The 57,671-nt window shown below is 70.1% G+C and carries 46 protein-coding genes (1 of these 46 running past the window's edge); 15 read left to right on the top strand and 31 right to left on the bottom strand.

Annotated elements, in window-relative coordinates; all coding sequences use genetic code 11:
- On the top strand, positions 1-666 hold the 3' portion of the coding sequence (locus DQ384_RS25210; protein WP_147268889.1) for a pentapeptide repeat-containing protein. 597 nt of this gene lie to the left of the window's left edge; only the last 666 of its 1,263 coding nucleotides appear in the window; its start codon lies beyond the left edge, outside the window; its stop codon occupies positions 664-666.
- A gap of 15 nt (positions 667-681) precedes the next feature.
- On the opposite strand, the gene DQ384_RS25205 is transcribed toward DQ384_RS25210, so the two are convergent.
- Complete coding sequence (locus DQ384_RS25205) at positions 682-2,076, bottom strand: NAD(P)H-quinone dehydrogenase (protein ID WP_114031358.1); 1,395 nt, start codon at positions 2,074-2,076, stop codon at positions 682-684.
- A 220-nt stretch (positions 2,077-2,296) separates the two neighbouring features.
- Between DQ384_RS25205 and DQ384_RS25200 the strand changes: the two genes are divergently transcribed.
- Positions 2,297-2,749, top strand: a complete 453-nt coding sequence (locus DQ384_RS25200) for a gamma-glutamylcyclotransferase family protein (protein WP_114031357.1) — start codon at positions 2,297-2,299, stop codon at positions 2,747-2,749.
- A gap of 80 nt (positions 2,750-2,829) precedes the next feature.
- On the opposite strand, the gene kynU is transcribed toward DQ384_RS25200, so the two are convergent.
- Positions 2,830-4,011, bottom strand: a complete 1,182-nt coding sequence (gene kynU, locus DQ384_RS25195) for a kynureninase (protein ID WP_114031501.1) — start codon at positions 4,009-4,011, stop codon at positions 2,830-2,832.
- A 133-nt stretch (positions 4,012-4,144) separates the two neighbouring features.
- Between kynU and DQ384_RS25190 the strand changes: the two genes are divergently transcribed.
- Positions 4,145-4,666: a GNAT family N-acetyltransferase gene (locus tag DQ384_RS25190; protein WP_114031356.1), complete on the top strand. Its 522-nt coding sequence runs from the start codon at positions 4,145-4,147 to the stop codon at positions 4,664-4,666.
- A gap of 81 nt (positions 4,667-4,747) precedes the next feature.
- Here the strand turns inward: DQ384_RS25190 and DQ384_RS25185 are convergent, their stop codons facing one another.
- Entirely contained in the window at positions 4,748-6,214 is a 1,467-nt protein-coding gene (locus DQ384_RS25185) for an extracellular catalytic domain type 1 short-chain-length polyhydroxyalkanoate depolymerase (protein ID WP_114031355.1), read from the bottom strand.
- A 209-nt stretch (positions 6,215-6,423) separates the two neighbouring features.
- On the opposite strand from DQ384_RS25185, the gene lepB reads away from it, so the two are divergent.
- The 3 genes from lepB to DQ384_RS25170 all read left to right on the top strand — a co-directional run bounded on the left by lepB (position 6,424) and on the right by DQ384_RS25170 (position 8,353).
- Entirely contained in the window at positions 6,424-6,933 is a 510-nt protein-coding gene (gene lepB, locus DQ384_RS25180; protein ID WP_181871400.1) for a signal peptidase I, read from the top strand.
- A 264-nt stretch (positions 6,934-7,197) separates the two neighbouring features.
- On the top strand, positions 7,198-7,797 hold the full coding sequence (locus DQ384_RS25175; protein ID WP_114031353.1) for a DUF6230 family protein: 600 nt from the start codon (positions 7,198-7,200) through the stop codon (positions 7,795-7,797).
- Between the two features lie 100 nt (positions 7,798-7,897).
- Positions 7,898-8,353, top strand: coding sequence for a DUF6114 domain-containing protein (locus DQ384_RS25170; protein ID WP_114031352.1), 456 nt, complete (start codon positions 7,898-7,900; stop codon positions 8,351-8,353).
- A gap of 845 nt (positions 8,354-9,198) precedes the next feature.
- Here DQ384_RS25170 and DQ384_RS25160 read toward each other — a convergent pair.
- The 5 genes from DQ384_RS25160 to ssuE all read right to left on the bottom strand — a co-directional run bounded on the left by DQ384_RS25160 (position 9,199) and on the right by ssuE (position 22,225).
- Positions 9,199-17,475: a LamG-like jellyroll fold domain-containing protein gene (locus DQ384_RS25160; protein WP_181871399.1), complete on the bottom strand. Its 8,277-nt coding sequence runs from the start codon at positions 17,473-17,475 to the stop codon at positions 9,199-9,201.
- A gap of 796 nt (positions 17,476-18,271) precedes the next feature.
- Positions 18,272-18,793 carry an RDD family protein gene (locus DQ384_RS25155; RefSeq protein WP_147268888.1) on the bottom strand — a complete coding sequence of 174 codons (522 nt, stop codon included), beginning with the start codon at positions 18,791-18,793 and terminating at the stop codon, positions 18,272-18,274.
- Between the two features lie 213 nt (positions 18,794-19,006).
- Positions 19,007-20,161: an LLM class flavin-dependent oxidoreductase gene (locus DQ384_RS25150; protein WP_114031348.1), complete on the bottom strand. Its 1,155-nt coding sequence runs from the start codon at positions 20,159-20,161 to the stop codon at positions 19,007-19,009.
- A gap of 146 nt (positions 20,162-20,307) precedes the next feature.
- Positions 20,308-21,525 (bottom strand): SfnB family sulfur acquisition oxidoreductase, encoded by a 1,218-nt coding sequence (locus DQ384_RS25145; RefSeq protein ID WP_114031347.1) that lies wholly within the window; start codon positions 21,523-21,525, stop codon positions 20,308-20,310.
- 121 nt (positions 21,526-21,646) lie between these two features.
- A complete protein-coding gene (gene ssuE, locus DQ384_RS25140; protein WP_114031500.1) occupies positions 21,647-22,225 on the bottom strand; it encodes an NADPH-dependent FMN reductase in 579 nt (192 codons plus the stop codon).
- Positions 22,226-22,425: 200 nt separating this feature from the next.
- Between ssuE and DQ384_RS25135 the strand changes: the two genes are divergently transcribed.
- The 3 genes from DQ384_RS25135 to DQ384_RS25125 all read left to right on the top strand — a co-directional run bounded on the left by DQ384_RS25135 (position 22,426) and on the right by DQ384_RS25125 (position 25,874).
- The gene (locus tag DQ384_RS25135; protein ID WP_114031346.1) at positions 22,426-23,340 is read left to right on the top strand and encodes a LysR family transcriptional regulator; all 915 of its coding nucleotides are present in this window, start codon (positions 22,426-22,428) and stop codon (positions 23,338-23,340) included.
- A gap of 11 nt (positions 23,341-23,351) precedes the next feature.
- Positions 23,352-24,155 carry a purine-nucleoside phosphorylase gene (locus DQ384_RS25130; protein WP_181871412.1) on the top strand — a complete coding sequence of 268 codons (804 nt, stop codon included), beginning with the start codon at positions 23,352-23,354 and terminating at the stop codon, positions 24,153-24,155.
- Between the two features lie 87 nt (positions 24,156-24,242).
- Entirely contained in the window at positions 24,243-25,874 is a 1,632-nt protein-coding gene (locus DQ384_RS25125) for a phospho-sugar mutase (RefSeq protein WP_114031344.1), read from the top strand.
- Positions 25,875-25,911: 37 nt separating this feature from the next.
- Here the strand turns inward: DQ384_RS25125 and DQ384_RS25120 are convergent, their stop codons facing one another.
- From DQ384_RS25120 to DQ384_RS25100, 5 genes are all read right to left on the bottom strand, one after another.
- On the bottom strand, positions 25,912-26,535 hold the full coding sequence (locus DQ384_RS25120) for a PH domain-containing protein (RefSeq protein WP_147268887.1): 624 nt from the start codon (positions 26,533-26,535) through the stop codon (positions 25,912-25,914).
- Between the two features lie 146 nt (positions 26,536-26,681).
- Positions 26,682-27,761 (bottom strand): adenosine deaminase, encoded by a 1,080-nt coding sequence (locus tag DQ384_RS25115; protein ID WP_114031342.1) that lies wholly within the window; start codon positions 27,759-27,761, stop codon positions 26,682-26,684.
- A gap of 96 nt (positions 27,762-27,857) precedes the next feature.
- Positions 27,858-28,211: a cupin gene (locus tag DQ384_RS25110; RefSeq protein WP_114031341.1), complete on the bottom strand. Its 354-nt coding sequence runs from the start codon at positions 28,209-28,211 to the stop codon at positions 27,858-27,860.
- Positions 28,212-28,261: 50 nt separating this feature from the next.
- Positions 28,262-28,921 carry an AMIN-like domain-containing (lipo)protein gene (locus DQ384_RS25105; protein WP_114031340.1) on the bottom strand — a complete coding sequence of 220 codons (660 nt, stop codon included), beginning with the start codon at positions 28,919-28,921 and terminating at the stop codon, positions 28,262-28,264.
- Between the two features lie 276 nt (positions 28,922-29,197).
- A complete protein-coding gene (locus DQ384_RS25100) occupies positions 29,198-30,643 on the bottom strand; it encodes an MFS transporter (protein WP_245966765.1) in 1,446 nt (481 codons plus the stop codon).
- A gap of 86 nt (positions 30,644-30,729) precedes the next feature.
- Here DQ384_RS25100 and DQ384_RS25095 point away from each other — a divergent pair, with 86 nt between their 5' ends.
- Positions 30,730-31,122, top strand: coding sequence for a MarR family winged helix-turn-helix transcriptional regulator (locus tag DQ384_RS25095; protein WP_114031338.1), 393 nt, complete (start codon positions 30,730-30,732; stop codon positions 31,120-31,122).
- A gap of 46 nt (positions 31,123-31,168) precedes the next feature.
- Here DQ384_RS25095 and DQ384_RS25090 read toward each other — a convergent pair whose 3' ends face one another.
- The 9 genes from DQ384_RS25090 to DQ384_RS25050 all read right to left on the bottom strand — a co-directional run bounded on the left by DQ384_RS25090 (position 31,169) and on the right by DQ384_RS25050 (position 41,452).
- Positions 31,169-32,446, bottom strand: coding sequence for a thymidine phosphorylase (locus DQ384_RS25090; RefSeq protein WP_114031337.1), 1,278 nt, complete (start codon positions 32,444-32,446; stop codon positions 31,169-31,171).
- 99 nt (positions 32,447-32,545) lie between these two features.
- Positions 32,546-32,950 (bottom strand): cytidine deaminase, encoded by a 405-nt coding sequence (locus tag DQ384_RS25085; protein ID WP_281274101.1) that lies wholly within the window; start codon positions 32,948-32,950, stop codon positions 32,546-32,548.
- Positions 32,951-33,011: 61 nt separating this feature from the next.
- Positions 33,012-34,280, bottom strand: a complete 1,269-nt coding sequence (locus tag DQ384_RS25080; RefSeq protein WP_245966764.1) for an ABC transporter permease — start codon at positions 34,278-34,280, stop codon at positions 33,012-33,014.
- The gene (locus DQ384_RS25075; RefSeq protein ID WP_114031336.1) at positions 34,277-35,482 is read right to left on the bottom strand and encodes an ABC transporter permease; all 1,206 of its coding nucleotides are present in this window, start codon (positions 35,480-35,482) and stop codon (positions 34,277-34,279) included. The genes DQ384_RS25080 and DQ384_RS25075 overlap by 4 nt, the downstream gene beginning before the upstream one ends.
- Positions 35,479-37,107, bottom strand: a complete 1,629-nt coding sequence (locus DQ384_RS25070) for an ABC transporter ATP-binding protein (protein WP_114031335.1) — start codon at positions 37,105-37,107, stop codon at positions 35,479-35,481. Before DQ384_RS25070 ends, DQ384_RS25075 begins: the two co-directional genes overlap by 4 nt.
- Positions 37,108-37,344: 237 nt before the next feature.
- Entirely contained in the window at positions 37,345-38,421 is a 1,077-nt protein-coding gene (locus tag DQ384_RS25065; protein WP_220183121.1) for a BMP family lipoprotein, read from the bottom strand.
- A 220-nt stretch (positions 38,422-38,641) separates the two neighbouring features.
- Positions 38,642-39,880 (bottom strand): amidohydrolase, encoded by a 1,239-nt coding sequence (locus DQ384_RS25060; protein WP_114031334.1) that lies wholly within the window; start codon positions 39,878-39,880, stop codon positions 38,642-38,644.
- Positions 39,867-41,048, bottom strand: a complete 1,182-nt coding sequence (locus DQ384_RS25055; RefSeq protein WP_114031333.1) for a glutamate--cysteine ligase — start codon at positions 41,046-41,048, stop codon at positions 39,867-39,869. The genes DQ384_RS25060 and DQ384_RS25055 overlap by 14 nt, the downstream gene beginning before the upstream one ends.
- Positions 41,049-41,239: 191 nt before the next feature.
- A complete protein-coding gene (locus DQ384_RS25050; RefSeq protein WP_245966763.1) occupies positions 41,240-41,452 on the bottom strand; it encodes an SCO4848 family membrane protein in 213 nt (70 codons plus the stop codon).
- 110 nt (positions 41,453-41,562) lie between these two features.
- Here DQ384_RS25050 and DQ384_RS25045 point away from each other — a divergent pair, with 110 nt between their 5' ends.
- Entirely contained in the window at positions 41,563-42,696 is a 1,134-nt protein-coding gene (locus DQ384_RS25045) for a D-alanyl-D-alanine carboxypeptidase family protein (protein WP_245966762.1), read from the top strand.
- 4 nt (positions 42,697-42,700) lie between these two features.
- On the opposite strand, the gene DQ384_RS25040 is transcribed toward DQ384_RS25045, so the two are convergent.
- The 3 genes from DQ384_RS25040 to DQ384_RS25030 all read right to left on the bottom strand — a co-directional run bounded on the left by DQ384_RS25040 (position 42,701) and on the right by DQ384_RS25030 (position 46,245).
- Entirely contained in the window at positions 42,701-43,642 is a 942-nt protein-coding gene (locus DQ384_RS25040) for a YihY/virulence factor BrkB family protein (protein WP_245966761.1), read from the bottom strand.
- 128 nt (positions 43,643-43,770) lie between these two features.
- Positions 43,771-44,775, bottom strand: a complete 1,005-nt coding sequence (trpS, locus tag DQ384_RS25035; RefSeq protein WP_114031331.1) for a tryptophan--tRNA ligase — start codon at positions 44,773-44,775, stop codon at positions 43,771-43,773.
- Positions 44,776-44,931: 156 nt separating this feature from the next.
- Positions 44,932-46,245 carry a hemolysin family protein gene (locus DQ384_RS25030; protein WP_114031330.1) on the bottom strand — a complete coding sequence of 438 codons (1,314 nt, stop codon included), beginning with the start codon at positions 46,243-46,245 and terminating at the stop codon, positions 44,932-44,934.
- Positions 46,246-46,399: 154 nt separating this feature from the next.
- On the opposite strand from DQ384_RS25030, the gene galE reads away from it, so the two are divergent.
- Both galE and DQ384_RS25020 read left to right on the top strand, forming a co-directional pair.
- Entirely contained in the window at positions 46,400-47,362 is a 963-nt protein-coding gene (galE, locus tag DQ384_RS25025; RefSeq protein WP_114031329.1) for a UDP-glucose 4-epimerase GalE, read from the top strand.
- A gap of 125 nt (positions 47,363-47,487) precedes the next feature.
- Positions 47,488-47,880, top strand: a complete 393-nt coding sequence (locus DQ384_RS25020) for a hypothetical protein (protein ID WP_114031328.1) — start codon at positions 47,488-47,490, stop codon at positions 47,878-47,880.
- A gap of 45 nt (positions 47,881-47,925) precedes the next feature.
- Here the strand turns inward: DQ384_RS25020 and DQ384_RS25015 are convergent, their stop codons facing one another.
- The 5 genes from DQ384_RS25015 to DQ384_RS24995 all read right to left on the bottom strand — a co-directional run bounded on the left by DQ384_RS25015 (position 47,926) and on the right by DQ384_RS24995 (position 53,838).
- Positions 47,926-48,798 carry a COG1361 family protein gene (locus tag DQ384_RS25015; protein WP_114031327.1) on the bottom strand — a complete coding sequence of 291 codons (873 nt, stop codon included), beginning with the start codon at positions 48,796-48,798 and terminating at the stop codon, positions 47,926-47,928.
- Between the two features lie 205 nt (positions 48,799-49,003).
- Positions 49,004-50,917: a serine/threonine-protein kinase gene (locus DQ384_RS25010; protein ID WP_114031326.1), complete on the bottom strand. Its 1,914-nt coding sequence runs from the start codon at positions 50,915-50,917 to the stop codon at positions 49,004-49,006.
- Between the two features lie 210 nt (positions 50,918-51,127).
- A complete protein-coding gene (locus DQ384_RS25005) occupies positions 51,128-52,345 on the bottom strand; it encodes an NADP-dependent isocitrate dehydrogenase (protein ID WP_114031325.1) in 1,218 nt (405 codons plus the stop codon).
- Positions 52,346-52,445: 100 nt separating this feature from the next.
- On the bottom strand, positions 52,446-52,730 hold the full coding sequence (locus tag DQ384_RS25000; RefSeq protein ID WP_147268886.1) for a DUF3017 domain-containing protein: 285 nt from the start codon (positions 52,728-52,730) through the stop codon (positions 52,446-52,448).
- On the bottom strand, positions 52,717-53,838 hold the full coding sequence (locus DQ384_RS24995) for a citrate/2-methylcitrate synthase (RefSeq protein WP_114031323.1): 1,122 nt from the start codon (positions 53,836-53,838) through the stop codon (positions 52,717-52,719). The genes DQ384_RS25000 and DQ384_RS24995 overlap by 14 nt, the downstream gene beginning before the upstream one ends.
- A 182-nt stretch (positions 53,839-54,020) precedes the next feature.
- Here DQ384_RS24995 and DQ384_RS24990 point away from each other — a divergent pair, with 182 nt between their 5' ends.
- Together DQ384_RS24990 and DQ384_RS24985 are read left to right on the top strand one after the other, a co-directional pair.
- Positions 54,021-54,668 (top strand): FHA domain-containing protein, encoded by a 648-nt coding sequence (locus DQ384_RS24990; protein WP_114031322.1) that lies wholly within the window; start codon positions 54,021-54,023, stop codon positions 54,666-54,668.
- A 154-nt stretch (positions 54,669-54,822) separates the two neighbouring features.
- Complete coding sequence (locus tag DQ384_RS24985) at positions 54,823-55,428, top strand: Uma2 family endonuclease (protein WP_245966760.1); 606 nt, start codon at positions 54,823-54,825, stop codon at positions 55,426-55,428.
- Between the two features lie 81 nt (positions 55,429-55,509).
- On the opposite strand, the gene DQ384_RS24980 is transcribed toward DQ384_RS24985, so the two are convergent.
- Entirely contained in the window at positions 55,510-56,919 is a 1,410-nt protein-coding gene (locus DQ384_RS24980; protein ID WP_245966759.1) for a multicopper oxidase family protein, read from the bottom strand.
- Between the last annotated feature and the right edge of the window lie 752 nt (positions 56,920-57,671).

The raw sequence follows: 57,671 nt of genomic DNA, 5'->3' as shown, positions 1-57,671 counted from the left end.
GTGAAGCTCGGGCAGGCGAAGCTGCAGTTCGCGGTGTTCAAGGGCGCCAACCTCACCGAGGCCGAGTTCACCCAGGCCGAGCTGCGCGGCGCCGACCTGCACGGCGCGACGGTGCAGGGCGCCTCCTTCGTCCAGGCCGACGAAGTCAACCTCACCGGCGCGCTCGGCGAGCCGAAGGACGTCCCGGACGACGCGGTCGGCAGCACCTCGGACCTGCCGGGCACCGGCACCGGCACGGACACTGGCACGGACACCGGCACGGACGTCGGCGGCGGGGTGCTCCCGGGCACGACCGGCGGGCGTGGCGGGCTCGGGCTCGTCCTGGTGCTCCTCAGCGGGCTCGGGCTGAGCGTCACGCTGATCCTCTGGGGGCTGTCGTACCGGCGCCGGGTCGAGCGGGCCGCCCGGTTCGCCGCCGCGCGCCGCACGGCCGAGGAGGACGTGATCAGGCTCGGCGAGGAGATCGACGCGCTGGACTTCGACTACAAGGTCAACCACATGACCACGGGCAGCGTCGACCAGGACTGGCGCCGCGCGCTGGACGCCTACGAGGCGGCCAAGCAGGCGCTCAACACGGCGCAGGACGTCCCGCAGCTCGGCGGGGTGGCGTCGGCGGTCTACCACGGACGCGACGCCCTGGGCCGCGTCCGGTCCCGCATGGGGTGACCGGGCGGGCGTGCCTCAGATGACGGCCGAGGTGACCGGCAGCATCAGCCGCCGGGCCGCCTCGGTGATGGACCCCGCCAGCGACGGGTAGACGGCGAACGAGTGCGCGAGCTGGTCGACGGTGAGCCGGTGCTGGACGGCGATCGACAGGGCCAGGATCAGCTCGGAGGCGCGGGGGGCGACCACGACGCCGCCGAGGATGATGCCGGTGTGCGGGCGGCAGAACAGCTTCACGAAGCCGTCGTTGAAGCCCTGCATCTTGGCCCGCGCGTTGGTGGCGAGGGGAAGCTTGACGACGTTGGCCTCGACCTCGCCCTGCTCGATCTGCCGCTGGGACACGCCCACGGCGGCGATCTCCGGGTCGGTGAAGATCGTGGAGGCGACGGTCGCGAGGCGGAGCGGCTGGACGGCCTCGCCGAGCGCGTGCCAGACGGCGATGCGGCCCTGCATGGCGGCCACGGAGGCGAGCATCAGCACGCCGGTGCAGTCGCCCGCCGCGTACACCCCGGGGGCGGAGGTGCGCGAGACCTTGTCGACCTGGACGAAGCCGTAGCGGTCCAGGGTGACCCCGCACTCCTCCAGGCCGATGCCGGAGGTGTTGGGGATCATGCCGACGGTCATCAGGCAGTGGGTGCCCTCGGCGGTGCGCCCGTCCTCCAGCGTGACCACGACCCCGTCCTCGGTGCGCTTGACCGAGGACGCGCGGGACCTGCCCATGACGTTCATGCCGCGGCGCCGGTAGACCTCTTCGAGGACCTCGGCGGCGTCGGCGTCCTCGTTGGGCATCATGCGGTCGCGGGAGGAGACGAGCGTGACCTCCGCGCCCAGCGAGCGGTACGCGCCGGCGAACTCGGCGCCGGTGACGCCCGACCCGACGACGATCAGGTGCTCGGGCAGTTCGTCCAGGTCGTAGAGCTGCCGCCAGGTGAGCACGCGCTCCCCGTCGGGCTCGGCGCCGGGCAGCACGCGCGGCGTGGCGCCGGTGGCCACGATGACCACGTCGGCGTGGATGGTCTGGTCGCCCACGCGCACGACCTGCGGGTCGACGAGGCGGCCCGTCCCCTTGACGATCTTGACGCCCTCGGCGATCAGGCGCGCGGCGATGTCGTTGGACTGGGCCTGGGCCAGCTCCTTGACGCGGGTGTTGACCAACGGGAGGTCGACGTGGATGCCGCCGAGGTCGCCGTCGGGCCCGCCGGTGAAGTTGACCCCGAGGGACGTTCCATCCAGCAGAGCCTGTTTGCGGACAGATGTGGCGATCATGGTCTTGGACGGCACGCAGTCGGTGAGCACACAGGCGCCACCCGGACCGTCTTGCTCGACCACGGTGACCTCGGCGCCGAGCTGCGCGGCGACCAAAGCCGCCTCGTAACCGCCGGGCCCACCACCTATGATCACAATCGTCGTCACATACCCCATTGTCCCGCATGCCGCGGGGTGCCCGTGGTGCAATACCCAACCAGAAGACACGAAGGCCGTTAAAAACGGTGATTTATCCGCGAAAACCCCCATCAATCCACGGGTCCCGGACGCGCTCACCGGAAGAACGCGGCGCCCCGCCCACACCCGGTCGCGTGTTGCGGGCGCCGGGCCGGATCAACGGGCGGATCTTGGATTACCCTTGGATGCCGTGCCTGTTTACGCCGCCTATGGCAGCAACATGGATCCCAAGCAGATGGCTCAGAGGGCTCCGCACTCACCTATGCGCGGGACCGGCTGGCTGCAAGGCTGGCGCCTGACCTTCGGCGGTGAGGACGTCGGCTGGGAGGGCGCGCTCGCCACCGTGGTCGAAGACCCCGACGAGCAGGTCTTCGTCGTCCTCTACGACGTCCCCGAGTGGGACGAGGAGTCGCTCGACCAGTGGGAGGGCGCCGCCCTCGGGCTCTACCACAAGGTCAGGCTGCGCGTGGCCACCCTGGACGGCGAGATCGTCGCCTGGTTCTACGTGCTCGACGACTACGAGGGCGGCCTGCCCTCGGCCCGCTATCTGGGCATCCTCTCCGACGCCGCCGAGAAGGCCGGCGCCCCCGACGACTACGTCACCGACCTGCGCAGCCGCCCCTGCACCTCGATCGGCGGCTGACCCGCGCCGACAAGCACCCCGGCTCGCGGCTCGGCGGCCGGGGGGCGGGCGGCCGGTCCCCGCTGCCCGTCCGCGCGGGGTCACCCGGCGGACACGACCTCCGCGAGCGTCCGGGCGGCCCGCAGCGCGTCCCCGTAGGTGTTGTAGAGCGGGGCGAAGCCGAAGCGCAGCACGTCCGGCGGACGGAAGTCGCCGATCACCTCGCGCGCGGTCAGCTCGCCGATCAGCTCCCGCGCCTGGTGGTGGCGCAGCGAGACCTGGTGGCCGCGCCACTCGTCGCGCGGCGTCACGACCTCGATCGCCTTGCCCAGCAGCTCGTCCACGCAGTCCATGAAGAACCCCGTCAGCGCGAGCCCCTTGGCCCGCACGGCGGCGAGGTCGAGACCGTCCCAGACCTCCAGCGCCACGTCCAGGGCCGTCAGCGACAGGATGTCGGGGGTGCCGGCGCGGGCGCGGGCGATGCCCGGCGCGGGCTCGTACGACGGCGCCATCGCGAACGGCTCCCGGTGCCCACCCCAGCCCGGCAGCGGGTTGCGGAACGACGCCTGGAGGCGGTGGGGCACGTAGACGAACGCGGGCGAGCCGGGGCCGCCGTTGAGGAACTTGTACGTGCACCCGACCGCGAGGTCGACCTCCAGGGCGTCCAGCTCGATCGGCAGCACGCCGGCGCTGTGGCACAGGTCCCAGACCACGCGCGCGCCCGCCGCGTGCACCTTCGCGGTCGCCGCCGCCATGTCGTACAGCCGGCCGGTCCGGTAGTCGACCTGGTTGAGCAGCGCCACGGCCGTCCGCTCGCCGAGCACGTCGTCCAGGTCGTCCACGACCGCGGGGACCAGTTCCGTGCCGGTCAGCTCGGCCACCGACTCCGCGATGTAGCCGTCGGTGGGGAACGTGGCCGCGTCCACGACGATCTCCCGCCGCCCGGGCGCCATCCGCACGGCGGCGACGAGGACCTTGAAGATGTCGACGCTGGTCGAGTCGGCGACGACGACCTGACCGGGCGCGGCGCCGACCAGCGGGGCGATCTTCTCGCCGACCCGCTCGGGCGCGTCCCACCAGAGCTCCGGCCACGACCTGATCAGCCGCCGGCCCCACTGCTCGCGCACGACCTCCTCGACCCGCCCGGCCACCCGCCTCGGCGGCGCTCCGAGTGAGTTGCCGTCCAGGTAGACGACGCGGGGATCGAGGTCGAACTCGGCGCGCAGGTAGGCCAGAGGGTCCTCGGCGTCCGCCTTCGCCGCCCGCTCGTTCAGATCCGTCATGTCCTCGTGTCCTTCGCCCGCGCCCGCCGTCATCTGGCACCACCTTCTCAGGCACCCACCCGATCGTCACCACCGGGTGATATGTACCCTCGGCTCCGGAAACGAGATTCGGAGGAACGGAGCCCGCACACCCATGCAGCCCACGATCGTCCGCCTGTCCGCCACCGAGCTGACCGCCTCCGCCAAGGCCCTCGCCACGCTGCTCGTGGACGTCGTCCACACCGGCGACTCCGTCGGGTTCCTCTCCTCCCTCGACGCGGACGCCGCCACGACCTGGTGGGAGGGTCTCGCCCCCGCGGTGGACGCGGGCGACATCCTGATCTGGGTCGCCCGCGACGGCGACGAGATCCTCGGCACCGTGCAGCTCAAGCCCGTGGGCATGCCCAACAGCGCCCACCGGGCCGAGATCGCCAAGCTCATGGTGCACAGCGGCGCCCGGGGCCGTGGCCTCGGACGCCGCCTGCTCGCCGCCGCCGAACGGTGCGCGTCCGAGGCGGGACGTACCCTGCTCATCCTGGACACCGAGACCGGGAGCCCGGCCGAGGGGTTCTACCGCACCGGCGGCTGGACCGAGGTGGGCAAGGTCCCCGCGTACGCCGCCGACCCCGCCGGCGAGCTCCGTTCGACGACGTTCTTCTACAAACAACTCACCTGAGCGCTGTCCAGGAGGGCCGCTTCGACGCTCGACACGCCCGGCTCGCCTGGACGTCCAGCGGGCGCGCCTCGCCCTCGGCGCTCAGCACTGGCCGTCGGCGATGACCCAGTAGTTCGTCCCGGTCTGGCGGAGCGTGTGGGTGACCATGACGTTCCACAGGCCCATCGCCTGGTTCGACCCGAGCGCGTAGGTGTAGCCGAAGGACGCGTACGCCCTGCCCGCCACGGTGTGCGCGTAGTTGCTCGCGGTCACGCAGGCGCCCCCGCTGCCGGTGGTGGTGGCCGTGACCGTGCCCGACCGCGCGCCCTCGGCGCCCGAGGAGGTCACGGCGCTGACCGCGTAGGTGTAGCTCGTGCCGGACGTCAGGCCGGAGTCGGTGTACGTCGTCCCGCTCGCCGGAGAGGCCGTCACCTTCGCGCCGTTGCGGTACACGTTGTACCCGCTCGCCCCCGAGACCGCGTTCCACGACAGCGAGACGGAGGTCGTCGTCGTACCGGTCACGGTGAGGCCGGTCGGCGCGGGCAGCGCCGGCGGGGGCTGCGTCCCGCCGCCGTTCAGACCCCACGTGGTGGCGACGTAGTACGACGAGCAGATCGTGCTCAGGTAGTACTGGCCGGTGCTGCCGCACTGGTCGGCGGCCGACCCCGGGCTGACCGGCAGTCCGTGCGCCATGCCGCTGATGGTGTACACCTTGACGGCGGCCTTGCCGGTCCCGTCGGCGTACTCCTTGAGCGTGGTCCCGCCGGGCAGGCCGGACGTGCTCGTCGGCGTCTGGGACAGGCCGAACACGTTGGTCCACTGGTCGCGCAGCTGGTCGGCGTTGAAGGGGTACACCGTGGTGTCGCTCGTCCCCTGCCAGACGGCCACGCGCGGACGGGGGCCGGAGTAGCCCGGGTACGCCGCGCGGACGAGGTCGCCCCACTTCTGCGGGGTGTACCCCTTGTTCTGCGACAGGCAGAGCACGCCGCTCGTGGTGTCGGTGCCGCAGCCGTACGCGATGCCGCTCATGACCGCGCCGCCGGCGAACACGTCGGGATAGGTCGCCAGCATGACGCTGGTCATCGCGCCGCCCGCCGACAGGCCGGTCACGTAGACGCGGGAGCGGTCGGCGCCGTAGTTGGCGACGGCGTAGTCGACCATCTGCTTGACCGACAGCGCCTCGCCCTGGCCCCGGCTCGTGTCGCCGGGCAGGAACCAGTTGAAACAGGACTGCCCGTTGTTGCCGGACTTCTGCTCGGGCAGCACCAGCGCGAACCTCCACAGGTCCGCGTACTTCTGCCAGCCGGAGTGGCCGAAGTAGTCGGTGGCGTTCTGCGTGCAGCCGTGCATGGCGACGACCAGGGGCGCGTTCGACGGCAGCCCGTCCGGGCGGTAGCTGTACATCGACAGGTTGCCGGGATTGGACCCGAACCCGCTGACCGCGGTCAGCGAGGCGGCGCGGGCGGGACCGGGGACCTGCGCGACGCCGAGGGCGGCGACCAGGGCGGCCAGGAGGGCGAGCAGGAGGAGCCGGGAGCGAGGGGCGGCCAGGGATCGCGGACGGATCATGGGGGGTTACCTCCGCAGGTGAGGCCTTTGCGGCACGAACGGCCACAGAGTTCCCGCCAGCGTAGGTCGCGCTTCCGCGCCGAATAATGGGGCGAGGTCACACAGTGTCACGGTGAGGTGTGTGACCACGCCATGTCAGCGGAATGTCGGACAGTTTACGAATACCGGTAAATATCGTCTTCCGTGATCGCCAGGCGATAATGTCCGCCGTGACCCGCGCCAGAACGCTCGCCCTCGTCCTGCTGACGGCCGCGCTGACCGCGGGCTGCGGGCTCGCGTACAGCATCAGGGGCCAGCGCGCCTTCGACGTCCGCAGCGAGTCGATGGCCCCGACCATCCAGCCCGGGACCAGGGTCGTGGCCGACCTGGTCGACCACTACACCCCGAGAACCGGGGACATCGTCGTGATACAGCCGCCCGAGAAGTGGGGCGCCAACGGGCCCGTCCTGACCCGGGTGATCGGGATTCCGGGCAGCACCCTGAAGTGCTGCGACGCCAACGGCAAAGTACTGCTCGACGACAAGCCCCTCCTGGAGCCGTACACCGGCCTCAACGGGAACGCGGACCGCTACTTCGACGCCGTGACCGTGCCCTCCGGTCGCGTCTGGGTCATGGGCGACAACAGGGAACTGGCCCTTGACTCCCGCTCGTACCGACGGATGCTCGGCGACGGCACCGTCCCCGTCGAGAACGTCATCGGAGTCGTCCATTCGGAGTGACACCCCATCGGGCCGGACCATGTCCGCCGGGCGGTTCGCCATACCCCGTCGCGTCGAAACGGTCGTTCGTCTTCCATGTGAGAACGTCCCAAGAGATTTGCCGACTCCGGGGCCTTCTCCCGCTCCTGGCGTAGACCTGCGCAAACATCACGCGATGCTCCGCGTGGCCCCTTGATGGGACCGGACAAGATCCGCATGCTCGGCATCGAGCCTGCGGTCGGTCGCCGCATGGTGGCCGAGTTGCCGGGGATCTGAGGAGTGCCCATGCGTGAGCAGGGACGCGTGCGGTGGAGACGCTTCGCCGCGATCTTCATAACCGCCACGGTCGCGGCGTCCTTGCTCGTCGCCGCCGCCGTGCAGGGCGCCGTCGGCGTCTCCTTCGTCGTGTCGGGCAGGAAGATCAAGATACGGATCGACAAGCTTCGCGCGTTCGACGTCGTCGAGTTCGACACGACGCTGGAGGCCAAGGACGGCAGGAAGATTCCGGTGCACGTCGCCTCGAACAGACGGACGGAAGCCTTCGGCTTCTGCCAGAGCTACCTCTTCGACACCCCGCTCGGCCCCGCGACCTTCAAGCTCACGGGCGGGACGAACGGCGAACCGCAGGTGAGCGAAGGCACCGTCCTTTACGCGCTCCGCATCACGAACGACAAGACCATCTCCACGAACGTCAAGCTGGGCCTGGACGCCAGCACCCTGGAAAGCGTCCCCGGCGTCAGCGGCCCCCCAGGGTTCGTCGGTCAGCACACCGACGTGATCGTGGCCTTCAACTCCCAGCAGACCCTGGTCGCCACGACCTCGAACAAGCTCATCACCCCCGACAGCGTCCTCCGCGTGATCCCAGGCGTCCATGAATGCTTCTGACCCCGCCTCCCCGGCGAACCGACCACCCGCCACAGAACCGGGCACGAGATCGGACCGGACGACGAGACCGCGAAACGCCGGGCGGGCGGTCAGGTCCTGGTTGCGGTCGCGTCCCTTCTGGGGTGGGCTCTTCACGCTGCTCGCGGGCGTGGAGCAGATCACCGCCCCGTTCACGCTGCGGGGGCTCCCCCTGGTCATCCAGTCGCCCCAGGCCGGGCTGACCTCCGTGATAGCCATCACGATGATCATCCTGGGGGTGCTGCTCTGGCTCCAACCCGCCCAGCGCGTCTTCCTCGGCGTCGTGGCGATCCTGCTGTCGATCGCGTCGATCGTCTACGCCAACATGGGCGGCTTCCTGCTCGGCATGCTCCTCGGCCTCCTCGGCGGCGCCCTCTCCGCCGCCTGGGCCCCGACCCACCGCCCGGACCGGTCCCTGAAGCCTTCCACAGACCCGTCTCCAGAGCCGTCCTCGGAGCGCTCGGCCTCCGCCATTGCCGATCACCACCGACACGGCGTGCCACACTCATCACGGTCCACCACCCCAGGGGAAACGTGAGGCCCGGATGAGCGGTGACGAACGTCTTCAAATCGCCAGGCTGCTCTACGAGCGGGCCACCTTCAACGGCGACACGAGCGCCCTGGACACCGCCGACCGCGAACTGAACGCCGTCGAGGCCGACCTGTCCCTGGCCCGAGGCCGCATCCTCCACGGCCGCTTCTTCGAAACCCAGCAAGACGACCCGGACGAATTACGCCTCTTCGAGCGCGCCGCCAACCTGTACAAATCCGTCGGCGACGTCGAGGGCGAAGCCGAGGCCCTCTTCTGGATAGGCATCTACCACCAGGTCGTCCGAAACGACGACACCACCGCCGCGCCCGCCCAAGAACGCTCCCTGGAACTCGCGAAGGCCGCCAACGCCGACCTGACGACGTCCTACGCCCTCCGCCACCTCGGCATAGCCGCCCACAAGGCCGGCGACCTCAAAACCGCCCGCACCCACCTGGAAGAATCCACAAGCCTCCGCCGACGGACCCATCTCGACCCACCAAAGCAGCTAATCGTCCGGATAAGTCCATTCTTCAATCGCCCACGGCGCATTTTGTGCAGACCTCCATGCCACGTGCCCGAGGGGCAGGGTAGCAACTTGAGACAGAGACGGATCTCTTTGCACCAGATGCTTGATATGGAATACGACAGAGTTGCCGGCAGGGTCGTTCACGCCATCCCCTACAACCCAGTCGTTCTCATCATCGTGAATCACTACCAGGGCTGGCAGCTCCCCACTAGCGACCGTGTTCTGCACAACCGCACCGAGGTCATCCGGGAAACGATTGAACGCGAAGGGAAACGGCTTATTACGTTTAATGTCATTCATGCTCTTTGGAATCTCATCCTTACAATCAGTTCTTCTCATACACATTGCACGCCCTACATAGGAGCTGACCATTGTCGGCCGTTCCGGACCCACCATCCTCCCTGCGATCGACATGATCGACATGGCCCTCGTCGTCCGGCGGCCTGTTCCCCCTCGTGGATTGCTTGGGTTTGATCAGGTCTCGTCCACAGCCCTCCCCATTGCGAATATCACACACGGGGGCACCATAGAACCGCTCGTTCTCTTCCCACACCTTCTTTTTTTCAGCTCGAGTGAATGGCAGGAAGGGACGACTACCCGGAGCTGGACATCTGGCGTTGTGGACAAGAAGGTCCCGATCTCCTGCTTGCACATAGTACGTGGGGAGCCCAGCCACCGTCATGTTGTGGACTTGTCGTACGCCGGTCCACTTCCTGATGGCGGTGATCTGGACATGGGTGCCCGCGCCGGTTTGAAGGAGCATGCCGACGCGGAGTTCGGCTGCGGTGAGCCAGGCGTGGAGCGTGGGCACCCAGAAGGGGTGGCCGTCGGTAGCGATCACCACGCCTGTGGCCTTGCCCTTGGCGCTGTCGGTGTCTGCGGTGATCTCTACAAGACTCTTATCGCCATCACCGGTGATGCGGTCCAGGACGAGGCGTGGGCCTGTCTGGCCGGTCTGGGGGTCGGTTGCCAAAACCCAGTCGCCGACCTGGACGTCTTCTATGGGCTTTCGGGTGCCATCGGCCATGAGGACGAGGGTGCCTGCGACGAAGCTGTTGCGGCCGAGGCAGCGTTCGGCCGGCTTGAGGATCTTGGGGAGTCTGCGGCCGAGTTTGATGGCGCCGCCGGCGAGTTTGCCGACGGGGATCAGTCCGGCCGCCGCTACGGCGCAGTCGATCAGGTTCGGATTGGCCACGCAGTTGACCGCGTCGCCGATCGTGAAGTCGCAGATGATGTTGTTGCTACAGTCCTGCGCGAACTGCTCGATGGGAGAAGGAGATCCGCCGCCGGACGGAGGACAGCCCCCCGAAGGACCCCAGAGCAGCATGCCGCCCGTGTTCCCGCATTCACCGGAAGGAGCACATCTTCCCGTGCAGGAGATCAGGTCCGGGTTCGGAGGAGGGCACTCGGCGTCAGGAGAGGTGAAGTTACAGTCCAGGACGTCCAGGTCCGGGTTGTACCCGTAGATGTAGCACGTCTTGCATCCAGTCTTGGCTTCAGGCGGGAGTTTGTCGCAATACCCCTGCTGCAGACCTTTGCGACAGTCGATGGTCGGTTCGCGCGGTTGTCGCGGGCCATTATACGGCGCCGTCGGGCCGACCTTTGGTCCACTTACAGGTCTATTTACACGACCCAGCGGAGCGAGATTTTCGCGATCTGTGCCCTTCGGAGCTGTTCGGCATTGAGGTTTGTGCGCCGAGCATGTGTCGTCCACCGGAGGATTGCATCGCGTGTCATGTTTCGACGTACAGTCCTTCTCTGTTGGCGTCGAATACATCACCACTTCACAGAACACCCACAGCGGCGGGCCCGCATAGGGTATCCCCCTTAGCCCCTTACACGGCGGATAACGCCTGCCGTCGTGACCGCTGGGATCGGTGTATACGAGCGGGTTGGCATTTCCATAGGTATAGCGGTTGGCCCGGACGGAGGGATCGGCGTTCAGGGTCCAGGTGTCGCGGCTGGTGAAAGTGGCGGTGCCGGGTTGGTACCAGCGGGCTTGCATGTTGATCTTGCCGGTGGTCGGGTCGGTGAGTTCGCCTTGGTAGCCGAGGTCGTGCCTGGCGCCCGTTCTGGCGCTTTCTTCGCCGAAGGGGTTGTAGGCGACAGAGTCGGCCAGGGAGGTCGCGTTGGTGGTGAAGGTGCCGACGACGTCGCCGTGCTGGTCGGTGAAGGCGAGGCGCGGGCCGGTGCCGTCGGAGATGCCGATTGGCTCGCCGCCGATGCCTCGGCTGTAGCTCGCCTGCTTGGTGCCGGCCGCGTCGGTCATGGCGACGATGTCGTTGGCCAGATCGCCGTACACATACCGGCTGGTCGCCGCGCCCTGGGTTCGGCTGGTGACGCGGTCCAGGGCGTCGTAGGTGTAGACGGCCTCGCCGTCGCTGGTCATGCGGTCCAGGGCGTCGAACTGGAGGATCTTGGTGACGTTGCCCTTGGTCTCGCTGGCCGTGGTGCCGCGCGGGGTGTAGGTGTAGGTGGTTCCGTCGCCGGACAGCACGCGGTTGCGCTCGTCGTAGGTGAAGGTCTTGGCGCCGGCCTTGGTGCGGTTGCCGCTGTCGTCCCAGGCGTAGTCGGTGACGGCGCCGCCGGGGGCGGTCCAGGAGGTGAGCCGGTTGCTCCAGTCGTAGGTGTAGGCGTTGGTGCCCGCGCCGGCGGTCCCGGCGGTGGTCTTGGTGGTGAGGTTGTCGTCGCGGTCGTAGCCGTAGGTGATGGAGGCGATGGCGGCACCCGTGGACGTCTTCAGGGTGTCGCCGGTCAGGCGGTCCATCGGGTCGTAGGAGTAGGTCCGCTTGGGGCCGCTGGTGCCGTAGTCGATGCCGGTGAGCCGGTCGGCGTTGTCGTACCCGTAGGTGAGGGTCGTGGAGGTGACCGGGTCGCTGTAGGTCTTGAGCCGGTCGGCGGCGTCCCAGGTGAACGTCGCGGTGCCCGCGGCGTCGGTGCGCTGGGTGAGCCGGTCGTTGGCGTCGTAGCCGAAGCTCGACAGCGAACCCGGGGTGCCGGTCTTGGCTGTTGTCAGCAGCAGGCCGCGATCGTTGAAGTCGAAGGCCAAATCGCCCGCGCTGGTACGCCTGCCGGCCAGGTCGTAGCCGAACGTGTTGGCCTGGGTCGCCGCTTCGGCGCCGGTTCCGGCCTCGTTGGTCAGGCGGTCGAGGTTGTCGTAGGTGTTGGTGACGCGGACGTTGCCCGGTTGCAGCACGCTCACCTGGTTGCCGGAGGCGTCGTAGACGTAGGTCCAGGTCCGGTCGGGCAGGTTGGGGTGGGCCTGGGTCGCGGGCTCGACCCGCGTCTCCACCAAGCCGAGCGAGTTGTAGGTGACGAGGGTCGCGTTGCCGCGTCCGTCGGTGGTCCGGGTACGTTCGCCGGCGGCGTTGTAGCCGAAGGACGTGGTGATGGACGTGGTGGCCGAGACCGGCTCCACCAACTGGGTGAGCCGGTCGGCGGCGTCGTAGGTCCGCCGCGTGAGGTGCCCCTCGGGGCTGGTCTGCCCCACCAGGTTGCCCGCGGCGTCGCTTTCGAACCCGTAAGTCCGCAGCACAGTGCCGGAGGAGTTCAGGTCCTTGGCCGTGGTCTTGCGCCCGGCCAGGTCGTACTCGGCGACGGTCGCGTTGCCGAGCGCGTCGGTGACCTTGGTGGTCCGTCCCGCCAGGTCGTACTCGAAGGTGGAGGAGTGGTTCAGGCCGTCGGTCTGCGTGACGATCTCTCCGGCGGCGTTGACGGTGGCCTGGGTACGGTTCCCTGCGGGCTGGACGACGGCGATCGGGTTGCCCGCCGTGTCGTACTCGGCGCTGGTCGTCAACGCGACCGCGGTGGGCTTGCGCTCGAGCTGCGTCGTGGTGACCTGGCGGCCGAGCCCGTCGTAGGTGCCCTCGATACGCGCCCCGGTCGGATCGGTGGACGAGAGACGCTCGCCGGTGAGGGTGTAGGTGTAGTCCCAGTTGCCGCGAGCCGCGCCCTGGGTGGCGGGCGGATCGGTGATGCGCACCGTGCGGCCGAGGATGTCGTAGGTGATGTTGGCGACATTCCCGCGAGCATCGGTGATCGCGATGGGGCGACCAGCCGCGTCGTACTCGTAGGACGTGCGCGGCGTGACGGCCGTCCCCCCGGGCGGGGTGTACGGGGTGCCGGTGATCGAGGTGATCCTTCCGGCCTTGTCGTGGACCATCACACCGGCCCGGCCCTCCGGCCCGGTCTCGTGGGTCTGCTCGCCCGCGGTGTTGTAGCCCGCCTTCGAGGTCGGACGCTCGGTGACCGGGGCCGCGCCGCCGCGTTCCACCGCGACCGGCGGCTCCTGCACCTTGACGACCCTGCCGAAGGCGTCGTAGTCGATCAGCGAGGTGTAGTCCATCCGGTTGGCGCCGGAGGCGTTGCCGCGCGGGTCGGTGACCTCGGTGACCAGGCCGCGGTCGTCCAGCTTCCAAGTGGTCGTCAGATCGGCGGAGCCGTTCTCCACCGTCTGCTCGATCATCCGGTCCCCCGCGTCGTAGCCGTAGGACTCGGTCTCGATGCGCGTGGTGCCTGTGGCCGTCAGGGTCTTCTGGGTGACGTTGGTGTTGGCGTCGTAGACGTAGGCCGTCTTCCTGGCGAGCCCGCCCGGGTCCAGGGTGGAGGAGGTCATCCGCCCAGAGGCGTCCCAGACGTAGTCCACGCGCGTCTTCCCGCCACCGGCCACCTCGCGGGTCAGGTTCCCCGCCGCGTCGTACGTCGAGGTGGAGAGCACCACGTCTACCGGAGTGGTCGAGGAGTTCAGCTTGGCCTGGGAGGCGATCTTCTCAGCTAGCGTGTCGTCGCCGAAGTAGGTGTAGCGGGTGGTCCGGCCGAGCGCGTCGGTCTCCGAGGCCAGCCGCCCGCCCGGGTCGTAGGCATAGGAATGCACGACGACGTCCTGGGCGGGCTGGGGGTTGGTCGGGCTGCCCGTCCAGCCCTTCAAGGTGACGGTGGCCGACTCGCCACGAACGGTGTACCCGTAGTCATAGGTGGCGCCCGCCGCGTCGACCGTGTTGACGACCCGGCCGCGGTGGTCGTAGGCCGTCCGCTGGACACCCCCTTCAGGCCCGGTGACCTTCTGCACGCGCCCGTAGGCGTCGTGCTCGTAGGTTGTCGTGCGGGCCGGGTCGCCTCCGGTGAGGTCGGCCAGCGTCTCGGTGAGCTTGTTGCCGTCGGCGTCATAGGTGTAGGCGGTCTCGGCCGTGTGGGTGACGCCGCTGATCTCGTTCTTGACCCCGGACGCGGTCTGCTTGGCCAGGCGTCCATAGGCGTCGTAGGTGAACGTGGTGGTGCTCGTCCCGCCACCGGTCGGGGGGTCGGGAGTCTCCGGGTCCGACGGGGTGACGGGGGTGTCCTTGTCGGACTGGATCTCCGCCTCCGACAGCGCTCTGTCATAGACGCGGACCTCGTCGATCAGGCCCGCGAAGTGCTCGCCCCATACGCCGTTCCCACCGATGCGCAACGGGCCGTCGTCGCCACGGAGCGTTCCTTGGAAGTCGCTTTCGGCGGTCTTGGTGCCGTTGAGGTAGAAGGCCAGCTTCGAGCCGTCGTAGGTGAGCGCCAGGTGTGACCAGGTGTCGAGCGGGATGTCCTCGGTGGAGTTGACGTAGCCCTCGGTGCCGTCGGTGTTGACCGCCCACCCGTTGGGTTGTGAGCCGTTGGAAGCGTAGAGCCCGTAGGACAAGCCGCCGCTGAACTCTTTGAGAATGGCCTGACGCCAGTTGTCCAGGATCGTCGGATTGACCCAGGCCATCAACGTCATCCCGTCGGTCAACCTCAGGGAGGGCGAGTCGGGGATCGTGACCCACGAAGAGGTCCCGTTGAATGACAGCGCCTTCCCGAACTTGCCGGACGTCGCCCACGTGGTGTCCGTGGCGGTGCCCGCCTGAGAGTGTCCCGAGTCGTCCGCGACGGCGGTCCCGGACCCGGCGTTGAATCCGTAGGCTGCGACGGGACCCTCCTGCGCGGTGAGCGGAGCCGGGGCCTGCCCGCCGCCGGAGATCTGGCTGGTGGAGGTCTTGCGCCCGATCGCGTCGTAGGTGTATGCGCTGACGAGGCCGGTGGGCTCGGTCACCTGGGCCACGTCGCCCGCGGCGGTGTAGGCGTACTTACGCTGGTTGCCCTTGGGGTCGGTCACGGCTTTCAGCAGACCGGCCGGGGTCGTCCCGCCGCCGACAGCGGCCTCGGTGCCATCGGTATAGGCGTAGGTGGTCGACCGGCCGTTGGGGAAGTCGGGAGTGGCGGGTGTCGTCTCCTTGGCCTTGTCGCCGAAGGTCGTGTACTCCCACTTGGTGGCGTAGGTGTTGCTGCCGCTGCCCTGCGATCGCGCGTCCCGGTATGCCGTCACCTGGTCGTTGCGCGGGTCGAACTTGTCGGTGGTGTTGAGGTAGTACGACGCGTAGGTGGTCTGGCAGTCCCCCGGCGCGCGGCACTTGGTCATGCTCAGCTCGTTGCCGCGCTCGTCGTGTGTCAGTTGGGTGGTGTTGCCGTTCCGGTCGGTGATCTTGCCGACGTAGCCTCCTGTGTCGTAGTCGTAGGTGGTCGTCTTGCCGAGCTGGTCGGTCTGGCTGGTGGTGCGCATGACGCGGAGCGCGTCGTGTGTCGAGACCAGCGTCTTGTTGTGGGGGTCGGTAACGGTGACGGTCGCCTGCGGATCACCCTCGTCGTCCTCGCTGTACTGCAGGGCGCTCAGCTTCCACAGGCCGCCGTTGAGGTCGGTGTGGGTCTGGAGCCGCCCGCCGTCGACCAGGTAGGCGTTCTGCGCCCACACCCGTCCCGAGGGGAGCGTCCCCTTGGTCATCTGCGCTGCGGCGGCGCCGGCCTGGTAGTGGGCGAGGATCTCGGCGGCGGGCAGCGACCGGTTGTAGGTGGCGACCTCGTCGATGTCCCCCCGGAACGGGAACACCTGCACCGAGCTGGTGGAGGCCGGCCACGCCGAGGAGGCGAAGCCGGAGCCGACGCGGGTGTAGTAGAGGTCGCCGTGGTTGATGGAGCCGTTCAACGTCCCGACGGCCCGGCCGTCGAGGTACAGGACCTGGCTGTTGCCGTCACCGGTCAGCGCCACGTGGTGCCACTGGCCGTTGTTCACCGCGCCCGAGGTGGTGATCGGGCTGGTCTGCCCCGTCCAGAACTGGCCGCGGAGCCTGCCATCGGTGCCCACGTACAACACCGGGGCGTACTTCTCCGGAGCGGAAGTGGCGCTGCTGTGACCGACCAGCACACCCGAACCGGAGGTCTTGAACCAGCCCTCCACGGTCAGATGCGTCCCCAGGCCCCCCAGGGCATAGGAAGGAACGCTGACGTAGGTACTAGAGGAGGATGTGCCGGCGAACCGGACCGCCGTATCCGAGGACCCGCCGAGCGCGCCTGCGACCCCCACCGTGGCGTCATAGCCGCCGCTACTGAACAAGGCGTTGCCTCCGCCGAGCTGCCGGCCGAGCGCGCCGGCGACCGTCGAGCCGGCCGCGCCGGTGGCCTCGTTCAGCCGCCAGTAGTAGGAGGGCACCGAGTTGACGACCGTAGTGCTGTAGCGGGAGGCGTCCTGGTACTCGTAGGTGGTGCACGCTGTCGCGGAGCCCGGGGCGCAGACCTTGGTCAGTTTGTGACCATCGTAGGTGTAGGACCACGTCAGCGGGGCCCCGTTCACCGGGTCGGTCGAGATCCCGGTGACGTGCCCGCCGGTCCAGGTGAGGGTGAGCGACCTGCCGCCGGTCGCGGTGACCTGGGCGAGCTTCCCGTCGGAGCCGTACACCAGGTTTTGGGCCCGGCCGCGGTTGTCGGTGACCTTGGTGACCCGGCCCTGGGCATCGAACAGATAGGAGGTGGCGGACTTGTCCATCAAGCGCCACCCGCCGCCGCTGACCGTCGCCAAGGTGGCATAGGTGCCGAGTGGCGGGACGAAACTGCCGTCCCCCATCGCGCCGAACCGTGCCTGCCGGCCGTCCGGGTAGGTCACCAGAACGGTCGAGGTCTGCGGTTCGTTCACCAGGCGCATGTCCCAGCGGGTGCTCCACCCGGCTCCGAACATCCCGTCGGTACGCGGGTCCAGGCTGTTGTAGGTGCGGGTGGTGGTCAGCGGCGGGCCGACCGTGGCCACCGTGGCGTCGGTCACCGTCTGGGTGTAGTTGCCGACCACCGGGTTGAACTCACGGCCGTCGACCCCGCTGCCCAGCAGCGCGTTGATGGACGGCTGCTCGGGCTGGGCGGTGAGCGTCATCCACGGCGAGGTGGTGCGCAACCCATTGGAGCTGTCCTCGGCGACGACCGACCACCAGTACTGCTTGCCCCACTTCAGGTAACCCGCGGTCACGTCCCAGGTGCCCGCGTAGTTCCACGAACTGCTCGTGCACCAGTCCCAGCTGCCGGATGGGCCTGATGGCCCGGAACAGATCTGGAACCAGTACGACACGACCCGCCCGGTCGCGGAGTTCGCGATCGATCCGAGCGTGGGAGTCAGCGATCCGACCGTCGTGTTGTTCCACGGCCAGAATGTGAAGAAGGTAGGGGGCTGCGGCTGCGGAGCCACGTAGCACAGCCCGAGATCCTTCCACGCGTTGGTGGTGAGGGGCGGCAAGCCGCCCGGATTCCACTGCGCCTCGAAATCATGCGGCTCGGTCATCCCCTGAGTGGAGTTGAAGTAGGAGACGATCTGCCCAACCGAGTACTGGCTGCCCGGCCGCCATGCCTGGTGATAGCAGTCTCGCGCAGCGAGAACCGCATCCGCCTTCCGAGGCGACACCGGAGGCTTCAGTCCGCCCGTGGCCGGCTCCCTGGCAACCCGGTCCCGGGACTCCAGCGGCAAAGCTCCCTTCGGCGGCTTCCCAGGTTCGTCGCCCTCGGCAGCCTTGACCTGAGCCCTTGTCGCCTGCGCCGAGACCAGATGCGGCAACCCGGCCGCCGACCCCGTCCGCTGCACAGGCGTGTCCACATGAGATGTGTCCACTCGCACGCCGGACGGGAGAACCGTTTTGGCGGTGGCCTGGGGAGTCAGGCCATCCGGAACTCCCACTCCTGAAATGAACACCGCTAACGCGGCGGTGAACATCGTCGCAATTGACAATCGCCGAGGAAACCACGAACGCCGCATGAGCACATCCCCGTGGGCATGCCGAAAACGCCGCACGGCTCGCCAGGCGGACGAACGTCGCGATGCTTACTCGGCTCCGAACAGATCACATAGGAGAACAGTCGGAACGTATGCGAAGCAGCCGCATGCAACAATGGTGATGTGGATCACATCACAGACCGGATGGAACGGTACACATGGCGTAGCGGATCCACGGAAGCCGGGCTCCGCAAAAACAGAACGGAGAAATCTCTCGGTAATCGTTCATGTCATTCAGAGGACCTGAGTCACGCTTCGCCCGGTGAAGACGAACGGAAAGTGACACCCAGGGATCATGCGCGGGCGGGACTCACCACCGTGGAGCCTTGATGACGACGGTTCCCGCGAGAATGTCGTGGAGGCATCTTCTTTCGGAGCCGGCGATCATCAGTTGGTCTGCCAGGGCCAGGGGGACGCCTACGTAGGGGATCATGATGACGCCACAGTAGAAGACGGCGCGGAGGGCGGACTGGCGGGAGGTCAGGGGGTTGCCGTCCGTGGTGACGACCTTTATGCGGCACAGTTTCTTGCCGAGGGTCTGGCCCCAGCGGAAGTGGCAGGTCCAGAAGTAGAGGCCGGCCACGGCGGCGAACACCTGGTCGGAGAACCAGTACGGGTCCTGGAAAGGGTTGACGAACAACACGCCCAGCAGACCCCCCGAGGACGACAGAGAGGCGTCGCCGACCGTCGTGTTGAACCATTGCGGATTCAGCAGGCTTCCCAGAGCCAGGTTGACAAAGAAAAGCGGGACGCAGTCGATCAGCATCGCGAGTAAGCGGTACCGCCTGGCGGCGACCGCCGGATCCGTCATCACATCGTAGGGCAATGTCACCCTGCCAGTCTGCCAGAAATGATCAGCGTGAATAGGCCGCAATACAGCCCTGTTATCGAGCCGTACCGTCGTGTTCCACGGCGGCTGACCCCGGCCTTCCGCTCTGCTTCCTCAAACGACCGACGCCCGCCGCCGGTCATGCTCTCGGCCCGACGACGCCCGCCGCCGGTCAGGTTTCCTCAGCGCGTGAGGCTCGTCCGCCTCTCTGTTTCCTCAGCGACCGACACCCCCGGCGAAAGGGATCTCGGCCGGGGTGTCGCCGGTCGTCGCGGTGGGGTGGGTCCAGAGGCCGGCGGCGGACAGGATCGGCAGGACGCCCTCGCCGAACCAGTAGGCCTCCTCGACGTGGGGGTGGCCGGACATGATGAACTCGTCGATGCCGAGGCGGTGGTATTCGACGATGCGCTCGGCGACCTCGGCGTGGCTGCCCACCAGGGCGGTGCCCGCGCCGCCGCGGACCAGGCCGATGCCCGCCCACAGGTTCGGGGAGACCTCCAGGTCGGCGGTGCTGCCGCCGTGCAGGGCCAGCATGCGGCGCTGTCCCTCGGACTCGCTGCGGGCCAGGCCGGCCTGGACGGCGCGGATCGCCTCCTCTGAGAAGCCGTCCAGCAGGCGCCGCGCCTCCGCCCAGGCCGCCTCGGCGGTGTCGCGGGTGATGACGTGCAGCCGGATGCCGAAGCGCAGGGTGCGCCCGGCCTTGGCCGCGAGCTCGCGCATCCAGTCGAGCTTCTGCTCGACCTGCGCGGGCGGCTCGCCCCAGGTGAGGTAGACGTCGCTGTAGCGGGCCGCGACCTCGCCCGCGGCCGGGGAGGAGCCGCCGAAGTAGATCGGGGGCACCGGGTCGGGCACGCGGGCCAGCCGCGCCTCCTCGACCTGGAGGTGCTCGCCCTTCGCCGTCACCGTCTCCCCCTGCCACAGTGACCGGACGATGGACAGGAATTCGCCCGTCCGCGCGTAACGGGCGTCCTTGTCCAGGAAGTCGCCGTACGCGCGCTGTTCGTGGCTCTCGCCGCCGGTGACCACGTTGAGCAGCAGGCGTCCGGGGGCGTACCGCTGGTAGGTGGAGGCCATCTGGGCGGCCAGGGTCGGGGACACGACGCCGGGGCGGAACGCGACCAGGAACTTCAGCCGCTCGGTCTCGCGGGCGAGCATGGCCGTGCTGAGCCAGGCGTCCTCACACCATGCCCCGGTGGGGGTGAGCGCGCCCACGAAGCCGAGCTGCTCGGCGGCGCGGGCGATCTGGCTGAGGTAGCCGAGGGTGGCGGGGCGCTGGCCTCCGGCGGCCCCGGCGGGCAACCCGTGGCCGCCTCCGACGACGTGCCGGCTGTCACCGTAGGTGGGAAGGAACCAGTGGAATGTGAGGCTCATCGGCATCTCCGGTAGGCAATGAGGGGAATGTGGCGTGGGTCCGGCCACACGACGAGCTCAGGCGGGTGACGAGCTCAGGGCGGCACGGTGTGGTCAGGCGGGTGACGAGCTCGGGGGTGAGCCCAGGCGCGGGCGGCGGGGTGAGGTCAGAGGAGGCCGTGGCGGGGTGGGAGGGTGCCGTTGAGGACGTAGCGGCCGATGTGCTGCACCTTCCAGCGGACGGGGTCGTGCAGCGTGTGGGTGCGCGCGTCGCGCCAGTAGCGGTGCAGGTTGAGGCTGTCCAGGGCCGAGCGGGTGCCGCTCACCTCGAACAACGCGTCGGCGACCTCGACCGCCGCCGTCGCGGCCTGGACCTTCGCGGCGGCCACGGCGATGGACGCCTCGCCCGCGGTGGCGTCGGTGAGGTCGGCGGTGGCGGCGTCGACCGCGCGGCCCGCCGCGTCGAGCAGCGCGTCGGCGGCGCGGACCTTCAGCGACAGCTCGCCGAACCGCTGGATGAGCAGAGGCTCCTCGGCGGCGGTGTCGTACCCGCTCTCGAACCAGGGCCGGCTCTTGGTGCGGACGAACCGCACCGCCTCGTCCAGCGCGGACGCGGCGATGCCCGCGTCGATGGCGGCGTGCAGAAGCTGGGCGACCGCGCCGTGCAACTGGGGCCCCTGGAAGGTCAGGTGGTGCGGGACGACGCGGTCGGCGGGCACGCTGACGTTCTCCAGGCGGACGGTGCCGCTGGCGGTCGTGCGCTGGCCCATGCCCTCCCAGTCGTCGACGACCGTCACCCCGGCGGCGTCGCGCGGGATGTAGGCGACGTGCAGGGCGTCGTCCTCGGTGCGGGCGAGGACGGGGATCCAGTCGGCGAACAGCGCGCCTGTGGAGTAGTGCTTGAGGCCGTCGAGCAGGTACCAGCCGTCCGAGGCGGGGGTCAGCCGGGTGCGGATGTCCTGGACGTGCTTGGTGCCGGCCTCCGACTGCGCGTTGCCGAAGCGGCGTCCGTCCAGCACCTCGCGGAAGAAGAACCGCTGCTGGTCAGGGCTGCCCTGGCGGCGCAGGACGTTGATGTAGACGAAGTGGCTCTGCGGGATCTGCGCCAGGCTGGCGTCGCCGGAGGCCAGCAGGCGCATGACCTCGGCGAGGACGCGCGCCGGGACGTCCGCTCCCCCGTGCTCGCGCGGGACGGTGATGCCGAGCAGGCCCGTGGCCGAGAGCCGGTCGAGTTCGGCGTGCGGGAGCTTGCGCTGCGCGTCGCGTTCGGCGGCGCCGGCGTGGAAGGCGGCGGCCAGTTCCTGGGCGACGGCCAGGGCCTCGGTCTCGTCGGCGATCACATGGGCGGGTACGGGGTCGGTGGCCCTGGGGGTCGGCGCGGGCACGATATGGCCTCCTGAGAGTACGGATCAGCGAAAACGAGGATAATCGGGCGCTTCTCGCTGGACGGGTTCAGCGCTGGACCGATTTCACCCGGGGCGCGGGGACGGCGGCTCAGATAGTGGCTCAGACAGCGGCGGGGAGTGGATAGGGGCCGGGCCGGGTGGTGAGCGGGTTCCGGCCGAGGGCGGTGGAGAACTGGCCGAGGACGTTGTCCAGCGCGACCTGGGTGTCCGGCTCGACCGCGACCCCGCCGTCGTCCAGCAGGGTGATGTGCCGGTCAAGGACGAACCACCCCTGGACGATGTGCGCGGCGCCCATGGACGACAGCACCGGCCGCAGCGCGTAGTCGATGGCCAGGACGTGGGCGGTCGTCCCTCCGGTGGCGAGCGGCAGCACCGTCTTGCCCGCCATCGCGTACTGCGGCAGCAGGTCGAGCAGGCACTTGAGCAGGCCCGAGTAGGCCGCCTTGTAGACGGGGGTGCCGATGACGATGCCGTCGGCCCGCTCGAGCAGCGTCCTGGCCTCGATGACGGCCGGGTGGTCGAAGTCCGCGCCGATCAGGGCCTCGGAAGGCAGCAGGCGCACGTCCAGCGGGATCACGTGATGGCCCTGGGCGGCGAGCCGGACGTCGAGGTGGCGCAGCAGGCGGGCGGTGCGCGAGATCGGGGACGGGCTTCCGGAGATGGAGAGGACGGTGGCCATGGAGATCACCTCGGGATCCGCTGAGGACGAGTGAGGTCGGGTACGGGACGTCCTCCGGGACGCCGCGCCACCGGGCTATTTCCTACTTTAAAGGTAGGGTAGCTTGGTGGTCGATTAGGCATCCGCGAAGCGGTGATAGGGCGCCCCTTCCACCTCGGCGGGCCACCAGCGGGATCGACTCGGCCAAAGGGGACGGCTCCATGCGTATCGAGCAACTGGAGTACATCGCCGCCGTGACCCGGCTCGGCTCCCTGCGGCGCGCCGCCGAAGCGCTCCACCTGTCACAGCCGGCGCTGAGCGAGACCGTCCGCAACCTGGAGCGCGAGCTCGGCGTGGACCTGCTGGACCGCAGGCGCTCGGGCGCGAAGATCAGCGACGAGGGGCGCGAGCTGCTGCCGCACATCATCGGCGTGCTGGACGCGGTCGACAAGCTGCGCCGCGCGGCCGACGAGCAGCACCGCAGCAGCCGCATGATCCGCCTCGGGACGGTGAACGCGGCGACCGTCCCGCTGCTCGTCCCGGTGATCCGCGAGTTCCGCGGGTCGCACCCGGGGACGCAGGTCGAGGTGATCCAGGCGCGGCAGGCCGAGATCCACCGGGGGCTGCTGGAGGGCGGCCTCGACCTCGGGCTCGTCAACTACCTCGCCGGGGACGACCTGCCGCCCGGCTTCCACACGACCGAGCTCCTGCGCGGCCGTCCGGTGGCGTGCGTCCCGTCCGGCAGCCCCCTGGCGCGACTTCAGACGATCACAGCGGACGATCTGCTGGCCGAGCCCCTCGTCGTCATGCGGTCCGGGTACGTCATGCACCGGTTCGTGCACCGCCTGCTGAACGGACGGAGCCCGGCGTTCTCCTACTCCACCGACGGGGCCGAGATGGGCAAGCTGATGGTCGCCGAGGGGCTCGGCGCGACCGTGCTGCCGGACTTCAGCGTCATCGGCGACCCGCTGGAAAGGTGCGGGGCGATCACCTGGCGTCCGATCGAGGGCGACGACACCGAGGTGCTGCTCGTGCTCCAGCGCCCGCTCGCCGGATCGGTGCCCGCCGCGGCCCGCGACCTCCACCAGATCTTCGTGCGGGCGGCCAGGTCACACGCGAGCGGAGCGGCACTGTAGCCTCGGTGAACGTGAGCAAAGACGCCTACTCCCTCGCCGCGGAGGCCGCGGCCGCGCTGAAGGACCTCACCGGGGTCGACTCGTTCGATGTGGCCCTCGTCCTGGGGTCCGGCTGGGGCCCGGCCGCCGACGCCCTCGGCAGGACGATCTCCGAGCACCGTGTGACCGACCTGCCCGGTTTCGCCGCACCCGCCGTGGCCGGTCATACCGGGACGATTCGGGCGGTGGAGACCGAGTCCGGGCGCAAGGCCCTCGTCCTGATGGGCCGCACCCACCTGTACGAGGGCAGGGGCGTCGAGCCGGTGGTGCACGGCGTGCGCACGGCACTGGCCGCCGGAGCGCACACGGTCGTGCTCACCAACGCCGCCGGGGGGCTGCGGCCGGAGGTTCAGAACGTCGGCGACCCCGTTCTGATCAGCGACCACATCAACCTCACCGGGGCCAACCCGATCACCGGCGCGACCTTCGTCGACCTGACCGAGGTCTACTCCCGGCGGCTGCGCGACCTTGCCCGCGAGGCCGACCCGTCGCTGGCGGAGGGCGTGTACGTCGCGTTCCGCGGGCCGACGTACGAGACGCCCGCCGAGATCCGCATGGTGCGCACGCTGGGCGCGGACATCGTCGGCATGTCGACCGTGCTGGAGGCGATCACGGCGCGGGAGGGCGGGGCCGAGGTGCTGGGCATCTCGCTGGTGACGAACCCCGGCGCGGGGCTGGTCGGCGTGCCGCTGAACCACGAGGAGGTCCTCGCGGTGGGCCGCGCGACCGCGAGCCGCATGGGCGTGCTGCTGGCCAAGGTCGTCAACAAGCTCTGACCTGGCGATCGGGCCGAGCTTCATGCGATTCCTGGCTGTATTTCGTGAATTGTCGGTAGATCTCGATTCAGGTAGCAAGGGCGAGCGATGACTGATCTCGTGCGGCGCGCGGAGGAGTGGCTGGCGCAGGACCCGGACCCGGAGACGCGCGAGGAGCTCAGCCGCGTCCTCCGGGACGGCGACGAGGCGGCGCTCCTGGACCGCTTCGGGGCCAAGCTGGAGTTCGGCACGGCCGGGCTGCGCGGCGAGCTCGGCGCCGGGCCGAACCGCATGAACCGGGTGACCGTCATGCGCGCCGCCGCCGGCCTGGCCAGGCGGCTCGGGCCGGGCGGGCACGTCGTCATCGGGTACGACGCGCGGCACAACTCCGACGTCTTCGCCCGTGACTCGGCGGCCGTGCTCACCGGCGCGGGGCTGCGCGTCTCGCTGATGGAGGACCACTGGCCGACCCCGGTCCTCGCCTTCGCGGTACGCCACCTCGACGCCGACGCCGGGGTCATGGTGACCGCCTCCCACAACCCGCCCCGGGACAACGGGTACAAGGTGTACTGGGGCGACGGGTCGCAGATCGTGCCGCCGCTGGACGAGGAGATCTCGGCCGCCATCGACGCCGTCGGCCGGGTGGACGAGCTGCCGCTCGGGAGCGAGTGGGAGACGCTGGGTGACGCGGCCATCGTCGAGCCGTACCTCGCCGCGCTCGCCGAGCTGCCGCTGGGCGAGGCGCGCGACCTGCGGATCGTCTACACGCCGATGCACGGCGTGGGCGGCGCGATCCTGCTGCGGGCGTTCGCCTCGGCCGGGTTCGCGGCTCCCGCCGCCGTCGAGGCGCAGTTCACGCCGGACCCGGACTTTCCCACCGTCGCATTCCCCAACCCGGAGGAACCCGGCGCGATGGATCTGTCCCTGGAGCTGGCCGAGAAGGCCGGGGCCGATCTGATCATCGCCAACGACCCGGACGCCGACCGCTGCGCCGTGGGCGTGCCGCTCCCCGAGGGGGGCTTTCGCATGCTCACCGGCGACGAGGTGGGCGGGCTGCTGGGCGAGTACGTCATCGCGCGCACGTCGGGGCCGGGCCGGTCGGTGGCCGCGTCGATCGTGTCGTCCTCGCTGCTCGGCAGGATCGCCGAGGCGCACGGGGTGCGGCACGCCGAGACGCTCACCGGGTTCAAGTGGATCGTCAAGGCCGGGGACGGGCTGGTCTACGGGTACGAAGAGGCGCTCGGGTACACCGTCGGCTCGGACCAGGGGCTGCCGGTGCGGGACAAGGACGGAATCGGGGCGGCGCTGACGGTCGCGGCGATGGCGGCCGAGGCGGCGCGGGACGGTCACACGCTGCTGGACCTGCTCGACCGGCAGGCGCAGAGGTACGGGCTTCACGCGACCGCACAGTTGTCGGTGCGCGTGCAGGACCTGTCGCTCATCGCCGGCGCGATGGACCGGCTGAGGTCCGGCCCGCCGAAGGAACTCGCCGGCCGTACGGTGCTGTCGGCGGAGGACCTGAGCGCGGGCGTCGACGGCCTGCCTCCCACGGACGGCCTGCGCTACCGCCTCGCGGGGGACGCCCGCGTGGTGATCCGCCCTTCGGGCACCGAACCCAAGCTCAAGTGCTACCTGGAAATCGTCACCCCGGTCGAGCGCGACGTCCCGTCCGCCCGGGTGCGGGCCACCGAGGAACTGTCCTCCCTCAAGGCGGCGCTCTCCGCGGCCCTGGCGCTCTGACGGCTCGCCCACTTCGCGCGGCGGGCCGTCCGTATGGTCAGGCGACGATGAGGGCGGCGATGACGAGGGTCAGGGCGGCGGCCAGGGCGGTGAGGGCCGAGGGGGACCAGGTCATGGTGAGGGGCCGGGTGGGCTCGGGGCCGCGGGACCTTCGCTCGGCCTCGTCGGTGAGCTGCTGGGCCACCCAGTCGGCGTGGGTGCGGCCCGCCATGGCCTTGAGGGCGGCCTGCTCGGCGCGCGAGATCTGCGGCGTGCTCGTGGGGTAGCGCCCCGACGACTTGGCGGGCGTGGCCACCGCGCCGCGCCGCACGGCCTTTGCGCGCTCGCGGGCCGACGCCTGCGGAGTCCAGCAGCGCACGACGCCGTCGCCGGACTCGATGACGATCGCGTGCGAGACGTGGATGTTGTCGACGGCCTTCCACGGCACGAAGACGTTGCGCAGCGGGTTGCGCACGAGGATGCCGTCCTCCCGGGGGAGGATGCCCGGGCGCAGGCAGCCGACGAAGACCGCCGCGGTGAGCACGGCGAGCACCGCGCCGGCCACCATGGCCGACGGAATGCTCCCGTGGAGGATCAGGTCGACGCCGTTGAACGCGGCGAACGCCATCCATACCCAGCCGAGAACCCAGGCCGTCTTGGATCGGAAAACCTCGGGTTTCACCGCTCGCTCACCGTCACCCTTCCACTTCGCCGTGCGGTCACCACGCTAACGTCTGCGGCGCAGTGCTCGTAACGCCTCCGGCGCGGCGTTCCCGCCCCCCGCGGCACGGCGCCCGCGCGGTGCTCGTGCCGCCTCCGGCGAGGTGTTCAGGCCTGCCACTTGAGCTGGGCGAAGCCGGGCTTGATGACGCCGTTGATGAGCGCGAGGCGTTCGTCGAACGGGATGAACGCCGACTTCATCGCGTTGACCGTGAACCACTGAAGGTCGTCCCACCCGTATCCGAAGGTCTCGACGAGGTTGGCGAACTCCTTGGACACGCTGGTGTCGCTCATCAGCCGGTTGTCGGTGTGGACGGTGACGCGGAAGTACAGGCGGCGCAGCAGGCCGATCGGGTGCTCCGCCAGGGACGTCGCCGCGCCGGTCTGCAGGTTGGACGTGGGGCACATCTCCAGCGGGATCCGCTTGTCCCGGACGTACGCGGCGAGCCGCCCCAGCTTGGGGGTGCCGTCCGTGGCGACCTGGATGTCGTCGATGATGCGCACGCCGTGGCCGAGGCGGTCCGCGCCGCACCACTGGAGCGCCTGCCAGATCGAGGGCAGCCCGAAGCCCTCCCCCGCGTGGATCGTGAAGTGGGAGTTCTCGCGCTGGAGGTACTCGAACGCGTCCAGGTGGCGGGTCGGAGGGAACCCGGCCTCGGCGCCGGCGATGTCGAACCCGGCCACGCCGACGTCGCGGTAGCGCACGGCCAGCTCGGCGATCTCCATGGAGCGGGCCTGGTGGCGCATGGCGGTGAGCAGCGCGCCGACGCGGATGCCGCGCCCCTCCGAGCCGATCTTGAAGCCTTCGAGGACGGCCTCGACGACCTCGTCCAGGCTGAGGCCTTCGGAGGTGTGCAGCTCGGGCGCGTAGCGCACCTCGGCGTACACGACGCCGTCGTTCGCCAGGTCCTCGGCGCACTCGGCGGCGACCCGCACCAGCGCGTCCCTGGTCTGCATGACGCCGACGGTGTGGTCGAACGTCTCCAGGTAACGTTCCAGCGACCCGGAGTCGGACGCCTCGCGGAACCAGGTGCGCAGCTCCTCCACGTCGGTGGTGGGGAGCGCGTCGTAGCCCGTCTCACGCGCCAGGTCGATGATGGTCTGCGGCCGGACGCCCCCGTCGAGGTGGTCGTGCAGCAGGACCTTGGGCGCCTTGCGGATCTCGTCGAGAGTCGGCTGGTGGGTCATCGGAACATCCTAAGCAGTGGCTCCGGGCCGGCGGCCGTCAGATGGGTGACGTCCGCCGGGCCGTCGTATGACTTTCGCTGACGTCCGGCGGGACGGTCACTCTTCGCGGTTCACCGTGTCGGGCGAGAAGGCCGGGGCGCACACCGCGATGTACTCGGCGCCGTCGGGGCCGACGCTGTAGCGGATCTTCTCACCGGGAAGGCTGACGAACGCCTCGCCCGCGCCCACCTCGGTCACGCCCTCCTCGTGCTCGACGACGACCACGCCGCGCAGCACGAGCGTGTACTCGGTGAACTCGGGCGTCTGGGCGGGTTCCTCCCAGCCCGCAGGGGCGATCATGCGGGCGATCGACACCTGCTCGTCGCCACTGTTGACGCGTCCGACGTACTCGTCGATGACCTTGCCCCCGGGCACGGGGATGCGGGTCGCCCCCGCTATTTTGCGCACCACGCGGCCCAGTCTAGAGCTCCGCGCCTCACCCGCCCGTCACGGCGGCGGCTCTAGTGGGCGATGTCGATGACCAGCCGGTACGGCGCCGACTGCTCGTCGACGCGGAAGCCGGCGCGGTGGCCGAGTACCAGCCCGAGGGTGACGGTGCCCTCGAAGTCCCCGGTGCGCACGACGCTGCGCACGTTGGGCAGCCCGGCCTTCTGGATCCTCTGCCAGGTGGGCTTCCCGTCCTCGGTGTGCGCGCTCGCGGGGTTCAGCGCGACCTGGAGGTACGCGCCGCCCTTGACCTCGACGGGGTCGCCGGAGCCGTCCTGGAGGAGCTGGGTGACCCAGCGGACGTGGTACCCGGTCGGGGCCCCCCGCAGGTCGACGACCACCCGGTCGAACCCTGGGTGGGCGGCGAAGCGGACGCCCGTGACCAGGGGCGGCCTCTGCGGCGACCGCTTGACCTCGACCGGGCCGGTGCCGGAGGGCGGCGGCAGGTCGGGCGTCGCGGCGGTGTGCTCGCGGGACGGGATCGGGGACGGCGTGCCGGGCGCGGTGGCGTCCGGCGTCACCGGAGACCCCGAAGGGGGGACGGTGGAGCCGGCGGAGGGGGTGACGGAGACGGTCGTGGTGACCGTCGCCTCGGGGGACCCGCCAGTCCCTCCACCGCAGGCCGTGAGCAGGGCGAGCGGGAGGAGGGCTGCGGCGACGGCGGTGCTTCTCATGGGCCTCGGCTTCCTGGGATGGTCGGTCCTTGGCGCGGTGCCCGTCCCTCCGGCCCGGCCCGGGGGTCGTGCCGGCGCCGTGACCTGGACGGTCCCGTGCGGTGGTCCCCGGGTGCGCGGCCGGTTCCCGCTACTTTCTTATGACGCCGAGAATGCCGCACCCGTTCGGCCGCCGGCCACAGGTCTCGGAAATGTGTCCGATCTGCCCGTAACAAGCATGGAGCCCCCGGCGCGCGGGCGGCGCCGGGGGCTGACGGACAGGTGCGGATCAGGGGATCAGATGGTCTCCAGGATCTTCACGTCGTCCTCGGAGACGTCCTTCGCGTCCGCACCCGCCGTGCGGGCACGAACCAGCCCGGTGAGGGCGATGCCCAGCCCGACCAGGGCGATCGCTGCGCAGAAGACGAACGACGACCGGACGGCCGACATGGTGACCGCGCCCCCGTCGGCGGTCGCCACGGCGGTCACGATGGCCAGCACGAGCGCGCCGCCGACCTGGCCGGAGGTGTTGAGCAGCCCGGAGGCGAGCCCCTGCTCGTCGTCCGGCACCCCGGCGGTGGCCTGGATGTTGAGCGAGGGGAAGGTGAGCGCGAAGGCGACGCCCAGCAGCACCATGCCGGGGATGACCATCGTGGCCAGGCTCGGGTGGTCCCCCGCGCCGAGGAAGATGGCGTAGCCGCCGGCGAGGGCGGCGGAGCCGAGGGCGATCAGCCGTGGGGTGCCGAACCGGTCGGCGAGGTCGCCCATCTTGGTGGACGTGACGGCGACGAGGAGCCCCGCGGGCAGGAACGCCAGCGCGGTGTGCAGGGCGGACCATCCGAGGAGGTTCTGGAAGTACTGCATGGCGACGAACTGGAAGCCGACGTAGGACCCGAAGAGGATCACGAGCCCGAGGTTGGCGCGGACGAGCGGGCCGGAGCGCAGGATGCCGAACCGGACGAGCGGGTGCTTGACGCGCAGCTCGGCGACGATGAACACCGCGAGCAGGACCACGGCGCCGGCGACGCCGCCGAGGGTGCGGGCCGAGAACCAGCCGGCTTCGGGCGCCTGGACAACGGTGTAGACGAACAGGAGCATCGAGCCGGTGATGGTGGCCGCACCGATGAGGTCGTAGCCGCCGGTGGCGCGTTCCTCGCCGGAGTGGCGGGGAAGCAGCCTGAAGCCCGCGACGAGCGCGATGATCGCGACCGGCACCGGCATGAGGAACGTCCAGCGCCACCCGAGCTCGGTGAGGAAGCCGGACAGGACGAGGCCGAGCGAGAAGCCGCTGGCACCGCAGGCGGTGAAGATGCTGAGCGCGCGGTTGCGGGCCGGGCCCTCGTGGAACGTGGTGGTGATGATGGACAGCGCGGCGGGCGCGGTGAACGCGGCGCTGATGCCCTTGACGAAACGGGCGGCGATGAGGAGGCCGCCGTTGTCGACGATGCCGCCGAGCAGCGAGGCCACGGCGAACAGGACGAGCGCGGTCAGGAAGACGCGGCGCCGGCCGAGCAGGTCGGCGGTGCGTCCGCCGAGCAGCAGCAGGCCGCCGTACCCGAGGACGTACCCGCTGACGATCCACTGGAGGGAAGAGGTCGTGAGGCCGAGGTCGGCCTGGATTGACGGAAGGGCCACTCCGACCATCGAGACGTCGAGCGCGTCGAGGAAGACGACGGCGCAGAGCACGGTGAGCGCTCCCCAGAGGCGCGCATCCCATCGCTGGTCATGTGAGGAGGGGATCATGTGCACCGACATTACATGCGCCTGCATTCAATGCACAAGCATTTAATTCCGGTGCATCTAATGAACGTGCATGGTATAGTCCGGGCATGGACGACACGGATGTCGTTGACTCGTGGCGTGAGCTGCTCGCCCGCCACGCGACGACGTGGTGCGCGCTGGAGCGCGAGCTGGGCGACAAGCACGGGCTCGGCGTGAGCGATTTCGAGGTCCTCGACCACATGGCCGAGTCCGACCACGGCAAGTACCGCGTCCAGGAGCTGGCCGACGCCGTCCACCTCAGCCAGAGCGCGCTGTCGCGCCTGATCTCCCGGCTGGAGAAGGCCGGGCTCGTGTGCCGCAACATGTGCGCCGAGGACCGGCGCGGGGTGTTCGTCCAGATCACCGAGGACGGCCGCCACCGCCACGCCGAGGCCCTCCCCACCCACCGCGCCGTCCTCAACCACAGCCTGGCCCCCACCAAGCCCTCCCTGGCCCCATAGGCGGGTCGCTTGTCACGCCAGAGGCGTCAGCGGCGCGGCCGAGGGGTCAGGCGGTGATGCGGTCGATCACCAGGGGGAGCAGGGACGGGTCGGCGGTCTCGCCCAGCTCGTAGGCGCCGGCCAGGGCCGCGAGGGCGCGGTCGAAGCGGGACGGGTCGTCGGCGTGGAGGGTCATCAGGGGCTGTCCCTCGCGCACGGTGTCACCGGGCTTGGCGTGCAGGGTGATGCCGGCGCCGAAGGACACCGCGTCCTCCTTGCGGGCGCGGCCCGCGCCGAGGCGCCAGGCCGCCAGCCCGACCCCGTAGGCGTCGAGCCTGGCGAGAACCCCGGAGGCGGGGGCCGTGACCTCATGGGTCTCGGGGGCCTTCGGCAGCGCGGCGTCCGGGTCGCCGCCCTGGGCGGTGATCATGCGGCGCCAGGAGTCCATGGCGGAGCCGTCCTTCAGCGCGGTCTCCGGGTCCTTGCCGGACACTCCGGCGGCGGCCAGCATCTCGCGCGCCAGCCGTACGGTCAGCTCGACCACGTCGGACGGGCCGCCGCCCGCCAGCACCTCGACGGACTCCGCGACCTCCAGGGCGTTGCCCACGGCGAGGCCGAGCGGGCGGTCCATGGCGGTGAGCAGGGCGATCGTCGCCACGCCGTGGTCGGTGCCGAGGTCCACCATCGTGCGGGCCAGCTCGCGGGCCGTCTGGACGCTCTTCATGAACGCCCCCGAGCCGACCTTGACGTCGAGCACGAGCGCGCCCGTGCCCTCGGCGATCTTCTTGGACATGATGGACGAGGCGATCAACGGGATCGACTCGACGGTGCCCGTGACGTCGCGCAGCGCGTACAGCTTCTTGTCCGCGGGGGCGAGCCCGTCCCCGGCCGCGCACACCACCGCGCCCGCCGAGCGCAGCACGCCGAGCATCTCGTCGTTGGACAGGGACGCCCGCCAGCCGCGGATCGACTCGAGCTTGTCCAGGGTGCCCCCGGTGTGGCCGAGGCCGCGCCCGGAGAGCTGGGGGACGTACGCGCCGCACGCGGCGACCAGCGGGGCCAGCGGCAGCGTGATCTTGTCGCCGACTCCCCCGGTCGAGTGCTTGTCGGTGGTCGGCCGGTCGAGCCCGGACCAGTCCATGCAGGAGCCGGAGCGGATCATCGCCTCGGTCCACCGGCCGATCTCCTCGCGCTCCATGCCGTTGAGCAGGATCGCCATGGCGAGGGAGGACATCTGCTCGTCGGCGACCTCGCCGCGCGTGTAGGCGTCGACCACCCAGGCGATCTGCTCGGCCGACAGCGCGCGGCCGTCCCGCTTGGTGACGATGACCTCGATCGCGTCCATGGACTACTTACTCCCCCGGAACGGTGAACGGTGGTGGAAAGGCGGATATCGGGCGAGACCCCGGGCGCGGTACGCCCTGCGGCGAGACCCCGAGACGGGTCAGGCGCCGCGTGAGAGGTCGTCGGGGCCGAAGGCGAACGGCAGCAGCTCGGCCATCGTCCACGGCCCCTCGGGGGTCTCGACGAGCAGGTCGGGGCCGCCGTGCTCGAACAGGAGCTGACGGCAGCGCCCGCAGGGCATGAGCAGCTCGCCGTGGCCGTCCACGCAGGTGAACGCCACCAGACGCCCGCCGCCCGAGGCGTGCAGCGCGGAGACCAGCCCGCACTCGGCGCACAGGCCGATTCCGTAGGAGGCGTTCTCGACGTTGCAGCCGGTCACCACGCGCCCGTCGTCCACCAGGGCGGCGGCGCCGACCGGGAACTTGGAGTACGGCGCGTAGGCGTGGGCCATGGCCTCGGTGGCCTGCTCGCGCAGCGCGTCCCAGTCGATTTCGTCCCGTTTCACGACGCTCACGTTATCCCTCCCGGGTTCGTGGTCAGGCGGCAGGTCAGGGCCGGGCCCGTCCTCACTTGGCCTGGCCCTTGCGGTACGGAACGCCGTCCGCCGCGGGCATGCGCAGCCGCTGGGAGGCCAGCGACAGCACCAGCAGCGTGGTCAGGTGGGGGGTGAACGAGGTGAACTGCTCGGGCACCGTGTCGGTCATCGCGAACACGGCGAACACCGCGAGCGCGAAGACGCCGCTGAGCAGCGCGGCACGGTTGCGGTGCTGCCGGACGAGCTGGTAAACGGCGAAGGCCGCGAGCAGCATGGCCACGACCAGCAGCAGCGCGTGGACGGAGGTGCCGCCCTGGCGCAGCTGCAGCGCGTCGGTGTACCCGAACAGCAGCGCGCCGCCGGCCAGCCCGCCGGGCCGCCAGTTGCCGAAGATCATGGCCGCCAGGCCGATGAAGCCGCGGCCACCGGTCTGGCCCTCGCGGTAGATGCCGGAGGCCACCATCGACAGGAACGCGCCGCCGAGCCCGGCCAGCGCGCCGGAGATCACGACCGCGACGTACTTGTAGAAGTAGACGTTCACGCCCAGCGACTCGGCCGCCACCGGCCGCTCGCCGCACGAGCGCAGGCGCAGCCCGAAGGCCGTGCGCCAGAGCACGTAGAAACTGATCGGCACCAGCAGCACGGCCACGATGGTGAACAGCGAGACGTCCTGCGTCACGCCGCGCAGCACGCCTGCCAGGTCCGAGACCAGGAACAGGTGGCGGTTCTCCAGGTCCAGCAGGGGCGCGCCGATGCCGGGGACGCTGACGTCCGCGGGCGCCGGGATGCGCGGCGACTGGGTCTCGCCGCCGCCCTTCATGCCGGTGAAGACCAGCTTGGACAGGTACTGGGTGGCGCCGAGGCCGAGGATGTTGATGGCGACGCCGGAGATGATGTGGTCGACGCCGAAGGTGACGGTCACCAGGGCGTGCAGCAGGCCGCCGAGCGCCCCACCGATGGCCCCGGCGAGCACGCCGCCCCACGTGCCGAACGTGAGGGCTCCCCAGGCGCCGCACCACGTGCCGAGGATCATCATGCCTTCGAGGCCGATGTTGACGACGCCGGACCGCTCGGACCACAGGCCGCCGAGCGCGGCCAGGCCGATCGGCACGGCGAGGCCGACCGCCGCGCCGATGGTACCGCCGGAGGTGATGTCGTTCGCCCCGGTCACCACGCGGGCGATGGACATCATGACCAGCAGGGCGAGCAGGCCGAGCAGGAGGATCTGCCAGTTCAGGCGGAAGCGGCGGGCGCCGGGGGACGCCGGGGCCGTCGCGGGGGCGTCGGAGACGGTGGTCACGCCTTCGCTCCTTCCTCGGACGCGGAGTCGGACGCGGGGTCGGGCCCGAAGTTGGGCCCGGAGTTGGGCCCGGAGCCGGGCGGGGAGGGGGACTCCGCGGACAGCTGGCGGCTCACCCGGCGCTGCTCGGCGGCCATGCGGTACCGGTGGACCAGCTCGTAGGCGATGATGACCGAGAGCACGATCGTGCCCTGCATGATGATCACGATCTCCTTGGGAATCCCCTCGAGGTCGAGGATGTCCGAGGAGTTGTCGAGGTAGCTCCACAGCAGCGCGCCGATCGCGATGCCGACCGGGGTGTTGCGGCCGAGCAGGGCGATGGCGATGCCGGTGAACCCGAGCCCGGTCGGGAAGTCCAGGCTGTAGGAGTAGGACGCGCCGAGCAGCTGCGGCATGCCGACGAGCCCGGCCGCCGCGCCCGACAGGATCATCGTGATGAGCACCATCTTCTTGACGCTGACGCCGCTCGCGACCGCGGCCGACTCCGAGCGGCCGGTGGCGCGCATGTCGAAGCCGAAGCGGGTCCGGTTGAACAGCACGTAGTAGGCGACGCCGAGCAGGGCCGCGACGACGACGAACCCGAAGACCTTGGCCTGGGTGCCGGGGATGAGGGCGAACCCGGGGAACTGGCCCGACGGCGGGATCGGCTTGGTGCCGATGTTGTTGCTGCCGGACACGGCCACGGCGAGCCGGTCGGTGGTCAGCAGCCAGGCGCCGAGGCCGGTCGCGATGGCGTTCAGCATGATCGTGGAGATGACCTCGCTGACGCCGCGCGTCACCTTCAGGAGCCCGGCGATGGACGCCCACAGGCCGCCGACGGCCACGGCGACCAGGATGGTGACGCCGACGTGCAGCGGGGCCGGCAGCACCAGCGCGCCGCCGACGGCGGCCGCGACCAGGGCCGCCAGCCGGTACTGGCCGTCGACGCCGATGTTGAACAGGTTCATCCGGAACCCGATGGCGACGGCGAGCGCGGAGATGTAGTACGTCGTGGCCAGGTTGATGATGTTGACCATCGTGCGGGACTGCGCGCCGTAGTCGAGCAGCAGCCGCAGCGTCTCCAGTGGCGGGTTGCCGGTGAGCGCCAGGATGATCGAGGTGACGACGCCCGCGAACACGACGGCGAGCAGCGGGGCGGCGAGCGCCAGCAGGCCGCCGAGCCTGACCTTGCCGAGCAGGCGGTCGGTGAAGGACGAACTCATGCTTCCTCCCCGGCGCCGGTCACGGCCGGGCCGAGCTGCTCGGGGGCGGGTGTGTCGCGGTCGCCGCCCGCGCCGGTCATGGCCGAGCCGAGCCGTTCGGGGGTCACGTCGGCGGGGTCGACATCGGCCACCATGCGCCCGCGCAGGATGACCTTCAGGGAGTCCGACAGGCCGATCAGCTCGTCCAGGTCGGCGGAGATCAGCAGGACGGCGAGCCCGGCGGCGCGCGCGGACCGCAGGTGGTCCCAGATGGCGGCCTGGGCGCCGACGTCCACGCCGCGCGTGGGGTGGCTGGCGATCAGGACGACGGGGTCTCCGCTCATCTCCCGCCCGACGATCAGCTTCTGCTGGTTGCCGCCGGACAGGGCCGCGGCGATCACGTCGATGCCCGGGGTGCGGACGTCGTACGCCTCGACGATCCGCTGGGTGTCGGCCCGGGCGCCCGCCCGGTCGATCCAGGGCCCCTTGACGTTGGGCTTGCGGGTCTGGTGGCCGAGGATGCGGTTCTCCCACAGCGGGGCGTCCAGCAGCAGACCGTGCCGGTGGCGGTCCTCGGGGATGTAGCCGATGCCGCCCTCGCGCCTACGCAGGGTGGACCAGGCGGAGATGTCCCGCCCGCCGAGCGTGATGACGCCCTCGGCCGGGCGCATGCCCATGATGGCCTCGACGAGCTCGGCCTGGCCGTTGCCCTCGACCCCGGCGATGCCGAGCACCTCGCCCTTGTGGATGTCGAAGGAGACGCCGTCCACGATCGGCCGCCCCGCGTCGCCGCGCACGGTCAGGCCGTGCACGGACAGCGCGACGTCGGAGGTGACGGTGGACTCGCGGGTCTCGGGGCTCGGCAGCTCGCTGCCCACCATGAGCTCGGCGAGCCGCCGGGCGGTGACGTCCTTGGGCAGGACGCTGGCGACGGTGGTGCCGCGCCTGATCACCGTGATGGCGTCGGCGACCGAGAGCACCTCGTCCAGCTTGTGGGAGATGAAGATGATGGTGAGGCCCTCGCGGACCAGGCCGCGCAGGTTGTCGAACAGCTCGTCGACCTCCTGGGGCACCAGCACGGCGGTGGGCTCGTCCAGGATGAGGATGCGGGCGCCCCGGTAGAGCACCTTGAGGATCTCCACCCGCTGCCGCGCGCCGACGCCGAGGTCCTCGACCAGCGCGTCGGGGGTGACGCCGAGGCCGTAGGCGTCGGAGATCTCCTTGATCCTGCGGCGCGCCTCGGCGAAGTCGATGCCGGCGCCGAACCTGCGCGGCTCGCTGCCGAGGATGATGTTCTCCAGGACGGTGAGGTTGTCCGCCAGCATGAAGTGCTGGTGCACCATGCCGATCCCCGCGGCGATGGCGTCGGCCGGCGTGCGGAAGTGGACCGGCGCCCCGTTGACGCGGATCTCCCCCTCGTCCGGCCGCTGCATGCCGTACAGGATCTTCATGAGCGTGGACTTGCCGGCGCCGTTCTCGCCGACGATGGCGTGAACGTGCCCGCGCCGGACGCTGAGGCGGATGTCGCGGTTGGCGACGACTCCGGGGAACCTCTTGGTGATCCCCTCCAGCTGGACGGCGGGCTCGGTGCCGGGCTCGGCGGTGCCGGCAGAAGAAGTCGAGGTGCTGATGGCGGCCTCCTCCATGCGGATGGCCTCGTTGGCGGACGGATGGGCCTCGTGGGCGTGCCGGCCGGGCCTGGTCGGCGGAACCGGGTGGGAACCAGGTGAGGGTCTCAGGGCTGCGGCCGGGCACGCGGGCGTACGGGGGAACCTCCTGGAGCACCGGCTCGCCTTGTGGGCGGACGCGGCCCCGTGGGCGTACCGACGGTAGCCGCAGGGGCCCGGTGGTACGGCCGCCGGGCCCCTGCGTCTTTCAGCGCGTCACTCGGCCGGAACCGTGATCTCGCCGTTGACGATCTTCTGCTTGTACTCGTCGAGCTTGGCCTTGATGTCGTCGACCTGGCCGCCGGTGGTCGAGTAGTCGACGCCGCCCGCCTTGAGGTCGTAGGTGGTCGGGCCGGCCTTGACCGTGCCGTCCACGAAGCTCTTGAGGAAGTCGAACACCGCGACGTCGACCTTCTTGAGCATGGAGGTCATGATGACGTCGCGCACGCCCGGGTCGGCCGTGAGCGCCTGGTCGGAGTCGACGCCGATCGCCATGCCCTTGGCCGCCTTGGCGGCCTCGAAGACGCCGCCGCCCGAGCCGCCGGCCGCCTGGTAGACGACGTCGGCGCCCGCGTCGTACATGCCCTGCGCCGCGGTCTTGCCCTTGGCCGGGTCGTTGAAGCCGGCGAAGTCCGGGGGCTGGGTGAGGTACTTGACGTCGACCTTGATGTCCGGCTTCACGGCCTGGGCACCCTTGGTGTAGCCGACCTCGAACTTCTTGATCAGCGGCACCTGGACGCCGCCGACGAAGCCGATGTGGTCCTTCTTGGACTTCAGGGCCGCCGCGGCGCCCACCAGGAACGAGCCCTCGTTCTCGGCGAAGACCAGGTTGGAGATGTTCGGCCCGGCCACCTGGTCGTCGATGATCGCGAACTTGGTGTCGGGGAACTCGGTGGCGACCTTCTTGATGGCCTCCGAGTAGGCGAAGCCGACCGCGATGATCGGGTTGTACTTGCCCTCGGCGAGCAGGCGCAGGCGCTCCTCCTTCTGCGCGCCGGTCTCGCCGGGGCTGGCCTCCAGCTCCTTGGGCTTGGGGATCTTGAGCTCGGCCTCGGCCTTCTCCAGGCCCGCCGCGGCGGCGTCGTTGAACGACTGGTCGCCCCGGCCTCCGATGTCGTACGCCAGGCCGACCTTGGGCCCGCTCGCCGCCGGCGCCGAGCTCGCGCCCGTCGTCGCGCCCTGCGTCGCGGTGTCCGTGCCGGTGTCGCTGCTGCCACCGCAGGCCGCGACGGCCATGAGCATGGCCCCCGCCGCCGCCGTGGCGGCCAACTTGCTTGCGTGATCGCGGAGCAAGATGACTCCTTCCGTGTCTTCGCCGTCCAACTCGTGTGCACGCGCGAAGGAACGCACGGCAACCCTGCACGGAAGATAGTTGTTCGCCCGGAGTTGGCCAAACCGCAGCCCAGGTCCGAAATAGGTCCGTTATGCAGCTCAGGCCGCCCTGTGACCTGCGAAACCACGCGGTCGGACACCGGGGACGCCATACGAGGGCCCCCGGTGTACCCGACCCGGCTCAGGCGGTGACGGGCTCGGCGGCCTCGTCGGCCGGGGCGCGGCAGCCGTCCCACAGCGCGGTGAGCGCGGTGGCGGCCAGCACGCCGACCCCGACGCCGACGCACTTCTCGTCGACGTCGAAGGTGCCCTGGTGGATGTCGATCCGCCGGGTGTCGCCGGGCGTGCGCACCCCGAGCCGGGCGTACGCGCCGGGGACCGACTCCAGGTACCACCCGAAGTCCTCGCCGCCGAGCGACTGGGGGGTGGGGACTGCGGCGTCGGGGCCGAGCACGTGGCCCGCGGCGTCGCGCAGCATGTGGACGCTGGTCGACTCGTTGATGGTGGGGGGGACGCCGCGGACGTAGTTCATCTCGGCCTCGACGCCGTAGGCGATGGCCACCGAGTCGAGCAGGGACTTGAACAGGTCGGGGGCCTCGTGCCACGCCTGCTCGTCCAGGCAGCGGATCGTGCCCTCGGCCACGCCGTCGTCGGGGATGGCGTTGGCGACCGAGCCGGCCTGCACCCGTCCCCAGACCAGCGAGAGCGACACGCGGGGGTCGACGCGCCTGCTCAGCGCGGCGGGGAGCTCGGTGACGATCTTGGCGAGGGCGAAGACCAGGTCGGCGGTGAGGTGGGGGCGGGCGGTGTGGCCGCCGGGACCGGCGACCCGGACGCTGACCTTGTCGCAGGCGCCGGTGATCGGGCCGACGCGAAGGCCGAGCTGCCCGACCTCCAGCCGGGGGTCGCAGTGCAGGCCGAAGATGCGGTCGACGCCGCTGATGCCCCCGGCCTCCAGCACCCGCAGCGCGCCGCCGGGCATGACCTCCTCGGCGGGCTGGAAGATCAGGCGGACGCGACCGGGCAGCAGCCCCGCCGCCGCCTGCTCGGCGAGGAACAGGCCGGTGCCGAGGACGATGGCGGTGTGGACGTCGTGGCCACAGGCGTGGCAGACGCCGGGGACGGTCGAGCGGTAGGGGACGTCCTTCTCGTCCGGCAGGGGGAGCGCGTCGATGTCGGCGCGCAGCGCGACGGTGGGGCCGTCGCCGCTGCCGATGTCGCAGATCAGGCCGGTGCCCCGGGGCAGCGGCACCGGCGTCAGGCCGGCCTCGGTGAGGCGCTCCGCGATGCGCTCGGTGGTGCGGTACTCCACGAAACCGAGCTCGGGGTGAGCGTGGAGGTCGCGCCGGAAATCTATGAGAGGGCGCTCGTGCACCCTCAGGAAAGCGTCGAGCTCCCCCCGTAGATCACGTGCCAGCATGGCCGATCGCCCCGTTCGACGTCCTCAGATTGGTGGTGACGAAGCGGTCCTCCGCGAGCTCGACGAGCGTGGCGTCCACGATGTCGTCAAGGGTGCCGCCTCCGGAAAGAATCGCGCGCTGGCGCTCGCAGGAGTTGCCCCGCTCCAGCACGTCCGACACGACGGCGAGTTCGTCGGCGCAGCCCAGCCGCTCGGACATCGGCGCCAGCTCGCGGGCCAGCTCGTACAGCATGTCGCGGACGGGCGCGGTGGTGCCGTTGTCGTCGGTGATGACCGTGGCGTCCAGGCCGTAGCGGGTGGCGCGCCACTTGTTGTCGCGCACGACCCACGGGGCGGGATGCGGCAGGCGGTAGCCCCGGTCGAGCTGCTGATCGAACTGCTGGATCAGGCACTGCGACAACGCCGTGACCATCCCGACCTCTCTGAGCGTCGGTATACCGTCGAACATTCGAATCTCAATCGTGCCGAAGTCAGGGTGCGGGCGGATATCCCACCACACCTCTTTGATGCTTTTGATGGTCCCCGCGCGCTTCAGGGTGTCCATGTACTCTTCGAACTCGGCCCAGTCGGCCAGCATCTGCGGCGGCCCGGCGGTGGGCAGCGCGCCGAAGACTATGGCCCTGCTGGAGGCGAGCCCGGTGTCTTGGCCGCCCCAGTACGGGCTGGAGGCCGTCAGCGCGAGGAAATGCGGCAGGTAGGCCGCAAGTGCGTTGACGATGGGGATGACTTTATCCCTTTCCCGCACCCCCACGTGGACGTGTACGCCAAAAGTTTGGATCCTCCATGCCAGCCACTGCATCTCTTCGACCAGTTCCGCGTACCTCTGGACCGGTGCGTAGACCGCCTCGCGCCAGTCGCTGATGGCATGGGTGCCGGTGCAGGCCAGGGACATTCCTCGCGGCTCGACGACCTCGCGCACGCGCTCGATCGTCCGCCGGAGGTCCTCGACGGCCTCCGACGCGGTGTGGCAGACGTCCGTGATCACTTCGAGCTGGGACTGCATCAGCTCGTGCATGACCTTGGGCCGGGGGCTCTCGCTCAGCTCGGGGATCGCCTCGAGTACCTGGCGGGCGTCCTGGCGGAGGCGTCTCGTACGCGTGTCGACAAGCTGGAGTTCCCATTCGACGCCCAGCGTCGGGCCGCGCGATGGATTGAACTCGATTGTCACGGCACGCCTCCAAAGGCAATGGTCTCAAGCCGAGTTTCCGCTACGCAGCGGAATCGGCCAACCCGTAGGGTTACCCCAGTACTCCGTCACTTGCGGCTTTCCAGGCGTCGGTCACCAAAGCGGAGACGGCACCCATGCATGCACGGTCAACCGCAAAACGGTCGTTACCTTCTCTGCCCGCGCAGGGGGGGTTATATGCCGCGCTGACGTCCGGCCGCACGCCAGGCACGCCAGCCGAGGGCCGCGACCACCAGGGCCAGGATCAGGTTCACCGCGATCAGAATGCCGTGCACCACGTAGAAGGCCGTGGGGTGGCCGTCGGCCAGGTTGAAGCCGAGGTTGATCCACTCGAAGACCATGAAAGCGGCCAGGGCCAGGAGAAACGCGGCGACGCGTCGGGTCATCTTCACCACCTTCATGATACCGCCACGGTTCCTGACCAGCACCTTCGCGATCTTTGTCGTGTCTTGCCCCACGCGAAAAGCGACAAAGCTACAGTGATTGCCCTATGGGGATGAAGCACGTAGCAGTAGCGACCACGCTCATCGGGGGACTCGCGTTCGTCACCCCGGTCCAGGCGCGCGCGGCGTCCGACGACGGCGCGCCCATCGGGGGCGTCATGCTGGGACAGCGGGGCGTCGTGGTCGGCACGGGCGCCAAGCCGCTGCCCAAGAGCGAGGCGTCCTCCTTCCTGGTCGCCGACGCCGACACCGGCCAGATCCTCGCCGCCAAGGACCCGCACGGGCGTCACGCGCCCGCCAGTACCCTGAAGATCCTCACGGCCGTCACCCTCATCCCCCGCCTGGACAAAAACAAGATCATCAAGCCGAGCCAGGACGCGTGCAACGTCGAGGGCAGCGCCGTCGGCCTCACCCCGAACAAGATCTACAAGGTCCACGACCTGCTCCGCGCGCTCATGATGGTCTCGGGCAACGACGCCGCCGTGGCGCTCGCCGAGGCCAACGGCGGCCTCGCGCGCACCCTCGCCGACATGAACGCCGAGGCCAAGCGGCTCCAGGCCCTCGACACCGTCGCCAAGACGCCGAACGGCCTGGACCAGCCCGGCCAGAGCAGTTCGGCCTACGACCTCGCGCTGATCGCCCGCGCGGGGCTCGCCAGCGCCGACTTCCGCGAGTACGTCGGCACCAAGATCGCCAAGTTCCCCGCGCCCGAGGGCAAGCACTACGAGATCGCCAACCACAACAGGCTGCTCGGCAAGTACCCCGGCATGATCGGCGTCAAGAACGGCTACACGACCAAGGCGCTGGGCAGCTTCGTCGGCGCCGCCCGCCGCGACGGCCACACGATCATCGTCTCGGTCATGCGCCACGAGGGGTCGTTCTGGGGTGAGGTCCAGGAACTGCTCGACTGGGGCTTCGCCGCGCGCGGCAACGTACAGCCCGTCGGCACGCTGGTCGCCCCCGTCCCGAAGGTCAAGCCCACCAAGCCCGTGGGCGGCCCCGCCAGGGTGGCTCCGGCGCCCGCCAGGCCCGTCGAGGCCGCGCACGACTCCCCGGTCGTGGGCATCGGGGCGCTGGTAGTCGCGGTCGGGCTGCTCGGCGGCGTCGCCTGGGTCGTGTACGGCGTGCGCCGGCGCTCCCGGCCGGGAGCGGGCCCCCGTCCCGGCGACGAGGGCGTGGCCCCCTGACGCGTCACACGTACCCGCTGGCCGGGGCCGGCGTGGGCTCGGGCGGCGGGGCGCCATCGGCGGTGGACGTCCACGCCGCGACGTACAGCGCCCAGCGCACGGACAGGTTGATCCAGATGAGCAGGCCGACGACCACCGCGAAGGCCCCGTAGATCGGGTTGGACAGCGTGTGCGCGAGCAGGAGCGACGCGACCTGCTTGAGCACGCCGAAGCCGATCGCGCCCAGCAGGGCGCCCTTGAGCAGGTACCGCCACGGCTTACGGATCCTGGCCAGCCAGGCCAGGATGATCAGGAACACCAGCATGTCCGCGCCGACGCCGAGCAGCACACCGGCCGTCCGCACCAGCACGGTCGCGAGCAGCGAGCCCTGCGCGCCGAACCAGCCGAGGACCGTCCCCGTGGCCTGCACGGCGAAGCCGCCCACCAGCACCGACAGCACGAGCGTGAGGCCGATCATCAGCAGCGCCGCGAGATCGCGCAGCCGGGCCACGAACCAGTTCATCGGGGGCTCGCAGCTCACGCAGATCTCGTGCAGGGCGTCGCGCAGCGCGTCCACGGCCCCGATGCCCGCGTAGGCCAGGCCCAGCAGGCCGATGAGCCCGGCGCCTGCGCGGGCCTCGGCGAGCCGCTTGATCTGGAGCTGGCCGGCCAGCCCGGGAAGCTGCCGGTTGACGGCGGCCTCCAGGGTGCTCAGCGCGTGCGGGTTCACCGCGAGGAAGTACCCGAACACGGCGAAGGCCAGCGCCATGAGCGGGAAGAACGACAGGAACGCGAAGTACGTCACCGCGCCCGCCAGCCGGTCGCCCCGCAGGCTCTGGTAGCGGTGGAACGTGCGGATCAGATGGTCGAGCCAGGGCCAGCGGACGCGCAACAGCTCCGTCCGGATCCTGCCCCACTCTTTGACGGCGTCGACGCGCCGCATGAGCCGGGCCCACACGCTTCCCATCCTGGCCACCTACCCAGCAGGCGTACGGTATGCGGACAGGCATCGTCATGGAACGAGGAAGAAATGCGGCCCCGGACCTTCAAGACGTTCCTGCCCAAGAACGTCATGAAGGCCGCGAGAAGATCGGCTCAGAGCTGGGGAAGGAACCCGACGCGCTCGCGTACCGCCTCCATGGTCTGGCGCGCGATCGCCGAGGCGCGGCGGGCGCCGACGGCGAGCAGCCGGTCGAGCTCGGCCTCGTCCGCCAGGAGCTTCTCGGTGCGCTCGCGGATCGGCGCGAAGGCGTCGACGACGACCTCGGCGACGTCCTTCTTGAACGTGCCGTAGCCCTGGCCCGCGTACCGCTTCTCGAGATCGGCGATCGAGGTGCCGGTCAGCACCGACTGGATGCGCAGCAGGTTGGTGACGCCCGGCTTGTTCTCCTCGTCGGCGACCACCTCGGACCCGGTGTCGGTCACCGCGCGCATGATCTTCTTGCGCAGCGGGCCCGGCTCCTCCAGCACGTCCAGGATGCCCTGCGGGCTGGAGGACGACTTGGACATCTTGGCCAGCGGGTCCTGGAGGTCGGCGATGCGCTCGACCTCCTTCAGGATGTAGGGCGCCGGGACGGTGAACGTCTCGCCGTACCGGCTGTTGAACCGCTGGGCGAGGTCGCGGGTGAGCTCGATGTGCTGCTTCTGGTCCGCGCCCACCGGCACCTGGTCGGCCTGGTAGATCAGGATGTCGGCCGCCTGGAGGATCGGATAGGTGAACAGGCCCACCCCGGCGGAGCTCTCGCCGTACTTGGCCGACTTGTCCTTGAACTGCGTCATGCGGGCGGCCTCGCCCATTCCGGTCTGGCAGATGAGGATCCAGGCCAGCTCGCTGTGCTCACGGATGTGGCTCTGCACGAACAGCGTGCTGCGCTCGGGGTCGATGCCGGCGGCGAAGAGCTGGGCGGCCGAGACGCGGGTGCGGCGCCGCAGCTCGGCGGGCGCGGGGTGCACCGTGATCGCGTGCAGGTCGGCGATGAAGATGAAGTTTTCGTGGGTCTCCTGCATCTCGACCCACTGACGCACGGCACCGAGGAAGTTGCCGAGGTGGAAGGAGTCGGCGGTGGGCTGGATGCCGGAGAGAACACGAGGTCTGGCCATAGCACACAATTGTGTCAGGATCCGGGGGCGCCGTGTGACGCGGACGGCACCCCCGACACGGTCTGTGCGGCCGATGCGGCCGGCACGGTCGGCACGGTCGGCACGGTCGCGGTGGGCACCGTCCGCACGGTCGGCGCACGCCGGGGTCGCGGTTCCTCAGCCGTCGGCGGGCTCCGGTGAGTCGGCGGGCACCATCCGTCTGATCACCCGCACCCGGGCCACCCGGCGGCCGTCCATCTCGGTGACCACCAGCGTGTACCCGGGCCCCTCCACCCGCTCCCCCGTCTCGGGCAGGCGGCCGAGCGCGGCCATGATGTAGCCGCCGAGCGTCTCGTACGGCCCTTCCTGGAGCCGGATGCCGGTCTCGCCCGCGAAGTCCTCCAGGTTGGTCAGGCCCTCGATCTCGATCTCGCCCGCCACGAGGCGCACGGACTGCCCGTCGGCGTCGTACTCGTCGCGGATGTCGCCGGTGAGCTGCTCGACCAGGTCCTCCATGGTGACGATGCCGGCGGTGCCGCCGTACTCGTCCACGACGATGGCCAGGTGCTGCCCGTCGTCGCGCATCTCGGTGAGCGTGGCCAGCACCCGCTTGCTGGCGGGCAGCAGCTTGACCGGCCTGATCGGCACCAGCTCGCTGATCGGCTCGATGCGCCCGGTGAGCACCGGGTCCAGCAGGTCGCGGACGTGGACGAACCCGACGATGTCATCGTAGGAGTCGCGGTAGACGGGGAAGCGGGAGTGCGGCATGGCCGCGGCCAGGATCGCGGCCTCGGCGAGGGGCGTGTCGGCGGCCATGAACTCCACCTCGGTGCGCGGCAGCATCACCTCGCGCAGGTGGCGCTTGCCCGCGGTGAAGACCTCGTCGATGAGGTCCCGCTCGTCCTTGGTGAGCTCCTGGTGGCCGACGACCATGTCGCGCAGTTCCTCGGTCGTCATCGCGGCGCGGTCGGCGTGGGGGTTGCCGCCGAGCAGCCGCACGATGCCGTCGGTCGACTTGGACAACACCCAGATCACCGGCCGGGATAGCGCGGCCATGCGGTCCAGGAAGGGCGCCACCAGCAGGGACAGCCCTTCGGCGCGCTGGCGGGCGAAGCGCTTGGGGGCGAGCTCGCCGAGCACGAGCGTGACGTAGGAGATGGCGAGGGTGACCACGACCAGCGACAGCGGGCGCGCGGTGGGCGCGGGCAGCCAGGACCCGGTCAGGAGCGGTTCGAGCTGCCCCGCGAGGGTGTCCGCGCCGACGGCGGCGGACAGGACGGTGGCGACGGTCATGCCGATCTGCACGGCGGACAGGAAGCGGTTGGGGTCGCGGGCCAGCTTGGCGACGCGCGCGCCGCGCCGCCCCTCTTCCGCCAGCCTGCGGACCTGGCTCTCACGCAGCGAGACCATGGCCATCTCGGCCGCCGCGAAGAACCCGCCGATCAGCACGAAGACCAGGACGAGAACGATATTAGCCGCGACGTTGTGCACGTCGATCGATGTCCGTTCACACGAGACTCACATGATGATCTGTCAGCGTACCCGCTGGAGCCCCTGCCGCCCGTGTCCGGAGGTGCGTAAGCTGACCAATGGCCATACACTTTCAAACATCATCAAACATAATCAAACGGGAAGGACCAGACACGTGAAGTTGCTCGTCACCGGGGGCGCGGGCTACATCGGAAGCGCCGTGGCCGCCCAGCTCGTCGAGGCAGGTCACGAGGTTACCGTCCTGGACGACCTCTCCACCGGTCACGCCGACGCGGTCCCGCCCGGCGCGTCCTTCGTCGAGGGCTCGATCACCGAGGCGGGCAAGGTGCTCTCCCCCGCCTTCGACGGCGTGCTGCACTTCGCCGCGCGGTCGCTGGTCGGCGAGTCGGTGCAGAAGCCCGGCCTCTACTGGGAGGGCAACCTCGGCGGCGCGCTGGCCCTGCTGGACGCCATGCGCGAGAACGGCGTGCGGCGCATGGTCTTCTCCTCCACCGCGGCCACCTACGGCGAGCCCGAGAGCACGCCCATCGTCGAGACCGCGCCCACCCGCCCGACCAACCCCTACGGCGCCTCCAAGCTCGCGGTCGACACGACGCTGACGGCGTACGCGGGCCTGCACGACCTCGGGGCCGTCAGCCTGCGCTACTTCAACGTGGCCGGCGCCCACACCGCCGCCGACGGGCGCGTGTACGCCGAGCGGCACGCCGTCGAGACGCACCTCATCCCGAACGTGCTCGCCGTCGCGCTCGGCCGGCGTCCCTCGGTGAGCGTCTTCGGCACCGACTACCCCACCCCTGACGGCACCTGCGTGCGGGACTACATCCACATCACCGACCTGGCGCGGGCCCACCTGCTGGCCCTGGACGCCTGCCGTCCCGGCACGCACACCGTCTACAACCTCGGCAGCGGCACGGGCTTCTCGGTGCGGGAGGTGCTGGAGGTCTGCCGCGAGGTGACCGGGCACGCGATCCCCGCCGAGTTGGCCGAGCGCCGTCCCGGCGACCCCGCCGTGCTCGTGGCGTCCTCCGAGCGCATCCGGCGCGAGCTGGGCTGGGAGGCCGAGCACACCGGCCTGCGCACCATCGTCACCGACGCCTGGTCCGCCCTCACCCGCTGACCAGGTGGTTGCGAAAGCAAATCACTCCGCGCGAACCCGGCATTCCGGTGCGCGAACTGTGATGGGGTTCCCCCGTGATCCCCGCAGGACGACGCTTCCCACCCGTCGCGACGAAGGCCGGGCTCGTGGCCCTCATCCTCCTCGGCGCGGGGCTGGCCGCCGCGGGCGCGGTGTTCGCCACGGCTCGGCCGCCCGTCCAGACGGGCGGCCAGTCCTGCTCGTACTCCCCCGTACCGTACAGGGCTCCGTCGGACCACCCGTCGAGCTACCCATCGAGCTACCCATCGGGGTACCCGCCCGGCTACCCGCCTCCCGGGTATCCGCCGCCTCCGCCCCCGGGCTACCCGCCACCCCCGGGCTACCCGCCGCCGGGGTATCCCCCACCGTGGCCGCCGCCCGGCTATCCGCCGCCGCCTCCGTGGTACACGTACCCGCCTCCCACCTACCCCGGGTACCCGCCGCCGTCCAAGGCGCCGGTGTCGCCGGTCGCCCCGGTGTCCTCCCCGTCCCCGGCATAGGGCGGACGGCTCGACAAGGGCGAACCCGCGTAGCGCGCGGACGGGTCAGCCGCGGCCCAGGGAGACCCGCATGCGGGCCTGGTTGTTGTCCGGCCGCCGGTCCCCGAGCCGCGCCGAGTAGACCGTCGCCTCCGTGGCCACCTCGCCCGTCCCGCGGCGCGGCACCCGGAACACCAGGCTGAGCGTCCCGCCCGCCCCCGACCTGATCGGGCGCAGCGCGCAGCCGACCTTCCCGTGCCGCGCGGAGCAACGTCCGCCCCGGGCCGACAGGAACCGCGCCCCGCGCTCGGTGAAGTACACCCGCGCGTCGCGCACCTGACGCGGGCCCTTGTTGCTCACGGCGGCCCTGACCGTGAAGCGCTGCCCCGGCCGGGCCTTGCCGTGGGCGGGCGAGAGGCGCACGGCCAGGTCGGCGCCCTCGTCGACCTGCGTGACGGCCTCGGCGCGGTTGTCGGCCTCGTTCTCGTCGACCACCTCGGAGGACAGGACGGCGGACGCGCGCAGCGGCCCCCGGGCGCCCGGCCGGACCAGCCCGAGTACGGTCACCGCGCCGGTGCCGCCCGCCCGGACGTCCACGGGTGAGGGGCACACCACCTCGTTCCTGACGTGCCTGGACGTCCCCGGCCGGCAGCTCGCGACGTTCACCGCGGCGATCTCGACCTCGGCCGGCATCCTGATCGTGAGCAGGGGCAGGACGGCGTCCCCCGGCCCGGCGTTGCGCACCCGCACCTCGTACGACAGCCACTGCCCCGGCTGGGCGACGCGCGGGGAGGCGGTCATGCGCACCGAAAGGTCGGCTCCTCCCCAGATGCGGGACACGTGCCGGGACGAGGTGTTCACCACCACCGGGGCCGCGGTGACCCCGGTGACGAGGAAGAGGACGAGACCGGCGGCGACTCCCGTCGAGAACAGACCCATTGCTGTGCGACCCCCAAGCGTTCGTGGTCAATTCAACGCCGTGGGGCTCGCGCCCCGCCCGCCCGACACGCGTCTCCCCGTCCAGGTCAACCCCACAGGAGGGCAAAGTTCGCGCACCGCCTCCGTCCGGGCGAGGGAGATCGTCCCCGCCGCCAGGGCCGCCGAGGCCGGCGGGACCGAGGCCTCCGGCCCCGCCGGCGGGTGATCAGCCGCAGCTCACCGGCGCGGGCATCGTCGTCTCGGGCGTGAAGCGCACCTTGGAGAAGTACTTCCTGAGCAGCGCCTTGGCCGTCCCGTCGGCGTAGAACCGGGCGATGGCGCCCCGGACGGCCTTGCACGTCCGCGTGTCCCCCCGCTTGATCGCCACGGCGTACCGCTCGTCGGAGAGCCTGGCGCCGAGCACTCGGTACCGGATGTTCTCGCGGTCGGCGAAGCCCGCCAGCAGCAGGTCGTCTCCGGGGACGGCGTCGACCTTGCCCTCTTTGAGCATGTTCATGCAGTCGGCGTAGGTGTGGGCGGACACCAGCCGCACCTTGACCTCGTCCTGCACCATGCCGATCGAGACGTTCGTCGCGGGGGCGCAGAGGTTGCGGCCCTTGAGGTCCTCGATCTTGGTATAGGGGTCCCCGTCACGGACCAGCACGTCCACGTGCGCGGTGTAGTACGGCCCGGCGAAGGTCACCCGGTCGTCGTCGTTGACCGAGTAGGTCGCGATCACGAGGTCGGCCTCGCCGGCCTCCAGCATCGGCACCCGCCGGTCCGTGCTGGACTCGCGGAAGGTGACGCCGCTCGCGGGGACGCCGAGCTGGCGGGCGATGTAGGTGCCGAGCTCGACCTCGAACCCGCGCCAGGCGCCGCCGTCGCTGAGCGCGATCCCGGGCAGCAGGTTGCGCATGGCGATGGTCAGCTTGTGCGTCTCGGCCGCCTTGTCCACGACCGAGGAGAAGGTCCGGGGCGTCGTCGGGACGACGGCGGGCGTGCTCGCCTTCGTCGTGGTCTTCGACGGGCCCGGGACGGTCAGGCCCAGCTCGGGCCCCCATCGCCGTACGGCCATGGCGCCGCCGCCCGCCAGGACTGCCACCGCGACCGCCGCGGCGACCCACCGCCCGGCGCGCGACCGCTTCGGCGGCTCCTGTCGTGGCGTGACGTCCACCCGCTCCGGCGGCGGTGGGGCCGAGCCGCCGTTCCCCACCGTGTCCCGTGACGTCCCCCGCCGGGCCCACACGCCCGACAGCAGCGTGCGCCCGGCCGTCTCGCGGGCGGCCAGCTCGGCGCCCTGGCTCAGGACGGCGGTGGACGCGCCGGCCTCCTCGGGGTGGCCGAGGAGGCGCAGCAGGATGCGGTCGGCCGTCGGGCGCTCGGCGGGCGTCTTGCTCAGGCAGGAGCGCACCACGCCGCGCAGCGGGTCGGGCAGGGCGCTGACGTCGACGTCGTGGTTGAGCACGCGGTTCAGCACCACGGCGATCGAGTTGCCGCCGAACGGCACCTCGCCGGTGGCCGCGAACGCGATCGTCGCCGCCCAGGCGAAGACGTCGGCGGCCGGGCCGACCTCGCCGCCCGAGATCTGCTCGGGCGCCATGTAGGCGGGCGTGCCGACGGCCCTGCTGGTGATCGTCCCCGTCGAGTCGAGGATGCGGGCGATGCCGAAGTCCACCACGCGCGGCCCGTCGGCGGCCATCAGCACGTTGTCGGGCTTGAAGTCGCGGTGCACGATGCCCGCGTGGTGGATGGCCGTCAGCGCCGTCGCCGTGCCCACCGCGAGCCGCTCCAGCGCGCTGCCCGAGATCGGGCCCGAGGTCTCGACGGTGTCGCGCAGCGACCGGCCGTCGATGTACTCGCTGGCGATGTACGGGGTGTCGCCGTCCAGATCGGCGGCGAGGACGCGGGCCGTGCAGAACGAGGCCACCCGCTCGGCGGCCTTGAGCTCGCGCGCGAAGCGCGACCTGGCCGTGCGGTCGCCGCTGAACTTGACGTGCAGCAGCTTGACCGCCGCACGCTCACCCGCGGCGTCCTCGCCCAGGTAGACGACCCCCTGACCGCCTTCCCCGATGCGCCCCGCGAGTTCGAAAGGGCCCAGCTGCCGGGGGTCTCCCCGTTCGAGCGGCCCGATTTCCGGCATTCCCCGTCCCGTTGTTTTCGTCAAGTGTCGACCATGAGAACTTTACGACCCCTTGGTGGCTTTACAGGGGGCCGAGACCACGCCGTGACCTCGCGTGTCGTCCCGCCGAGATACCGGCCGAGATATGGGGGTCACCAGGGCGGTCCGGAGACGCCAAGGGCCGCCCGCCGGTACGCCGGCGGGCGGCCCTTCACGCGGTGGCCCGGAAGGTCAGCCGGCCATCTTCTTCTTGAGGTTCTCGTCCAGCGCGGCCAGGAAGTCCTGGGTGGTGAGCCACTTGGCGTCGCCGCCCACGAGCAGGGCGAGGTCCTTGGTCATCTGACCGCCCTCGACGGTCTCGACGCAGACCTGCTCCAGCGCCTCGGCGAACGCGGTCACCTCGGGCTGGTCGTCCAGCTTGCCCCGGTGGGCGAGGCCGCGGGTCCAGGCGAAGATCGAGGCGATCGGGTTGGTGGAGGTCGGGTTGCCCTTCTGGTGCTCGCGGTAGTGGCGCGTGACCGTGCCGTGCGCGGCCTCGGCCTCGACCGTGCGGCCGTCGGGGGACATGAGGACCGAGGTCATCAGGCCGAGCGACCCGAAGCCCTGGGCGACGGTGTCGGACTGCACGTCACCGTCGTAGTTCTTGCAGGCCCAGACGTAGCCGCCCTCCCACTTGAGCGAGGCGGCGACCATGTCGTCGATCAGCCGGTGCTCGTAGGTGATGCCGGCGGCCTCGAACTCGGCCTTGAACTCGGTCTCGAAGACCTCGGCGAAGATGTCCTTGAACCGGCCGTCGTAGGCCTTGAGGATCGTGTTCTTCGTCGAGAGGTAGACCGGGTAGTTGCGGGCCAGGCCGTACCGCATGGAGGCGCGGGCGAAGTCGCGGATCGACTCGTCCAGGTTGTACATCGCCAGCGCGACGCCGGAGCCGGGGAAGTCGTAGACGTCCAGCTCGATGGGCTCGGAGCCGTCCTTGGGGGTGAACGTCAGGGTCAGCGTGCCCTCGCCCGGGATCTTGAGGTCGGTGGCGCGGTACTGGTCGCCGAAGGCGTGACGGCCGACGACGATCGGCTTGGTCCAGCCGGGCACGAGCCTCGGCACGTTCGACATGATGATCGGCTCGCGGAAGATGACGCCGCCGAGGATGTTGCGGATGGTGCCGTTCGGCGACCGCCACATCTTCTTGAGGCCGAACTCCTCGACCCGCGCCTCGTCCGGGGTGATGGTGGCGCACTTCACCCCCACGCCGTACTGCTTGATGGCGTTCGCGGCGTCGATCGTCACCTGGTCGTCGGTCGCGTCGCGGTGCTCGATCCCCAGGTCGTAGTACTTGAGGTCGACGTCGAGGTAGGGCAGGATCAACTGGTCCTTGATGAACTTCCAGATGATCCGGGTCATCTCGTCGCCGTCGAGTTCGACGACGGGACCCGCTACCTTGATCTTGGGCATGCTTGGGGTTCCCCTTCTCACAACTTCTTACGACTAGGCCGGCCAACCGGTCTTTCGTGGAGACACGCCGGTTGAGGCTACCGGACCGGGCAAATCCGGCTTACTGCCTACCCATGATCCACTGCACGGCGACACTGACGGCGACCACGCCAAGCGCGAGGCCGAGGACGCCGGAGATCACGGCGTCGGTGCGCCTGCTGCGCACGGCGAGCAGGTTGTCGCCCTCACCGGGGACGATCAACCGCAGGACGGCGCCCGCGAGCACCGAACAGGCCACGATCAACGAGCCCGCCCACGCGGGCAGGCCCATCGCGATCGCGCCGAGGCCGAAGGCCGCACCCAGCACTGTGAGCAGGTACGGCCCCCATGCCTTACCGTTCGTCAATCGGTGTCCACTTCTGGTCACGCTCTCCGATGTACTCGCTGTCCGGGCGGATCAGCCGGTTGTCGGCGTGCTGCTCGATCACGTGAGCCGTCCAGCCGGACATCCTGCTGACCGAGAACACCGGAGTGAACAGGTCCGTCGGTATGCCGAGGTAGTGGTAGACCGTCGCCGCGTAGAAATCGACGTTCGGGTACAGCCCCTTCTCCGCGAAGACGACCTCTTCCATCTCCTTCGACATCCGATAGTAGGTGTCGTCCCCGCTCGCCTCGGACAACTCGCGCGACATCTTGCGCAGGTGAGTCGCCCGCGGGTCCTCGGTCTTGTAGACCCGGTGGCCGAATCCCATGATCTTCTCGCCGCGCGACAGCTTCTCGCGCACGGCCGCGGCCACGCCGCCTGCGGGGATGCTCTCCAGCGTGCGCATCACCTGCTCGTTGGCGCCGCCGTGCAGCGGGCCCTTCAGCGTGCCGATCGCCGCCACGATCGCCGAGTGCATGTCCGACAGCGTCGCCGCGCAGACGCGGGCGGCGAAGGTGGACGCGTTCATGGTGTGGTCGGCGTGCAGGACGAGGCACGCGTCGAAGATCTCGACCGCGCGCGGGTCCGGGTCCTGGCCGGTGATCTGCATCAGGAAGTTCGCCGCGATGCTCATCGACGGGTCCGCTTCCCGGGGGGTGACACCGGTGCGCGCGCCGTGGTACCGCGCGACGAGCAGGGGCTGCTGTGCCGTCAGGCGCGCCGCCTTGCGCAGGTTGGCGTCGGCCGCGTTGGAGTCCTTGTCGGCGTCCTCGGCTCCGGCCAGGGACACCAGGGTGCGCAGCGCCTCCATGGGCGCCTGCTTCTCGGCGATCTCGGCGATGTTGGCCTGGACGAGATCTCCCAGCGCCCGACCCCGGACGAGTTCCGCCCCGTAGTCGGCGAGCTGCTTACGCGTGGGGAGCGTGCCGTGCTGGAGCAGGTGCGCGGTCTCTTCGAAGCTCGTACGCCCGGCTAGGTCGTGGATGTCGTAGCCGCGGTAGAAGAGGCGACCGGCTTTGCCGTCGATGTCGCTCAGCGCTGTGGACGCGGCGACGACATCGGCGAGACCTTTGGTGGGGTTGTCCGCCATGTGTTGTTTCCTCCGCTTATCTTCGTCCGAAGTCTACCTGTGAGCAGGTAAAACCGGCCGAGGAGGTCCAGACCAATTTCTGCATTGATTCTCGTTATGGCAAAGGCGATTCCCCAACCCCTCGTTTGGGTAAGCCGGAGCTGTAGCGGAAGTAACGGCGGGCTACCTGGGGAGGAACTGCCGTGGAGGGGCCGTTCATACGCGTCGAGGACACCGGTGAGGTCGTCCCGTTGCGCCCCGAAGTGACGACGATCGGCCGAGGCCGAGGCGTCGACGTCAGGCTGGCCGATCCGAGCGTGTCACGGTTGCACGCCGAGTTCGTCCGCCGTGGACCTTACCTTTATGTCGTTGACCTGGGCCTGTCCCGCAACGGCACACGGGTGAACGGCAGGCCGATCGCCCGGAGGGTCCTTGACGACGGCGACGTCGTGTCCTTCGGCGCCGCCCGGTGCAGGGTGGGCGGCGTGCCCAGGGAGGACTTCGCGCCCGAGGTCGAGCTGCGCCGGGCCGCCGCGCCCGAGCTCACCCGGCGCGAGGTCGACGTGCTGACGTCCCTGTGCCGCCCCGCGCTGTCGGACGAGGCCTTCGTGGCGCCGGCGACCGCGCGCGAGATCGCCGACGACCTCGTGGTGACCGAGGCCGCAGTCAAGCAGCACCTGCTGCGCCTGTACCAGAAGTTCCGCATCCCGGAGGGCATCAACCGCCGCACCCGGCTGGCCAACGAGGTCGTCGCCCTCGGCCTGGTCCGCCCGACCCCGGTGGTCCCCCCGCAACGCACCGCGGGCCCCGGCGAGTCCCCCCCGCAGACGGCGGGCCGCCGCGCCTCGTAGCTCCGGGCGTTCCGGGCCTCGTGGTGATCTTCACGGCGACGCCCGGGACCCGAGCGCGACGGAGGGGCCGTACCGTGATCGGCCGATCGCGTTCCGTCGCCCCGGTACGGGGAAAGTCACCTGGAGAAGCGGGTGCGATTGCTACCGTGAAGCCATGACAGTCCAGGTCCGGAGCGAAATCATGACAGACCCCCAGCTTCCCGACTGGCTGATTCCGCCGCCAGAGGGGTTCAAGGCGGAAGACCTCGATCACTTTCCGGATTTGCCTGCACACACAGAGTTGATCGATGGAAGCTTGGTCCTTGTGAGCCCGCAAGCTTCCTTCCATGCGCTGATCACCACGATTCTCGAAGTAGGACTGCGCAGGTACGTACCGTCCGAGTTCCGCGTCCGCCGCGAGATGAGTGTCATCCTCGGACCAAGGCAACGTCCAGAACCGGACATCACCATAATCCGCGCCAGCGCCGATCTAGGGCTCCGCGTCACGGCCTACCGGGCGTCCGATGTCCTGCTCGCCGTCGAGGTCGTCAGCCCGGAGTCGGAAGTACGTGACCGCCAGCGCAAGCCCACCCTGTACGCCGAGGCCGGGATCCCTCACTTCTGGCGAGTCGAAGAGGACGCGGGTTCGGCGATCGTCTACACCTACGAACTGGACCGGGCCACGGGCGCCTACGGAGAGCCGGGCGTCTACCAGGACAAGCTGCAACTCTCCGACCCGTTCGAGATCGACATCGACCTGACCGAGATCGAAAGACTCTGAACGAGGCGCCGACGGCGAGGGTGTGAACGGCCGGCTCGGTGGCCGTTGGACGCACCGAGCCGGCCGTGTCGGCCGCGTGGGTCAGGGGACGATCTCCATCTGGGCCATCATGCCGAGGGTGGAGTGTTCCAGATAGTGGCAGTGGTAGGCGTAGCGGCCGAGGTAGTCGGTGAAGGTCGCCTGGACGCGGGCGGTGCTGTTCGGGGGTAGCTCGATCGTGTCCTTGAGACCGGCGTCCTGGGGCAAGGGAGCTCCGCCGTTGCGGGCCAGCACCCGGAACTGCACCAGGTGCATGTGGAAGGTGTGGGGGATGCCGAACGCGCTGTCGCCGTTGGAGACGTTCCAGATCTCGGTGCTGCCGCGCTTGACCGTGAAGTCCGACCGGTTCGGGTCGTAGGCCAGGCCGTTGACCAGTCCCACGGGCGCGCCGCTGAAGAAGTCGAAGCTCAGCCGCACGTCCCGCTCCACCGTGGCGGCCGGCATGGGCGGCAGCGGCCGCAGCGTGTTCGGCACGCGGCTGTTGTCCGAAGCCCGTGAGGTCACGTCGAACCGCAGCACCGGGGTCCCGCTGGTGGCGTCGGTCATGACGATTTGTGTGCCGATCGCGAAACGGGAGAAGTCGATCACGATGTCCGCCCGTTGCGCCGTGCCCAGCACCAGCTCGGTCAGCGGCAGCGGCGCGGGCAGCAGGCCGCCGTCGGAGCCGATCTGCTTCATCTCCACGCCGCCGAGGCCGAGGCGGAAGGTGTACTCGCTGGCGACGCTGAGCAGCCGGAACCGGTACTTGCGCGCCGCGACCGGGAAGTACGGCTGCGGCCTGCCGTTGGCGAGGATCGTCGCCCGGTCGAACGGGCTGCCGAACACCAGCGCGCCGGCGTCGTCGAACTGGGCGTTGCGCAGGAGGATCGGCACGTCATAGTCACCCTCGGGCAGGCGCAGGTGCCGCTCGGCCGGGTCGTCGATGACGTACATGCCGTGCAGGCCGCGGTAGACGTGCTCGGCCTCCATGTGGTGACTGTGGTCGTGGTACCACAGCGTGGCGCCCTGCTGGCTGTTCGGGTAGTTGTACGCCCGCATCCGCCCGGGGTCGATCACGTCCATCGGGTGGCCGTCGTCGGCCGCCGCGACGTGCCCGCCGTGCAGGTGGACGTTCGCCGCCATGTCGAGCTGGTTCACGAACACGACCTTGGCCGCCCGCCCGGTCCTGGCGCGGATCGTCGGGCCGATGAAGGAGCCGCCGAAGGTCAGCACCGGGGTCCTCACCCCGGGCAGGATGTCCGCGTTCGCCGGCTTGATCGGGATCGTGTACAGGTCGAGGCCGCCGGCCGACATCATCGGCTGCGCGACCGGCGGGATCGGCATCCGTACCGAGAAGGGTGTCACCGCCGCCCGCGTCCCCGCCCGCGCCCGGCGGGGGATCAGGTCCTGCCTGCCCCGCGGTATCGCCGGATCGTCGGCGAGCGCCGGGAGCTTGGTGAACGGAAGCACCATGGCCCCGCCCGTGATCGCCCCCAAGGCAAGCAAGCGTCGTCGATTGAACATGTCTTCCCCGTCTCCCCTGGCAACGTGACAGCCTGTGCGCTCTCCCCGACAGGCCGCCGAAGACTCTCCGGGGGGATCAGAGAATAGGAAAGACCTCCTATGACCGGACTGGCAAGTACTTTCCCGAAATTTCCGGCATGCTCGGTCACGTCCGAGCCCCCAGAACACGGACGGTCGCGGCCCCGTCGCAGTTCACAGCGCGGCGCCGCGCTGACGCTCCGACGGCCGCGACCGCCTCAGATCTCCGAAACCCCGGATCGGCCCCCGTCTCGGAGAGCGATGACGACCTCACACATCCGAGGAATTGACAGTTCCGGTCAGGAGACGATCTCCACGTCGTCGATTCAGCATCGATTTTTCCGAGTCACGTGACGGCCCCGAGCGGGCTCCCTGACTGCACGCCGAACAGACCCCGGGGAAACAGCATCAGGAAAATCTTGCATCGACGCCCCGCCGCGTCTTCTTCCACATGCCCGGCCGTACCGCGAGGCCTTTCACCCCGGACGTCGCGCCTGTGCACGGTGACCGAAAACGACGGCCATGACACGTGAGCCGCCGCGACGCGCGGCTTCGCTGCTAGCGGACACGCCGTTCTCCAGTTGAGCGGCCAGATTTCTCCCGGCTGGTGGCCATCAAAATTCCTGGTGTGGTCACCGGAAATCCCGGTGAGTGGCCAGGTCGATCTCCCGGTGGATGGTCAG

The sequence above is a fragment of the Sphaerisporangium album genome, from assembly GCF_003323745.1.
In the GTDB taxonomy this organism is placed as follows: domain Bacteria; phylum Actinomycetota; class Actinomycetes; order Streptosporangiales; family Streptosporangiaceae; genus Sphaerisporangium; species Sphaerisporangium album.
The sequence above is the reverse complement of the archived record's forward strand: the minus strand, read 5'-3'. Positions and strand labels throughout refer to the sequence as shown.

What these genes read in the sequence shown, in the direction of transcription:
- DQ384_RS25115 (WP_114031342.1), bottom strand. Translation starts at nt 27,761, where the DNA reads ATGACCCACCAGCCGACTCTCGACGAGATCCGCAAGGCGCCCAAGGTC.
- DQ384_RS25075 (WP_114031336.1), bottom strand. Translation starts at nt 35,482, where the DNA reads ATGAGTTCGTCCTTCACCGACCGCCTGCTCGGCAAGGTCAGGCTCGGC.
- DQ384_RS25010 (WP_114031326.1), bottom strand. Translation starts at nt 50,917, where the DNA reads ATGCCGGAAATCGGGCCGCTCGAACGGGGAGACCCCCGGCAGCTGGGC.
- DQ384_RS24995 (WP_114031323.1), bottom strand. Translation starts at nt 53,838, where the DNA reads ATGGCGGACAACCCCACCAAAGGTCTCGCCGATGTCGTCGCCGCGTCC.
- DQ384_RS25105 (WP_114031340.1), bottom strand. Translation starts at nt 28,921, where the DNA reads ATGAGAAGCACCGCCGTCGCCGCAGCCCTCCTCCCGCTCGCCCTGCTC.
- DQ384_RS25070 (WP_114031335.1), bottom strand. Translation starts at nt 37,107, where the DNA reads ATGGAGGAGGCCGCCATCAGCACCTCGACTTCTTCTGCCGGCACCGCC.
- kynU (WP_114031501.1), bottom strand. Translation starts at nt 4,011, where the DNA reads ATGACGGATCTGAACGAGCGGGCGGCGAAGGCGGACGCCGAGGACCCT.
- trpS (WP_114031331.1), bottom strand. Translation starts at nt 44,775, where the DNA reads ATGGCCAGACCTCGTGTTCTCTCCGGCATCCAGCCCACCGCCGACTCC.
- DQ384_RS25175 (WP_114031353.1), top strand. Translation starts at nt 7,198, where the DNA reads ATGCGTGAGCAGGGACGCGTGCGGTGGAGACGCTTCGCCGCGATCTTC.
- DQ384_RS25005 (WP_114031325.1), bottom strand. Translation starts at nt 52,345, where the DNA reads ATGCCCAAGATCAAGGTAGCGGGTCCCGTCGTCGAACTCGACGGCGAC.
- ssuE (WP_114031500.1), bottom strand. Translation starts at nt 22,225, where the DNA reads ATGGCCACCGTCCTCTCCATCTCCGGAAGCCCGTCCCCGATCTCGCGC.
- DQ384_RS24980 (WP_245966759.1), bottom strand. Translation starts at nt 56,919, where the DNA reads ATGGTGCTTCCGTTCACCAAGCTCCCGGCGCTCGCCGACGATCCGGCG.
- DQ384_RS25190 (WP_114031356.1), top strand. Translation starts at nt 4,145, where the DNA reads ATGCAGCCCACGATCGTCCGCCTGTCCGCCACCGAGCTGACCGCCTCC.
- DQ384_RS24985 (WP_245966760.1), top strand. Translation starts at nt 54,823, where the DNA reads ATGACAGTCCAGGTCCGGAGCGAAATCATGACAGACCCCCAGCTTCCC.
- DQ384_RS25135 (WP_114031346.1), top strand. Translation starts at nt 22,426, where the DNA reads ATGCGTATCGAGCAACTGGAGTACATCGCCGCCGTGACCCGGCTCGGC.
- DQ384_RS25045 (WP_245966762.1), top strand. Translation starts at nt 41,563, where the DNA reads ATGAAGCACGTAGCAGTAGCGACCACGCTCATCGGGGGACTCGCGTTC.
- DQ384_RS25015 (WP_114031327.1), bottom strand. Translation starts at nt 48,798, where the DNA reads ATGGGTCTGTTCTCGACGGGAGTCGCCGCCGGTCTCGTCCTCTTCCTC.
- DQ384_RS25160 (WP_181871399.1), bottom strand. Translation starts at nt 17,475, where the DNA reads ATGACCGAGCCGCATGATTTCGAGGCGCAGTGGAATCCGGGCGGCTTG.
- DQ384_RS25060 (WP_114031334.1), bottom strand. Translation starts at nt 39,880, where the DNA reads ATGCTGGCACGTGATCTACGGGGGGAGCTCGACGCTTTCCTGAGGGTG.
- DQ384_RS25150 (WP_114031348.1), bottom strand. Translation starts at nt 20,161, where the DNA reads ATGAGCCTCACATTCCACTGGTTCCTTCCCACCTACGGTGACAGCCGG.
- DQ384_RS25050 (WP_245966763.1), bottom strand. Translation starts at nt 41,452, where the DNA reads ATGACCCGACGCGTCGCCGCGTTTCTCCTGGCCCTGGCCGCTTTCATG.
- DQ384_RS25100 (WP_245966765.1), bottom strand. Translation starts at nt 30,643, where the DNA reads ATGATCCCCTCCTCACATGACCAGCGATGGGATGCGCGCCTCTGGGGA.
- DQ384_RS25090 (WP_114031337.1), bottom strand. Translation starts at nt 32,446, where the DNA reads ATGGACGCGATCGAGGTCATCGTCACCAAGCGGGACGGCCGCGCGCTG.
- DQ384_RS25095 (WP_114031338.1), top strand. Translation starts at nt 30,730, where the DNA reads ATGGACGACACGGATGTCGTTGACTCGTGGCGTGAGCTGCTCGCCCGC.
- DQ384_RS25040 (WP_245966761.1), bottom strand. Translation starts at nt 43,642, where the DNA reads ATGGGAAGCGTGTGGGCCCGGCTCATGCGGCGCGTCGACGCCGTCAAA.
- DQ384_RS25125 (WP_114031344.1), top strand. Translation starts at nt 24,243, where the DNA reads ATGACTGATCTCGTGCGGCGCGCGGAGGAGTGGCTGGCGCAGGACCCG.
- DQ384_RS25185 (WP_114031355.1), bottom strand. Translation starts at nt 6,214, where the DNA reads ATGATCCGTCCGCGATCCCTGGCCGCCCCTCGCTCCCGGCTCCTCCTG.